Here is a 56,298-nt window from a genome sequence, read left to right on the forward strand (position 1 = left end):
AAAGATCGACTCGTCGTGTCTCGCCGCTTGCTCGCAATACTTCCACATCAGGTCCGGGCCGTTGATTCGCTGCTGTTCGGCGAAACCCAGTTTGCGCAGCATCCAGGCCACGGGCGCGCCGTCCGGCGTCGCCATATCGGCGTCGGCGACCACATGGCCGAACGCTGCGTCCTGCCCGGCAGTCACCACCGAATGGACATTGCAGATGCACACGTAGCGGCTTTCATACCCTTGCCCCCACTGCCGAATTCGCTCAAGCGCCTGCGCCCATCGGATAGCGTCAATCGGTACGCCGAGAACCCGGCCGGTAAGGCGCTCGTCAGCCACGCTGGCCTCTCACCTCGTCGATCGCTTCCTGATAGATGGTCATCAGGCGCCGGTAATTCACCTCGGCAGAAAACTCGGCTTCGTACTGCGCCCGGGCCTTGCGCCCCATATCCGCCATCTCCTCTGGATGCGCCAGCGCCCATGCCATCTTGTCGGCCAGATCGCGCGGATTGCCCGGCTCGAAAAGGAGTCCGGTTTCACCCTCACGCACGATCTCAGCCAGCGCACCGATTCGGCTGGCGATTACGGGCGTGCAGCAGGCGAAAGCCTCTATAACAACTAAGCCGAATGTCTCATACCAGATACTCGGTACTATCACCACAACCGCTCGGCTCATCTCCTCACGTACGCTTTCAGCAGGGACGTTCCCCAGCCGCCTAATGCCAGGAATCCTATCCAACAAAGCAGATTCGGGGCCATCGCCTGCCACCCTCAGCCGAGCGGCAGGCAGACGTGTCATGGCTGCAGCCAGGGTTGCAATGCCTTTCTCCGCCGATAAACGGCCAACGAACAGCAAACCCGTGCGCTGAGACGACTCTGGTGGAGGAAAGTCCACGAAATTCGGTTTCACAACCACCCGCTCGGGTGGCAACCCGCCTTCGATGAACTTACTACGACAGAACTCGTTCAGTGCAATGTACCGGGCAACCTTGTTGCGATAGGTGCCCAGCGCCCTGTGCAGCGTCAGCATGCCTGCAAGTGCCGCTGATGCCGCGTAGCCCCCCCGGTAACACGCCCGCACCACCCCGCGCCAAGGCAACTGCCCCATGCAGTCCTCGCATACCTTATCCTCGCGCAGGAAAAGCGCATTTAGACACATCAGGCGGAAGTTGTGTAACGTCTGTACGACTGGCACACCGGCTTGCTCAGCAGCCGAATACAAGGATGGGGAAATTAGTGGGAAGATGTTGTGGGCGTGGATCACGTCTGGTCTAAAGCGCCGGATCAGTTCGGTCATTTCGCGAGTTGTCCGACCACACCATAAAGTTTGTCGGGCCAGTTTCACTGGTGACATGCCGCTCACGTCGTCGTTGCTGCGAAAATAAGTTTGCAACTCATGGCCGCGCGCGCGCAGCAGGTCAATTTCCGCGCCAACGACCGTGTCCTCGCCGCCCGAATATTGATACCGGTTATGGACGATAAGCACATTGACGGGCATCAGCGCGGCCCGGCTTTGCCACTAAAGCTAACACCTTCAGGCAAAGCAACACCCGAACTACCGATTGAGGTCCGAAACTTTCCTCTTATCCTATCAAACGCACGCCAATCAACCGCAGACGAGCCCGCGAGAAGAGATTGACGCAACGCGCGCGGAAGCTTTGAAGAAACGGAAACGGAACCGCGATCCTGTTGGAAGTCCATACGCCACGAGTTCCAAGGAAGCTTGACGTATGACGGTGCTTTTGGCCAACCCATAGAAAACCCCGGTTCTCCCCTCTCTTGCAAAAAAAGATTGCCGTCCGAAAGATTCCTATGTTCCTCTCCGGGAAGTATCAAAGCCCAATCACCATTCCAGCCAATCAGATTCCCAACTATGAAGTTGCGTTGAGGCCGGAGGTCAAGCAAACCACTGGGGTCAATTCGTTTCTCATCGACAATGGCAATACCTTCAAGTCGATTAAAGACGACTAAGTTGTGTGCAACAACCGACTCGCGGCTATGAATAAGGTATATTCCCCGTTGGCCATTGCCATAAACTTCGTTGTCCTGAATAACTGCTCGGGAACTCGCTTCGTAATGAATTCCGAAACCTTCGTTGTATGCCAAAATATTGCGTTCGACAAGGTTGTTGTCGTTGCCCCAGTCAAACCATATGCCGTCCCCGTAGTTGTGGTGAACACGGTTGCCACTCACTTGAGAGCCGTGCAAGCCTCCCTGGTACACAAATTTCATTCCCCCAGCTTCCCACCATTTGTTGAAGCGACGGGTGTTGTTGTAGCTTATCTCGTTGTTCTTAATCACTACATTACGACCGCGGGCCTTTATGCCAAGATAACCAGAACGGGTCACGCGGCAATTGCGAATAGTGTTTTCGTCGCCGGATAGTTCAATTCCGACGCCATCCATGTCTTCAACCAGCAAACCATCCAGGGTATTCCCGCGACCCACTATCGTCACGGCACCCTGGCGGCTGCGAGTAGTCGTATTCGAGTAACGAAAGCGAATGTTCTGGATCGTTACGCCTGCAATGTCTTGCCCCTGAACCAAATATGGTCGGGTTGAAACTTCCGCACGTAGGTTCTCTGCGGATACGCCAAGCGAAGCACGAATGACCAACTCTTTCTTCCGGTCATCATAATAGAACGCGCCCGGAGGCATCTCAGCAACAGAACCGTTATCTCGTGTTGGCCAAATCCCGCCTTGTGAAGCGTGCAGAGATTTCATCGTATGCCCTGGTTTGGTGGGATAACCTTCGAAGATGGTGCCTCCAATCTGTTTCAAGGCAAAGCCGTTCAATGACACCTGCTGCGGCTCCGTCATCCACTGGCGCTTTACATAGAACCCGTTTCCCCTCGCCACCCAACCAGTCACCAAGTCACTGCCCATAATTGTCACGTCGGCATTTTCCTCGCCAACTATGGTGGTCGGACGATCGTTCGACCACGCACGCGAGGGAAATGTCAGCGAATCACGGTATTTCCCGGCTGCGAGCTTGAGCGTATCTCCTGGTAGTAACTGCTTCATCGCGAATGAAAGCGTTTGGTAAGGGCGATCGACGCGCCCGTCACCATCGTCAGCAGCGTTGGGGTGATTGGGCATCACGTAGCGCACTACAGCCCACGAAGAATTAAAGAACCCCAAAACGAGGGCCGATACAATCACCAAAAACTTCACTACTGTAAGCATGTGCGTCCCCTCTATTTTCCTAGCACCTCTTTGTAGCACCGCAGCATGCGCGCCACACGACCTTTCCAAGAGAATACTTCATGCGCGCGACGCCGTCCTGCGTTGCCCAACCTGACGCCCAACGATTCGTCCGCCACCAATTGCTGAAGGGCCTTATGAAGTCCCGCGACCGTAGCAGCTGGGTCAGCAGCCGTGACTTTAAAACCGCAGGTTTCGTCGACGAGCACCCCGGGCCCTCCAAGATCCAGGCAAACTACTGGAAGACCGGCGGCCATTGCCTCCAACACAACCATCCCGCCCGAATCGTGAAGACTAGGAAACAGCAGTGCGTCGTAGAAAGGCAACCGACGCAGAAACTCGTCGCGTGGCATGGACTTGATCCAACGTACATTTGCATCAAGACCCAGGGATTGACTTTTCTTAAGCCAACGGGTGAACGAGGGGCCTTCGCCGAGCATGGTCAAGCGAATATGTGGGTGTTCGTCGAGCAACCGAGCTACCGCTTCAAGACCATACTCCATCCCTTTCAAATACACGAAGTGTCCTGCATAAAGGATTTCGAAAGTGCCAGACCGCGCGTGCCGAAACGTCCCCCCTCCGTCATCGCTATCCCAAGCAATTCCGAGCATGACTTGCGCCTTTCTTTGCGCATGCTTTGGCAATTGATGCAAAGTTTGATTGGAGGTCGCAAATATCCGTCGTGCTGAAAAAAATGTCAAGTTGAGAAGTGGGGAAAGTCGCCACAATGACATTGATACATAACGCAGGCTCTCCTTAATTACACCGGAAACTTCCATGCCTTGCCAGAGCGCGCGCGGAGCGTACTCTCCGCCTGCCAAAGGTCCATAAACAAATGGCAGACCAAGCAGCCCCATTAAGCTGGGAAATCTGGCGGTAACGTAGGTCACTTGGTGCACAAGATCAAAGTGTCTCTTGCGCACCAACCGCCTAGCAACGAAATACGCACCAACTTGCCATAGCAGGTAGTAGAGATGAACACCTCTATTCCCGCGCTTCCAAAAGCGCATCCACGGCGGCAGATCGAAGTAGGTGAATTGAAGGTTACGGCAGGTGTGTACGAGGTTTGAGAGTTCAATACGTGCTCTGTTTGAACTACGGGTAAGGACATGGACGTGGTGAGCACTTTGTGCCAGATTTACCGCCCAACCCCAGCCAACTGCCGCCTCAGAACCCAAACCTGGTTCACAAGCATAGGCAGACAAGAGAATCGAGTATTTGCATTCTTCTGGCGATGATAAACAATCTATTTGCAAAACCATCGTTCCCTTAATCGAATTAGCGAGTAATAAGTCGATAATATTGGGTGCTTTTCATCGAACAAACGCCCAGAGTTGGTATAGAACAGCACCACATCAAGAAGATAGGTCAATAGAAAAGCGTACACCACATCGTTATCCCACCGCGCTTTGAAATATGTTTGCCGCCCATAGTCGCGCGCAGCACGTGTCAAGCGAGAAAGGTCGCCACGGTTGATCTGCTCCCACCTCGAAAGCGCTGGTCGAACCAAGTGGAAGTGATAAAAGTCATGCAGCGGATTCGCTTGTCGGGTGGCATACTCCCAATCGAACACAAAAACGCCCTGCGGAGACCAACGAACATTCCACGGCGCAAAATCCCGATGCGCCACGACAAAGGGGCCTTCCCAGCCGGCAAGAACGCTCAATGCGTCCTCCCACCCAGCCAGCAAATCAGCATGGATAGCCGGTGCCAAGACCTCTTGCAAGTCGCTTAGCAAGTTGGCGATACGCGAGGCCTCATCGGTTTCTCCGTAAGGACACCATTCACCCGTAGCACGGCCAAGTTCAGCAAGAAACCATTCATGCTGTTTTGTCAAATTTGGAGTGCTGTTCAGTGTCGGCGACACGCTAGTCATCATATAAGCGCGCCCCCCGCGCATATTCCCGGAGCGCAAAAGCTCTGGTATATTCCCGCGTAAAATCCTCAGCGCTGCTAAGCGAGATAACCATGAGACTTCCTTGCGGATAGTCTCGTCCGCGGACCCTCTGGCGGCACACTTGAGAAATGTTTGGTTAGCACCAGCTCTCGGTATTGCCAAAGCAGAAGTTTTTTGGTTGGGACCTGAGCTGCCAACTCTGAATGCGGCATCGAAGACACCTTCCCCGAACAACTTCCCAAACTCGAAAAAGGCATCCGAATGACAGGCTACTTCGACTTCCAGTTCGCTTGCAGCTAAGATATGGCTAAAACCAACAAGGTGACGGGTTCTAAGCGCCATTTGCGCAAGGATAAGTTGCCAACGTTGCCACAAGAAAAAGCGCAGGCAATATTCCTGAAGCTGGCTGCTCCCCTGCGGGAGAAACAGCCTCCGCCTTGCATCAACAGAGAGCCAGCCTGAAGGAGCCTCTACGGAACGTTCAAAAGCTACCCGCTGGTGGCGCGCCTTGTCACGCTGACGTGGAAATCTGCGTGTCTGCAACCTAGGAGCCCGGCGTGGCGTGGGCTTCCAACCATGGAAGAATGTCTTTGGGAACCCGAGCAGTATATCCGCCGGCTGCGGCTTTGGAAATAAACCGTTTCAGCCGCGCCATTACTCGGAGAGCTGGTTGCAGCCGATCGAGTCGTGCCAATCGGCTTGAGCGCCGGCGAATAAGAAGATCCTCTTCACGTCCACGCGCCTGCATGCTGCGTGTCTTCTGTTCCGGATAGTAACGCATGCAAGAAAGATAATAAGGCAAATGTGCAATTCGCGTGCAGGAGGCGAATCGATCCCACAGGTCCCCGTCCATTGCCAGATTAAAATCTATATCGAGACCACCGACCGCTTCGTACAAGGCGCGCCGCCAGAACATCGACGGTTGGGGTACGAAGTTGTGATCATGCAGAAAAACAAACCGGTCGAACATCATCTCTCGCTTCACACGAATCGGCTGTCCATTTGCATCAATCCAGATGCAGTTGCCATAGACGGCGGCCACGTCCGGGTGGTCCTGAAAATAACCCCCAATCAAGTCCAAAGCACCCGGCAGCAATAGGTCGTCTGAGCAAAGCCAGCCAAAAATATCGCCCGAGGCACGCCCGAAACCTCTCACCAATGCGTCCGTCTGCCCTTCATCGGGTTCTGATACCCAATACTCGAGCCGGTCAGAATGACGGGCTATAATCTCCCGGCTACCGTCCTTTGAGCCCCCATCCATGACAATATACTCAAGATTTGGGTAGGCCTGATTTAACACTGATCGCATGGCTGCATCTAAAAAGCGCGCCTGCTCGAAAGAGCAGGTGACCAAAGATATTTTTGGGGCAGGGCGATTCATGATTGCTCCTTTGTAGCATTTGCGTTTTCAAGTCTTACAAGCAAAGATATACCGGCAAGAAAACCCAAGTTTGCCCATAATACCATGGATTTCGCAGGTTGCGAGAAAATGGGGTTGAATACGTAGGTCACGATCGCGGCAAGAGACATGCAGGCGAGCATGTGGGCATAAGCAGCGAAAGGGTGTCTGCGGTTGTTCGGCTTCAGTATCGACGAATAGGCTAGCTTTCCGACGCGAACCAATGCCCATAGCCAAAGCATGATCCCCAGTAACCCTCCATTGGCAAGTACATCTAGTATGTCGCTATGGGTTGGCAGTACATTGTTGGCCACGCCCGTATCAAAACCGGTGAACTTTTCTGAACTTGCGGCAGTGAAACCAGTGCCCCAGAGAGGAGAGTCTAAGAATCTCTCCCAAGCGCGTTGATAGGTAAGCATGCGGAATTCTGGATTACCAGAAGGAAGAAAGGATTCCAGAAGTTGCAAAAGATAGGCAGCCAAGGCTGCGACCGCAAACATGCCAAGCAGCAGCGTGTAGGTTTTCGTTATTGTGCGGAGGGTGTCTTCTCTTTTCCAGGCAGGCCAAACAACAAAAAACATTAAGTATAGATAAATAAGAACCAGCGTGAGATAGCCGGTGTTCTTGTTGAATAGAATGGCTGACGCTAGGAAAAACGATATGCCGGCCCAGCGAATCCATCGCTGGCCGGAAGAAAATACAAAATAGACTGCGATGGGTGGAACAAGATACTCAAGCTCATGATACACTTGTTTAGCACCATAATTCACTACCAGCCCGGCAAAAACCACAAACCCAAAGACCAAAAGCAATCCGAGATAAGCACGCAGCATTCGCACGGGATCGCTCGAACGGGTTAGCATGTAGGCTGTCATCGGGGCGGCCAGCATGTAAAGTCCAGAAAATAAGAAAGTATTGGGAATGCTGAATTGGAAGCGGGCAATCAGACTGCCGGCCACGATAAACAAGGCGAGGATCAACAGAGGCCGAAAGCATGGCAAAACACCCGGCAAGGTCGCTGCCTGTTTAGGAGTGCGTGCTCCCACCATGGTCAGGAAGACGAAAGGCAGGGCGAGAAGAAATGGGAGATGCTTCGTCAAGGCAATTCGCTCAAGCCGCCACACAAAAGGATCTACCGCCAGGAAGACGGCGAACGCCAACGTGATGAGGTAGGCTATGTCAGTCATGACCAACCCGGCTGCGGCCTTAATCGGAGTGGGCCGCAGTAATTGTTTGGCTACCACGCTCAAAAATCGCCCACAGATGGTTGCTGATGCGAAAAGTTCCAACCCAATCGGCAGCGATTTCTGCGATCCAGGTAAGCCAGTGTTTCCCGCTCGAGATCGTTGACAATCTCAGTGACCGCGCGGTCAACACGAATGATTCGTACCGACGGGTCAGCGGCTCCGAGATTCCTAAGTGCTACAAGTTGTCGTTCGATTTCCAGCTTAGGCAGCTCTTGCTTGCGAGCATGAAGCACCTCGGCTGGTGCGTCGAGGATAAAAAGCAACTCCGGTCTCGGAATAAGTCGTCCGAGCATTCTTATTAATCCGGTTGGCAAACTGAGGCGGTAGCGACGGGGGTCAACGAGAAAGTCCTGATAATAACGGTCGAAGGTCACGAGACCGCCTTTCGCCAGCACTGGTCGGACTCGAACCCAGTGGCCAAGTACGTAGTCGACCCAGAAATAGAGCAAACGGAACACGGAACTCAGGCTCCCACGCGGTGGCCTTAGATGAGGTTCAGTCACCGTCGTAGTTTCTGCAGTGCGACCAAGCAAGCTTGCTGGAGCCGGCAGCCACCGTGGGCGCCAATGTAAGTGACGCTGGTTAACTGGGTAGAACATGGTTGAGAGACGTTCTCGATAAGTCTCGCTCAGCGTAGTCTTGCCGGAGCCGTCAGGGCCAAGCATCGCAATCGACAATCCTGGTGGCGTGAAGATGCGTCTGGTCATGTTCGAGGCGATAGCTGTTATATTCCGTAAGGCTACAAGTGGGTGTCGGCAAGCGCTGAATAGCAGGCGGCGCTTCGCGTTCTTCACCCAATTAGAAAACCAATCCCAGTCACTTTGAGCGATATGATCGGCCAACTCGGAGGCCACGCCTAGACTCCAAACAGGGCAAAGGCATTCGATAAAACCAGGCCGATCTCGTGCTAGCAGTTCTCGGAGTGTGTCACAGTAGTCGGGTTTGACATGCCCACGGTGAAATAGGTAGGACATCAAGGAAACAGCGGCTTCGTGACCTGGTCTTGGTATCGGTATTGCGCCCAGCGCAACTCGTTGCGACAATATTATTTCGCTGGAAGCCAACAGGTGGCCACGCCATGTTATTTGATCAAACAAATCAACGTGCAAGGTTGGGCTATTTGGTGTTGCCAGATAGATTCCAGTCAGGCTGGAATCACTCTTGATGAATACCCTGCCAACAACTATTGAAGAGTCGGCGAGTAAAATTCCGACGTGATCGAGGGCATCTCGTAGTGGGTGGCTAACGAGAATATCAAGATCACTGGTTGCTGATCTAGGCTTAGGGAAGGTGTCGTAATTACGCAGGACACACCATTGAATATTTTCGCGGTCCAGACATTCAGCTAACCGCTCGACCAATCGGATAAGTTTGATGTCATGCACTTGCAGTGCCTCTTTCTGTTATGCGACGATAGCGAATCGCAACTAACGCGCCTTGGATGAGCATAGCGGTCGCCAGGCTGAATGTGGTAGCGATGGCTGCTCCCGTCACGCCTTGGGTCTGTATCAGGAAAAAGCCGCCTGTAAAAGTAAAGGCACTTGCCGCTAGGTTGGCCAAAAATCCTGAACGTGAATCGCCCATGGCCAAGGAGTAGCTCCCCAACGCTGAAGCAAACAACGTACTGACTGCGCCCCAAGCTAGGATTTTCAACAGCGGCGCTGCGCTGTCATATGTGCCGCCGAATACGAGATGCAAAAGCTCCTCGGCGTACATTTGAGTAACGAAGAGAAATGCAAGTGCTAACGCTGTAACGGCAATAAAAGTTTTACAGATGTGTTGGCCAAGCGCTGCTTTTCCGCCGTGCTGAAGCAAAACTGCTGCGTGAGTTGGGAGATAGTTCCCGATGCTTTGAATGACGATACCCAAGGCATTGAGTAGGTTACGACATGCGGAAAAAGAGGCAACCACCAGTGGCCCGAGCGGCGCGATCAAAAATGGATATACTTGGCCAGCGCCCCATACGGCGAGGACTGTTAGGATGAGCCATTTAGCCAATGTCCATTGTTGAACAAGCACTTGCCAAGAATGGTATCTTTCAACGGATGGCGGCAATCTTAGCTGCGCTAAGCCCGCCAAGAAGGCAAACAAAGATGTGAAGGCCATAATCGAGAACGCCAAGGTGCTATCGAGCGGCAAGAAGCTACCAACGAGCAAGATTATAACGACCTGACCTGCGTAGCTGATCAAGTCGTTTCGCAGAGCCTTATCCGTCTCACGCAGGGTGTACCAATAGCGGCGAAGCATTTCCTGAAGAAAATAGCACGCGACGTAAATGGCTACCGCGACTAATAGGCTGGTCTCTGGGAAGAATATTTGAGAAATCACTGCCAAGATCGCAGTAGCAATCGGAATGGCAAATCGGTGAACTTTCAACAGCGCGAGAAAACGGCCGGCGAATACGGATGGTGCGTCGCCCGCGCCAAGTATATTCATGGGTTGAGTGAAGATCGCTCTGTGTAGATTCCCGAGGAATAGCATGCTCATCATCGCCAAGCTGAACATGCCAAAATCCTCAGCGCGCAATTGCCGGGCAATGAGGATCATTGTCAAAAAGTTACTTCCTGACACCACGGCCTGATCGTAGAGGGCCAGCATCCTTTGCCCTGAAACTATTCTTCGGAATCGCTCGATCATGGACGAGCGGTATCCTGAGATGCAGACATGGACGGTCTCGAGCCGAGCTGGCTAGCTAGCTTTTGTAGTAGATTTATCTCTTGGGCTCGCTGTGTGCCGCTCGCACAGAAATCCTTCGCCAAGGCGGTCAAGGTTTCGTCGGACAAATCCCACCATTGCCAAGCAAGCAGTTCGGATATCACTTCATCGGAGAATCGGGTTCGGATGAGCGTTGCTGGTACTCCTCCCACGATTGTGTAGGGGGGAACGTCTTTGCTCACGACCGCACCGGCTGCCACAATCGATCCGTCACCGACACTGCAGCCGTCCAAAATGATAACGCTGGCCCCGATCCATACGTCGTTTCCCAAAATGGTCAGCGGAAGTTCGTCAATCACGTCTTCCAGTGCATAGGTGCGACCAGCTTGGCCGTGGGTTGAGTAAAACGCAGGGTGCGTGCTTAGGAAGTGTGTCGGGTGCTTGCCGAGGCCACCAATCTGCGAGTTCGGCCCAATACTCGAAAAGGAGCCAACCTTGCAATGCCCAAGCCGCGCACCTTCCGCAACATAAGTCATTCGCCCGAGTGCTGTATTTAGTAGTCGTGCTTCGCGGTAGATCTTCACGCCAGGCGCGAAGGTACATGCGCGGTCAGCATAACTCCATATGCTCGCCCAAAACCGGGGCCACCTTCTTGCGGCCTGTCGGCGGCCGGATAACATCCACTGAAGGCGCTGACTAAAGTCACTCATGGCCGTGATGTCCAATGCCGCCCGTCGTCAAAGCATCTTTGTAGGCGTTGCGGAGCCCTTGGTCAAAGGCTGTTGGTGCCCGCCAGCCTAATGCTGTCAATCGCTTTACATCCATTAATTTGCGCGGCGTGCCGTCTGGCTTTGTGCTGTCGAATTCGATCTCGCCTGAATAGCCGACCACGCTTTTGACCGTTGCCGCCAGTTCCCTGATGGTCAGGTCTTCACCGACGCCGATATTTACGACCGGTGGCATGAAGATTCCCGTCGCGGCTTCCTCACTGCCGAGCAGCGTGTTGAAGGTGTCGTCGGGGAGGTTCATGAGGAAAATGCAGGCGTCGGCCATGTCTTCGCTATACATGAATTCCCGGCGCGGGGTACCGGTGCCCCAGACGCTCACCGTGAGTGCCTTGGCTTGCTTGGCTTCATGAAACTTGCGAATCAGTGCCGGGATGACATGGGAGTCATCTGGGTGGTAGTTGTCGCCGGGGCCGTAGAGATTGGTGGGCATCGCCGCGAGAAAGCGGGTGCCATATTGCCGATTGTAGCTCCAGCACATTTCGATACCGGCGATCTTGGCCAGCGCATAGGGCCGGTTGGTGGCTTCGAGCGGGCCGGTGAGCAGTGATTCCTCCTTGAGCGGCTGCGCGGCGAGCCTGGGGTAGATGCAGCTGGATCCGAGAAACAGCAAGCGCTTGACGCTGTTGCAGTAGGCGGCGTTGATGACGTTGCTCTGGATGGCCAGGTTGGACGCGATGAAGTCGGCCGGATAGCCATTGTTGGCATGGATGCCGCCCACTTTTGCGGCGGCGAGGAAAACGTAATCGGGCTTTTCCTTGGCGAACAGGGTTTCAGTGGCTTCCTGCCGGGTGAGGTCCAGCTCGGCATGGGTGCGGGTGATGAGCTGCTTGTAGCCATGAGCCTGGAGGTTGCGCAGGATGGCGGAACCAACCAGGCCGCGGTGGCCGGCGATGTAGATTTTTGCGTTCTTGTCCATAACCGGCCTGCCTTATTCGTGGTGATCGAAGGCGGCGTAGCCGTGTTTCTTGACCAGCTCGTCGCGTTCGGCACTCTTCAGGTCTTCACGAACCATTTCGGCAACCAGTTCGGCAAAGGTGGTTTTCGGTGTCCAGCCAAGCTTTTCCCGGGCCTTGGTCGGGTCGCCAAGCAGGGTTTCGACTTCGGTGGGGCGGAAATAACGCGGATCGACCTTGACGATGATGTTGCCGTTCTGGTCGGTCCCTGTTTCTTCAACGCCCCGCCCTTGCCAGGTGATCTCGATGCCGAGTTCGCGCGCGGCGGTATCGACGAACTGGCGCACGCTGTATTGCACGCCGGTGGCAATGACGAAGTCGTCGGGCTGGTCCTGCTGCAGCATCAGCCATTGCATTTCGACGTAGTCCTTGGCATGGCCCCAGTCGCGCAGGGAGTCCATATTGCCGAGGTAGAGGCAGTCCTGCAGCTTGAGTTTGATTCGTGCCAGTGCACGGGTGATCTTGCGGGTGACAAAGGTTTCGCCGCGCAGCGGTGATTCGTGATTGAACAGAATGCCGTTACAGGCATAGAGGCCGTAGGCTTCGCGGTAGTTGACCGTGATCCAGTAGGCGTACATTTTGGCAACGGCGTAGGGGCTGCGCGGGTAGAAGGGGGTGGTTTCCTTCTGCGGGGTCTCCTGGACGAGGCCATAGAGTTCGGAGGTGCTGGCCTGGTAGAAGCGGGTCTTCTTTTCGAGACCGAGAATGCGGATGGCTTCGAGGATGCGCAGCGTACCGATGCCGTCGGCGTTGGCGGTGTATTCGGGGGTTTCGAAGCTGACGGCAACGTGGCTCATGGCGGCGAGGTTGTAGATTTCGTCAGGCTGGACGTCCTGGATGATGCGAATCAGGTTGGTCGAGTCGGTAAGATCACCGTGATGCAGGATGAAGTTGCGGTTGTTGACATGTGGGTCCTGGTACAGGTGGTCGATACGGTCGGTGTTGAAGAGCGAGGCGCGGCGCTTGATGCCGTGCACGATGTAGCCCTTGTTGAGCAGGAATTCGGCGAGGTAGGCGCCATCCTGGCCGGTGATGCCGGTGATCAGTGCTGTTATTGTCATGACTTTGCCTGTTCGGGAAGTTAAGGAAGCAAACGACCTGCGACGCGAACGCGATCTTGCGCATTGATGGCGGCAAGCATGTCGCGAACGAAGCGGTCTTGCAGCTGGTAGGCCTTGCCGACGTCCTGATCGATCGACGACACGCGCACCAGCATGCCGTCTGGCACTTTTCCGGTGAGTCCGTAGCGCAGCTGGATCAACTTGCGGCCCAGGCCGGGCAGCGTCACCTCGTCACCGATGGTGATCCAGTAGGTGATCGGTTCATTCCGGCTGCCTTGAACCGCTTCAAGGCGCCGCACCGGCAGGACGCCACTCTCGGTCGTGATCTGGCTTTCGCGGTTATTGCTCAACTGAAATCCCTGCGCCGTATAACAGAACTCCGGGCGATGGACCTGTGTCTTGTCGCCACTCTGGTCGCCGCCGTAGGCGATGGAGAGCATGATGCGTTGCCCGTCGTTGTTGACGTAGGTGCGAGAAAGCGTCTGGTCATAGATGGCGTCGAGCTTTTCCTTGACGTCGGGGCTGACCAGGGCCGGCACGATGCCGGCAGCGGCTCGCCAGTCGGCAAACTGCTCAGGAAACATTCGCGCGATATCTATACGCGCACCCTGGTCGGCAATTTTTTCAGTCGGCCGCAAGGCCATTGCCAGGCCAGATGCGGCGAGCATGAGTGCGAGCAGGAGGACGTTTCTCAGCCGGAGCTTCACGGTCTTGCCCCCCGCGCAGCGCGACGATGCCGCCGCCTGACGGCATATTGCAGCAGCGAATCGACGGCAATGATCAGCAGCAGCGCCGTCAGGAACAGGACCATGCCGGCAAAGCCATGCAGGAAGCCTTGCCCCGCCTCGTCCCCGAAGTGGTAGGTAATCAGCGTCAGCACCATCACGCGGATGACGTTGGCGGTGAAGGAGATCGGCACGATCAGGATGGCCAGCGTGACGTTGCGCAGCAGTGAGTCGCTGCGGATGATGTTGAGGTAGAGCAGACCCAGCGCTTCCAGGGTGAACAGGGTGTGCAGACCGGCGCAGGCATCGGCCACCAGCAGCTTGTACTGGCCGATCTGCAGGATGACGCCGCTACGGGCGATGGGGTAGCCCAGCCAGAAAAGAACGTGTTCGGCTACGTAGGAGACGGCTGTCTTCATCGGCATGGTCAGCGCATCGACAAGCGCACCGGGTAAGGGGATCATGAAGAGCATGAAGAACAGTGCAAACCACTGCGCCTTCACTGCCGCCGTTCCGCGTGTGAGCAACAGGATGGCGACCAGCAGCCAGATGATGGAACCGACTTCGAAGAGGAGGATGTCCTGCGAGCGCCCGATGATGTAGAGCAGCAGTCCGGCGATGAAGATCGGCCAGCCCCAGGTACTGGGCTCCTGGCCCTCACTGGCCTGCCACATGTTTGGCCAATTTCGCCAGGCCAGCCAGCAGGCGACCGACAGAACGATCGGGCCGTGCTTTTGCTCGTCGGTTGCCCAAATGGTTCGAAACAGGTCAAGAAAGCTTGGCAGGTAAAGGACCATCAGTCCTGCGATAATCGGCAGCCATGCCAACCACTGCGCAAGCGTCTGCCGCGACGCGCGCGGAATTGCTGGAGCGACCATTCCCATGCCGTGTCTACTCCCTGCCCGATTGCAGCAGCTGCGTATTGCTTCGCTGGTGTTGTTGCTGGTTCTGGTGCCAGGCCTGTTTGTGCTTGGCGCGCAGCCGATTGCTGTCGGCCTGGTTCCAGTGCCGTGGGACAAGCTCGCACACCTTGCGTTGTGCATGCTCCTGGCAATTCTGATCGGACTGTCTGGCGGACTGCTGCGCCTGCATGGCGGCGCTCTGCTGCTGCTGGCCTTTGTCCTCACGGTCTTGGTGGGCATGCTGGACGAAGCGCATCAAGCCTTCCTGCCCGGTCGTTCTTCCGGCTGGGACGATTTGCTTGCTGACGCGTTCGGTGCGCTGCTTGGCGTTTTCGCGCTCGCCCGGCTGGGTCTTGCCGGGCGTGCCGGCAGTTGAACGGCGGGAAGTCAGCCGGCGGTCGATTACCTGCTCGCTGCCGGAACGAACGTTCCGTGGTGCCGACGCGTTGGCGTCTGAGCCAAGGGAGAATCTGCACATCGGCATCGGTTCTACCCCTGGTTGAGCACGGAACCAACGACAGTGGCTCCGCTCTGGTGCAAGGACTGCAAGAGCGCCTGCAGACGTGGCGCGAAGCTGACGTTTCGGCGTGCGACAACGAGGCTCCCACGGGCGCGAACGGCGATTGTCTGATGGTCGGCAGTCTCGGCCGCGGCCGGCGTATCGACGATGATCACGTCGTATCGACCCGGCAGGGTCTCCATCAGATTTGCAAAAGCTTCTCGGCTGAGCAGTTCCTGTGGATTGGGGGGCACGGCACCGGCGGGTAGAACGCACAGGCCATTGAGGCGAGGGATGCAGCCGATGGCTTCGGTAAGCACTGCCCGGCCGGCGAGAATGCTGGACAGGCCCAGCTTGTTGGGCAGCCTGAAGAGCTGGTGCTGGCGGGGTTTGCGCAGATCGGCATCGATCAGCAGGGTGCGCTGACCCAACTGGGAAAAGACCACGGCCAGGTTCGCAGCGATGAAGCTGCGGCCTTCGCCGGAATCCGGACTGAGCACGGCCAGAGCCTTGCCGCCACCCGTATCGGCATCGAACCAGCGCAGCAGCAGCTGGCTGCGCAGGGCGCGCAGTTGTTCGACAAACGGACTGAAGGGCTTGAATGCGGCGACGACTTCCTCGCTGACGCACTCGTCGCCCGCCATGAGGTACGGGTAGTCGTACTGCTGCGACAGGGCCTGTTGAACGTCCTCGTCGCTGAGCAGCCCGAGCTGGACGGCGGCGTCGCCGAAACGCATTCCCTGAGCACTCTGCAGCCTGAGGATGCTTTCGGCGTCCGCGGGTGCCAGGCGACCGCTGTCGATCAGCATGGCGCCAATGGACGGACCTGAGCCGAGATGGAGTTTTTCAGTCATTACGTTCATTACGGTCAGGCCTCCGAGATCTTTAGCTGTGTTCCTGGATTCCTGCGACCGACGCGGGACGTGAGCGAGAAACGCCTACCTTTCCCCAGCCCCGGTGTGTGCGCCGAGCCAAGCGCGGCGAGTACCGGCAAGTCCAGCATCTGCGCGAGATCATCGGCCGAGCGCACGCGTCGTTGCGCGAGTTCGAGCAACAGCGCCGCACCGATCCCGAGCAGTGTGCCGAGGAAGACCGAGACGAGCAGGTTGAGAAGGAGCTTCGGCTTCGAGGGCTCAAGTGGCTGCGAGGCTGGCGTGAGAATCGCGATGTTGGTCTGCAGCGATTGCGACTCGAACTTGCTCTGTGTCATGCGCTGCCCGATTGCGTCGAAGCCCCGTTGTGCAGTTTCCACTTCACGCGCCAGCACATCGATCTCGTCGCGCTGGATCTTGAGATCAAGCACTTTTTTTCGTTGCGCTTCGATCGCAGCCTGGATCTCGATTTCCTTGGCCTCGCTGACCAGTCCGGCCGTGCCAATGGCTCTGGTCACCTTGGCCGTCTCGCTGCGCACGCGTGTCCTGAGTTCGTTGATTTCCGCCAGCATGCGCTGGTACTGCGGGTGGTTTTCGCCGAGGTTGCCCGAGAGTTCCTTGAGTCTGGATTCCAGGCGTGCGAGATCGGCTTTGAGCTGGTTGATCAGCGGGTTCTGCATGACTTCCTGCAAGGTGTCCGAGCGGTCGATCTTCTGCTTGCTGGTGGAATCAGCGCCTTGCGACTCGGCCTGGGTGAGCAGCGCTGACAGCTCGTTGTATTTCTGCATCTCGTAGTCAAGGCTCTTGTCAGCGGCGATGATGCCGGTCTGCTGCTGGAAATCCGACAATGCCTTTTGCGCCACCTCGAGGCGCTCGCGCTGGGCCTTGACCTGCTGATCAAACCAGTTGGCGTACTGGCGAGCGGGCTCGACGCGCAGCTCGATGTTGGTTGCGATGTAGGCCTCGGCGAAGGCATTGGCGATCGCTGCTGCGAAGACCGGGTCTTGTCCTGTGAAGCCGATGTGGATGACGTTGCTTTCGCGCGCGGGCTGGACGTCAAGCTTCTTTTGCAGCAACTGCGCCAGCCAGGCAGTGAGCTGGCCCTTGCCGTCGGTCGCTTCCTGCCATTGTTCCTTGATCTGCGGGTTTTCGTCCATGCGCAACAACTTGACGACGAGCTGCGCCGTGCGGTCGCTGTTGATGATGTCGATCTGGGTGGCCATGTAGCCGGGTGCCATCATGCCAGGCAACACCATGCCGACGATCGGGTCGGGTGATTTGACGTCGACGACAACCGAGGTTGCTGCCGTATATTGCTTCGGCAGGAGCAGACTGACCGTCAGCGTGGTCAGAACGGTCAGCCCGAGCACGGCCAGCGCCACCGTTCGGCGTGCCCAGAGGATCAGGAGAAACTGGTTGAGAGTCATGGCGATCTTTCGGTTGGCGCGGCGATCAGAAGAAGCTTTCCTCGACGTGAAGTACGTCGTCGGGCTGGATAACATCGAACTTCTCGGGGGCAATCACGGCCAGGTTGCCATCTGCTGTGCGCCGATGAATGCGCAGGCTGCGCTCGGTGCCGCGCATCGTGAGGCCGCCGCCCCGGACCAGCGCCTGCAGCACGGTCATCCCCCGTTCGATCCGGTAGGGGCCGGGGCGCTGGACTTCACCATAGACATAGAAGACGGGCGCCCGGTGCACGTAGATGACGTCACCACCCGCGACGACGATGTCCTCATCGCTGTTTCCCGACACGAACAAGGCAGGCACGTCGACTTCCTTGCGGAAAGGCTTCCCGTCCCGGATGCCGGTGACGATGACGACGTCCGAACCATCGGGAATCGCTCCACCAGCCGTCGCCAGCATGTCGGTCAGCCGAGTGTTGCCGGTTTCGATCGGGAAGCGGCCAGGGCGATTGACCAGCCCGAGCACGGATACCTGGTTTCCCCTGACCTGCGTCAGTAGGATGTTGACCTGCGGCTTCTGAACAAAACCGCCTTCCCGAAGCTTGTCGGCGATGGCTTTTTCGGCATCGCGGAGGGTGAGATCTCCCAACTGTACGGCGCCGATCAAGGGATAGGTGATGATCCCGCTGTCAGCGACACGTGATTCCACGGTCAGGTCGGGGTTCTGGAAGACGCTTATCCTGATCGCATCGCCAGCCCCGAGGCGGTAATCTGCCGATTTGTCCTCAGCCTGCGCAAGGGACGCGAAGCTCAGTGGGAGCAGGATGAAGAGAAGGAGTGTCTTGAAATAGCTCATGGTTAGCGCTCGCTTTGCTTACTTGAGTCCGGCAACGCCTTTGTTGATCGCTGCGTCGCCGGGGGTCGTCGCGATTTTTTCGGCGGGTGCTGCGGGCGCACTGCCCGAGAAGTCGCCGAGGTACTCGATCTTGGCCTTGCCACGCAGTTGCTTGACCGCGTCGCTCACGCGCTCGGCCTTTTGCTTGTTGGTCAGGTAGCTTTCGATGAGCGGTAATGCTTTCGCCTCGTCGAGTGGCTCGGGCTTGGTGCTCAGAACGGTGACGATGGCCGCGCGGCCGGCGTCTTCATAGATCTGTGGCTGCCCTTCCTTGGCCCGGGCAATCCTGGGTAGCAGATCGAGCGAAATCTGTTCGGCGGATTTGATCGCGGGACCGCCACTCACGGCGACGCCGCTGGCCTTGAGGCTGTCGGCGATCGCTGCTACCGGCTGGCCTTTGGCGAGCTTCTCCTTGACCGTGGCGAGCGTCTCCGGGGTGCTCGCAAAGGCAAGTTCCTCGAGACGATAAATCTTGCGATTGGCGAAGTTGTCGGGATGGTCGGCGTAGTACGTTCTCAGTTCCGTGGCTGTCGGTTTGGCAACACCGCTGCCCGCCTGCTCCAGGTAGGCTCGCGCAAGCACTTCGCGACGTGTGGCTTCGAGCACCTGCATGACATTCGGCGTTCGATCCAGCTTCGCCTCCAGCGCCTGCTGTACGGCCAGTTCCTGGTCAATCAGCCCTTCCAGAACCTGTCGTCTGGCGGCGTCGGCTTGCTCCGCCGGAATGGAGGGGGCGCGCTGAAGAACGAAATTGATCTGATGTACGGAGATCTCGCCATCATTGACCTTCGCCGCCGCTTGTGTCGCGACTTTCTTTTCCGAGGCAGATTCGCCGCAGGCACTGACTGCGAGTGCTGCAACGAGTGCGGCGATAATTGTCGTCGAGGTTTGCATGTGTTTCCTTCCTGAGCTGAGCATGGCAGTTTGCAGTGGCTTTCAATATTTTGCGGTGGCGGAGATGAACACGATGCGGTCGCGGTAATCGAACGCATCGTAGTTGGAGTTACGGTCGGTCAGTGTGACGCCGGCATTTAGTTGCAGCCAGCGCGCTGGCGTGTAGGCAAGATCGAGGCCGAGGCTGGAAGTGTCGTCCTGGCGCTGTTCAAGATCTGCCGGGAGCGGAATGATGGCCCCTCGATATGCTTGGCGGCCATAAGCGACCCGCCCATTTACCGTGATCTGGCTGGTCGCTGCCCATTGCGCGGCCAGCGTGATTTGGTCGAGGACGTAGTAGCTGGTGGTGAGTTGCTGGTACGCTTCCAGCCCGCGGTTATAGCCAAAGCTGAAAACACTCTTGCCGCTGTAGGCATAAAGGTACTGCAGGTTGCCGACCCAGCCGGCGTAGTCGCGCTGCGAAAAATGCTGATGCTGACGGTCCAGATAGCCGAACCGGCCTCGCAACTGACCGTGCCCGGTGAGGCGCCAATCAAGCTCGACGCCGTAGTTGTCCTGTGTGAATCCGTTGTCGTTCTGGGATACGCTGTTCAACAGGCGATTCGAGTAGTTTCCATCGAGGTGAACCGCGCGGGCCGTCACGGTATTTCCGGACGCGGGGCGAAAACGCAAACCAAGCTCGTAGCCGTCTGCGTCATAGTCGCCATCCGTGCGCGTGGGAACTTGATTGGTGAGGCTGGTGGACACGAGGCCGGCTACGGCAGCCCAGTTGGAATGAAACCAGTAGTTGGCCTCGAAGCGCTCGACTTCCGTCGTCTGCACATTGCGTCGACCGGCGCTGCGGTTGTCGGCGTAGTCGTTGGGCAATTCGCTACGCAGAAAGGAAAGCGTTCCGGTCAGGCGCTTGCCCGCAGACCACAACCATTTGGCATCGTAGTTGACGGCGACAAAGTCGAGGTAATCGTTGGTTTGATAGCGGTAGTCGACCATAGTCACGTTGGCAATCAGACGCTGAACACCAATGGTCTTGTCAAGATTGGCGCCGATGGTGGTTGTCGTGATCGTCTCCGCTTGCGGATCGGCGTCAGGCGGCCGGCGGAAAAAGTTGTCATCCCACTGCGCAGACACCGTCGCGGTCAAGTTGAACACGTCGGCCTCGTCCGCCGACAGCGGTGACGAGGAGAGAAGGGCGCAACAGGAAATCATGGTCAGAGGCTTCGCACAGAAATTCATGAGTGGAAAACACCACCTGGTCTTGGCGCGCTCTTCGCGCACACCTTCGCGATCCAAAGCAAGAGAGTACGTGCCCCGACGCAAGGCGTCGGAAGCCAGCCTTGCCAAGGCATTGTCAAAACGATGCTGCCGGTGAAACAACTGAGGTTCATTTTGCATTACTGCTCTCCGTTAGGCGCGTGTGGTTTCTCACACATCGATGCAGATTGCTCCGGCACACCCGGCCAGCATCTCTGTCCTGAGTTTCCGCTAGATCGTTGACTGCTGCTGCAAAGCGATGGCTTGTCGTACGCGGCAGCCAGCTCTCTTGCACTAGGCCACCAGAACAGCTTCGCGTGAGCCAATGACAGGCAGCTGATTCTGGCGGCGGACGACCGGGAGTGCTTTGCAAGAGCATCCCGAGCCAGCTGCTGAAGATTGGCGCTTGCGCTCTGTTGCTGTCGACGCTGCATTGCTCGCTATTGTGGCGCGCCGTGCTGGTCGTTGGCGGATCGCTTGTCAGGGGGAGGCCGATCAAGTGATACAGCTCGCTGTGCTGGTTGACGCAAACGAACGCCCCGGTGCGAAGATCAGGGGGGCGCGTTGGCCGCTTGCAGCGAGTGACTCTGGTATTTCGTCCAGGGATCGGCCGGCGGGAGCATCACGTGATCCGCGGCCAGCAGCCCTTGCAGGCCGCACAGCGATGCGCGCGAAATATTCCGCCCGGTCTTGCGATGGGAAAAGGGAAAAAGCAAGGGAAAGGGCTACCGGTTGACCGAAGGGAGAGCCAATGCACGCGCCACCGCACGGCGACAGGCAGCAGACAGGACAGTGTTCACGACCGACCTCGCTGGGCAACGCTTGATCAGTCAGCGGTGAGCGGCTATTTCTTGTCCATGTCGCGGGCAGCACGGATCAGGTCGGCATCGAGGACGGAGGTGTCCGTTCCGTAGCAGCGGACCATCTCGATCTCCTCGAACACCGGGTGCTCGTCGTCAGTCTGTTCAGGTTTTCCCGTGCTGGCTTCGTAGTGCCGCCCTCGCCAGCGTGCGATCAGCATTTCTTGGTCGGTCAGCCCCGTCGCCATGCCCGTCGGAACTTTGGCGCCCATTTCGATCAGCGCCTTGATGACCTCGGTCCGGCGGCCGCGAACGGCCATCGACAAAGGCGAGGTGATCTGTGCGTTGTCGGCAGTATTGACTTTGGCGCCACGACCGACCAGTTCGCGGACGATATCGACATGGCCCATGAAACAGGCAACACCAAGCGGCAAGCCCGGATCTCCCCGACCGTCTTCTATTTCTACCGGGGTTCCAGCGTCCAGGAGGGTCTTGACCTCTTGAAGGCGGCCTGTCCGGATTGCTTTGAGCAGGTCAATGGCAGCGCTCACAACTCATCTCCGATTTCTTGGCAACTCTACGGTAGCTAACCGGCGCAGTATCTTCTCTGCCGGTACTCTGGTCAACGCTTGCCGGGTTGAGTTTGAGGAGCATCCTGTGAAAGCCATCGCACGCGATCTCACGATGCAAAGCAGCCACCGCCGGGCGCGAAAAAACGCCAGCGGCGACATCCTCCGCAAGTGACGACCAGAGGAGCTCCTCTTGGGTCGCTGGCGTCGGCGTCTGTCAAGCCAGCGGCTCGTCGCTGACGACCAGCCCGTCGCCATCGACATAGATCCATTCACCGGGTCGAAAAGTGACTCCACCGAAGCTTACCCGCAGATCGCGTTCGCCGATACCTTTCTTGATACTCTTCAGCGGGTGCGTGTCGAGCGCGCGAACGCCAAGTTCAATTTCCCCAATGTCATCCGCGTCGCGAATACAGCCGTAAACGACGATTCCCTGCCAGCGGTTCCGCTGCGCCAGGATGGCCAGCTGATCGCCCACCAGTGCGCAGCGCATCGAGCCGCCGCCATCGATGACCAGCACCCTGCCTTCGCCGTCTTCACTGAGTGCGTCACGAACCAGGGAGTTGTCCTCGAACACCTTCAGCGTGGCAATCTGGCCAGTGAACGCGGGTCGTCCTCCGTAGCGCTTGAACATGGGCGCGACGACGCGGACGCTACCGTCGTGCACCTTGCTTTCATTGTCGTCGAGAAGGTCGGCGGTTTTGAAACTCATGTGGTGTACCTCGTATGCTCGGTTCGCGTACGGCCAAGCAGCGGTCGTATTTGCCGGTGACCGGTGCGCCTTGCCATCGTCAGGCGATGACCGCTGACGTTTCTTCGAAGACCAGTTTGACTTTCTTCTCTTCATCCAGATCGACGGTGACGTGGCCGCCGTGTGCCAGCCGACCGAACAGCAACTCGTCAGCCAGCGAGGCGCGGATGGTGTCCTGAATCAGCCGCGCCATCGGCCGCGCGCCCATCATCGGGTCAAAGCCGTGTGTCGCCAGATGATCCTTGATGGCGGTGGTGAAAACGGCTTCAACTTTCTTCTCGTGCAGTTGCGCTTCGAGCTGCATCAGGAACTTGTCCACCACCCGCAGGATGACTTCGTGATCGAGAGACTTGAACGAGATCGTGGCGTCGAGCCGGTTACGAAACTCGGGTGTAAAGATGCGCTTGATCTCGAGCATTTCATCGCCCGCCTGGCGTGTTGGGGTAAAGCCCATTGTTGCCTTCTGGATCGCTTCTTGCCCGGCGTTGGTGGTCATGATGATGATCACGTTGCGAAAGTCGGCCTTGCGGCCATTGTTGTCAGTCAACGTCCCGTGGTCCATCACCTGCAGCAGGATGTTGTAGATGTCGGGATGGGCTTTTTCGATCTCGTCGAGCAGCAGAACGCTATACGGCTTCTTGGTAACGGCTTCGGTCAGCAGGCCGCCCTGATCGAAGCCGACGTAGCCGGGTGGTGCGCCGATCAGCCGCGACACCGCGTGCCGCTCCATGTACTCGGACATGTCGAAGCGTAACAGATCGTTACCGAGGCAGTACGCCAGTTGCTTGGCGACTTCCGTTTTGCCGACGCCGGTGGGGCCCGAAAAGAGGAAGCTGCCGATGGGCTTGGCAGGGTTGCCAAGGCCCGAGCGAGCCATCTTGATTGCCCGGGCGAGTGCGTCGATAGCCGCATTCTGGCCAAAAACGATTGCTTTCAGATCGCGGTCGAGGTTGCGCAGGTTGTTGCGGTCGTCTGACGAGACGTGCGTCGAAGGAATGCGCGCGATCTTGGCAACAATTTCCTCGATGTCGATTTTGCCAATCACTTTTTTCTGCCGGGACTTGGGCAGGATCCGCTGTGCAGCTCCAGCTTCGTCGATGACGTCGATCGCCTTGTCCGGCAGGTGGCGGTCGGTAATGAAGCGCACCGACAGTTCGACCGCCGAACTCAGTGCGGCGGCGGAGTACTTGATGCCGTGGTGGGCTTCGAAGCGCGATTTCAAGCCTTTGAGAATGTCTACCGCTTCGGCACTCGAGGGCTCGTTGACGTCAATCTTCTGGAAGCGCCGCGACAGCGCATGGTCTTTCTCGAAAATGCCACGGTATTCGTTGTAGGTGGTCGCGCCGATGCACTTCAGCTGCCCTGAAGAGAGCGCGGGCTTGAGAAGGTTGGACGCATCGAGCGTGCCGCCCGAGGCCGAGCCGGCACCAATCAAGGTATGGATCTCGTCAATGAACAGGATCGCCTCCGGGTTCTCGCTGAGCTGCTTGAGAACCGCCTTCAGGCGTTGTTCGAAGTCACCACGATACTTGGTGCCGGCGAGCAGTGATCCCATATCGAGGCAGTAGACGTTCGCCTTGCCGAGAATTTCGGGGATGTCGCACTCGACGATTCGCCGCGCCAGCCCCTCGGCAATCGCCGTCTTGCCGACGCCGGCCTCGCCGACCAGTAAGGGGTTGTTCTTGCGCCGTCGGCACAGGGTCTGGATGACTCGTTCGAGTTCCCGGTCGCGACCGATCAGCGGGTCGATCTTGCCCTGGAGAGCCAGGGCATTGAGGTTGATGGTGTAGCTTTCGAGTGGCCCGGCGGCACTCTGCTGTTCGCCTTCGGGTTCGACTTCCGGCTCGCCGCGCGGTGTGCTCTGCGGAATTCTGCTGATACCGTGCGAGATGAAATTGACCACATCGAGACGCGTCACACCCTGCTTTTGCAGGTAATAGACCGCGTGTGAGTCTTTTTCGCCAAAGATCGCCACAAGAACATTGGCACCGTTGACTTCCTTGCGGCCCGATGACTGGACGTGCAGGATCGCGCGTTGAATGACCCGCTGGAAGCCGAGCGTCGGCTGAGTATCGATTTCGTCTTCGCCGGCGACGGTTGGCGTGTGTTCGCTGATGAACCGCGTCAGATCCTTGCGCAGCTGCTCGATGCTGGCGCCGCAGGCGCGCATGGCTTCGGCCGCCGACGGATTGTCGAGCAGTGCGAGCAAAAGGTGCTCGACAGTGATGAATTCATGACGTTTCTGTCGTGCCTCGACGAAGGCCATGTGCAAACTTACTTCGAGTTCCTGCGCAATCATTCAGTTTTCCTCCATTACGCACGCGAGGGGGTGCTGGTTGCTTCGTGCGAAGGCTGTGACCTGTTCAACTTTCGTGGCCGCGACATCGCGCGGATAGATCCCACATACGCCCCGTCCATCGGTGTGAACTTTGAGCATGATTCGCGTCGCGTGTTCTCGATCCATCTGAAAAAACCGTTGCAGAACGACAATCACGAAATCCATCGGTGTGAAATCGTCGTTCAGCAACAGGACCTTGTAAAGAGGTGGCGGCTTGAGCTGTGTGCGCTGCGCTTGGAGTAGGGAGTTGTCCTGATGCTGTGTCGCCATGGGTGAATTCTAACCAGTCTTTCCGGATGCGCAATACCGCCCTTCGCCAATTCTCGGTAGCGCTGGACGGCTTTGCAAGCGCCCGACGATAAAAACGCTTGACGCACCCGCCTGACTTCGCGTAAAAAGGTGCCATGTTTTTGTTCAAGACCCTGTTTGAGCGGTCTCTGTGTCTGAATATCCGTCAGAACGGTGCTTGAATCAGAAGCATGCAAGTCGGGCTCCGCCCGGATTTAGTCTTTTTTCAAGGAAGTGGCAATATGGCAACTGGTACAGTTAAGTGGTTCAATGACGCCAAAGGTTTCGGCTTCATTACTCCGGATGATGGTAGTGAAGATCTCTTCGCCCATTTCTCCGCGATCACCATGGGTGGTTTCAAGACCCTCAAAGAGGGCGAAAAAGTTTCCTTCGACGTGACGCAGGGCCCGAAGGGCAAGCAAGCATCGAATATCGCGCGCGCCTGATTTTTTTGGGTGTGCAATAAGGGACCCGCCTCCGGCGGGTTTTTTTTGCGGCTTTTTCCTCGGCGTGCTCTGATGAGCGGCGTCAGTCGCCTGTCCAGTGCCCTGATTTGCCGCCGATTTTTTCAAGAAGCCTGATGTTCTCGATGCGCATGCCACGATCGACTGCTTTGCACATGTCGTAGATGGTCAGCAAGCCGACGCTGGCGGCGCAAAGGGCTTCCATTTCGACGCCGGTGCGACCCACACACTCCGCCCGCGTCAGGCAATGCACCGCGTTGGCCTCGCCGTCGATCTCGAAGTCGACGGAAACCTTGCTCAAGGCGAGCGGATGACACAGAGGAATCAGCTCGGAAGTGCGCTTGGCGCCTTGAATGGCAGCAATTCGCGCGACACCGAGCACATCGCCCTTCTGCGCCGATCCGGCAACGATCAGCGCCAGCGTTTCGGGGCGCATCAGGATACTGCCGGCGGCTCTTGCCTGCCGGGCCGTCTCGGCCTTGTCGCCGACGTCGACCATCTGCGCCTGGCCTTCGGAATTGAAATGGGTGAGTGGACTGACTGACATAGGGGTATGGGAGACCTGGGGGTCGCTGCTGCTCGTGATGCCTGCCAAGGGAATCACATGGCAAGCAGCAGAGGGCGGGTGGTAACGCTTGGTAACAATCTACCAGAGCACTATTGGGTATGATAGCAAATCTTGCTCGGCGGACGCCGAGGCCGGCCGGGAGCTCTCGTGATCAGAATGATTTGTGCCGCAGTGTCCTTGACCGTTGCGGTTTTTTTGGGCAGTTCTTCGCCGCTCCGGGCGGAGGGGCTTCCAGAGCTTGGCGACGCGTCGCGAGTCGACTTTTCGCCGCAACTTGAACGCAAGATCGGTGAGCAGATCTTCAATCAGATACGTGCGCATGAGCCGAGTTATGTTGATGACCCCGAAGTCAGTGACTACCTGAATTCCCTTGGCGGCCGGCTGGTTGCGGCGAGTTCCAACGCGGCAGGCAATTACTATTTCTTTGCGATTCGCGACAACACCGTGAACGCTTTCGCGATGTTTGGCGGGTTCATCGGGGTCAACACCGGCACGCTCCTTACCGCACAATCGGAGTCCGAGCTGGCCGGCGTGATCGCTCACGAGATCTCGCACGTCAGCCAGGGTCACCTTGCCCGGCAGATCGCCAGGGAGAAGCAGAGCTCTATCGCCACCATGGTCGCCATGGCCGTTGGTGTTCTCGCTGCGCGCTCTAACTCGCAGGTGGCGACGGCGGCGATCGCTTCGGCGCAGGCGGCGTCGATACAGTCGCAATTGGCCTACAGTCGCGACTTCGAGCGTGAGGCCGATCGGCTGGGCTATCAGACGCTGGCCAAGGCCGGCTACGACGTGCGCGGCATGGGCGACTTCTTTGGCCGCATGCAGTTGGCCGGGCGGGTGTACGAGAACAACGCGCCGGTTTATCTGCGCTCGCATCCGCTGACTGTAGAACGTATCTCCGACATGCAGAACCGGTCGCAGAATGCCTCCTATCGACAGGTTGCCGACGGCCCTGATTTCTACCTGGTGCGCGCCAAGCTGCGGGCGCAAGCGGTGCCGCCTGGCGAGGCTGTCAGCGAATTCAGCAAGCAGTTGCGCGAAAAGAAATATGCTTCGGAGGTGGCCACCCGCTACGGTCTCACGTATTCGCTGCTGCAGGCCAAGAACGTCGCCGCTGCGCAGAAAGAGCTTGGCGCGCTGCTGGCGCTCAAAGTGTCGTCGCCGCTGATCGCCGGGCTGGCGGCGCGAACGGAAATTGCCGCTGGAAATCAGGCCGGCGCCGCGAAGATCTATCGCGACGCCCTGCAACGCTATCCACAGTCAAAGGCTTTGGTTTACGGGTACGCTGAAGCTCTGCTGGCGGGGCGGCAATACGAGCAGAGCTTGCAGTTCCTGGAATCGCAGCTGCAGCTCTACAGCTCGGACTACAAACTCTACGGCTTGCAGGCGAAAACTTACGCGGCGTTAGGGAAGCGCCTGCAGCAACACCGTGCACAGGCAGAGTTCTACCTGCTGCAGGGGCAGTTGGGTGCGGCGGTCGAACAGTTGCAGTTCGCGCAACAGGCGGGCGACGGCGACTTTTACGAGAAGTCCGCGGTCGACGCGCGCCTGCGCGACCTGCGCGTGCTGTTGGCCGAAGAGGCAAAAGAGAAGCGCTTGAATGGCGGTTAGGATGCTTGGAGCGCTTAGAATACGCCCTCAATTCTGTTCTGGACCTGACCATGCATTGCGATCGAGAGCTCGACGTCAAGGGGTTGAAGTGCCCACTGCCGATTCTGCGTACGAAGAAGGCGCTATCCGAGATGGCGCCGGGTGAAGTCCTGCACGTGCTGGCGACTGACCCGGGTTCGGTCAAGGACTTCCAGGCTTTCGCCAAACAGACCGCCAATGAGTTGCTGTCGAACGGCGAAAGCAATCAGATCTTCGAGTTCTATCTCAAGCGCAAATAGAGCCAGGTGTCTGCGTAGTAGCGCTTCAGCCGGCCCAGCTGCGCGCGCGTTGCAGGTACGGTCGATGCGCTGACTGATGCTTCCCGGCCCTCTGTTCGCACTGTTTGACGGCGACGCCGGCAGCGCCGTTCTGCTGACGGGTTTGCAGCACGCTTTCGCGGTTGATGCTGGCGCCGATCCTTGGGCCGCGTTCGGGGCGATTGAAGAGGCGCTCGCGCGTGGTCAGTGGGTCGCTCTGGCGGCTGACTATGCGCTGGGCGCATGTTTCGAGGCGACGGTTCCGCCAGCGCCCTGCGGTCGGCCGGTGTTGCGGGTCTGGCTGTTCGCCGACGCTCGCGTGCTCGATGCGCCGGGGATCGACGCTTTCCTTGCCGAGCAGTTGGCCGCCTTGCCCGAGTACCAACAGACGGTCGGGGTGGCCGACCTGTCTGTGGCTGTCGATGCGGCGAAGTACGCTGCGCAGGTCAGTCGGATTCGTCGCTGGATTGGCGACGGCGATTGCTACCAGATCAACCTCACTTTTCCGCTGACTTTCGCGCTTTACGGACACCCGCTGGCGCTCTATGCGCGCCTGCGCGAACGTCAGCCGGTTCGCTATGGTGGCTTTCTCGGCTGCGGCGAGGAAACCATCCTTTCCTTTTCGCCGGAGTTGTTTTTCGAGCGTGTCGGCGAGCGGGTCGTGACCCGGCCGATGAAAGGAACGGCACCGCGCGGCCGAACAGCGCTCGAAGATCAGGCGAATCGGGCGGCTCTGCTGGCGTCGGCCAAGGAGAGGGCAGAAAACATCATGATCGTCGATCTGCTGCGTAACGACCTGGGACGCCTGGCGCAGCCCGGCAAGGTGCAAGTCGAAGCCTTGTGTGAAGCGGAGGACTACCCGACCCTGTGGCAGATGGTTTCTACGGTCGCCGCGGACCTGCCAGGCGTCGGTATTGCCGATCTTTTTGCGGCCCTGTTTCCCTGCGGTTCAATCACCGGCGCACCGAAAATCAGGGCCATGCAGCGCATCGCGGAGCTTGAAGCGTCAGCGCGCGGGCTGTACACGGGTAGCCTGGGCTGGCTGGCGCCGAATGGTGACGCTCGCTTCAATGTCGCCATTCGTACCCTCGAAGTCGCTGCCGATGGCCAGGCCCGACTCGGTGTCGGCAGTGGCATCGTGATCGATGCCGATGCAGCGCGCGAGTACGCGGAATGCCTGTTGAAGGCGAGCTTCCTGACGGCTTTCGATCCGGGCTTCGAGCTCGTCGAAACCCTGCGCCTGGAAGAGGGCGCGTATCCACTGCTGGCCCTGCATCTCGAGCGTCTGCAGGCGTCTGCCCGCAGCCTCGGTTTTGCCTGCCGGCTGGCGGAGGTTTCCACGGCGCTGGCCGCCGCGGCGGCCGCGCGACCGCAAGCTTTGTTTCGCGTTCGTCTGAGCCTGGCACACGATGGCCGCTGCCATCTCGTGGTCGCCGCCTTGGATGAAGATACCACGAAGCGGTGGCGCGTCTGTCTGGCTTCCGAAGCGCTGCCTGTCGATGACTACCTGCTACGCCACAAGACCACGGCGCGCGCCCGCTACGACCGTGCGCTGGCGGCGTTGGCGGAACGGCCCGGGCTGTTCGACGCCATTTTTCTGAATACGCGCGGCGAGGTTTGCGAAGGCGCGCGCAGCAATGTCTTCGTCGAGCGCGACGGCCTGCTGCTGACGCCGCCGCTGGCCTGCGGACTACTGCCCGGCGTCATGCGGCGCACGCTGCTCGAGTCCGGACGCGCGGTAGAGCAGGTGTTGCGGCGCGAAGACTTGTTGCAGGCGCCGGCCTTGTACGTCGGCAACGCCTTGCGTGGCCTGTTGCCGGTGGTGCTTGACGCTGAACCGGGTTAATGTGAAAGTCGAGCAAGCGGCTCACGAATCTCCCTTCTCCCCTCGCGGGAGAAGGGTCAGGGGAAGAGGGGGACGGTCATGGCTTTCATCATCAGGGGTGTCTCGACATGTCATGACCGTTAGCGGCGCAAGCGTTCGCGTTGTGGCGTGAGTTTTTCCAGCGTCGCCAGGTAGTCGTCGAGGCGCTTCTTTTCCTGTTCAACCACGGCTGCCGGTGCACGCGCGACGAAGCTTTCGTTGGCGAGTTTGGCTCTGGCCTTGCTGATCTCGCCGCCGAGGCGGGCGAGTTCCTTGTCGAGCCGCTCGCCTTCGACGGCGGCGTCGATTTCGACCTGCAGCATGAGCCTGGTCTGGCCGACGATGGCCGTCGGTGCGCTGGCATCGGCGGGCAGGTCGTCGACGATCTGCATTTCTGAAAGCTTGCAGAGCGGCTTCAGGTAGGGCGCAAAAGCGGCCAGTGCGGCACTGTCGCCACTGGCGAGCAGCGGTACCTTTTGCGCCGGCGAAAGGTTCATCTCGCCGCGCAGGTTGCGGCAGGCGTAGGCCAGATCCTTCAACTGCTGGACGCTCGCTTCGCTGGCCAGGTCGATTTTCTCCGGCTGTGCCTGTGGATAGGCGGCGAGCATCACCGAAGCGTGCGTCTTGCGGCCAGCAATCGGCGCCAGAGCTTGCCAGAGTTCTTCGGTAATGAAGGGCAGCAGCGGGTGTGCCAGGCGCAGGACGGTTTCCAGCACCCGCGCCAGGGTCCGCCGCGTGGCGCGGATTTCCTGTTCGCTGCCCTGCTGCAACTGGACTTTGGAGAGCTCGACGTACCAGTCGCAGAACTCGTCCCAGACGAACTCGTACACCGATCGCGACAGCAGGTCGAAGCGATAGTCGGCGAAGTGCTGCGCGACCTCGGCTTCGGTACGCTGCAGCTCGCTGACGATCCAGCGGTCGGCGAAGGAGAAGCTCAGCGCCGGCGAGCAGCTCTCCGGGGTGCAGGCAGCCAGACCCAGGTCATGCTCGGCGGTGTGCATCAGCACGTAACGTGTCGCGTTCCACAGCTTGTTGCAGAAATTGCGGTAGCCTTCGCAGCGGCTGAGGTCGAACTTGATGTCGCGGCCGGGGCTGGCCAGCGACAGGAAGGTGAAACGCAGGGCGTCGGTGCCGAAAGCCTGAATGCCTTCGGGGAATTCCTTGCGCGTGCGCTTTTCTATCTGCGCCGCCTGCTTGGGGTTCATCAGGCCGCTGGTGCGCTTGTCGATCAGGGCGTCGAGATCGATACCGTCGATGAGGTCGATGGGGTCGAGGACATTGCCTTTCGACTTGCTCATCTTCTGGCCTTCGGCATCGCGGATCAGGCCGTGCACGTAGACGTGCTTGAAGGGGATCTTGCCGGTGATATGCCGGGTCATCATCACCATCCGCGCGACCCAGAAGAAGATGATATCGAAACCGGTGACCAGCACCGTAGACGGCAAATACAGGTCGAGCGCGGTGTTCGTCGCGGCGGGCCACTGCGGCGTCCAGTCGAGCGTCGAGAAGGGCCACAGCGCCGACGAGTACCAGGTGTCGAGGACGTCGGGGTCGCGCTCCAGCGGGCCGCGGTAGCCCTGTTCATCGGCCTGGGCCCTGGCTTCCGCTTCGTCATGGGCGACGAAGATGCGCCCATCGTCACCGTACCAGGCGGGGATCTGGTGGCCCCACCACAACTGCCGCGAGATGCACCAGTCCTGAATGTTGTTCAGCCACTGGTTGTAGGTGTTGACCCAGTTCTCGGGGAAGAACTTGATTTCACCCGCAGCCACGCATGCAAGCGCCTTGCCGGCGATGCTGCTGCCGTCGGCTCCGGCCTTGCTCATGGCCACGAACCATTGGTCGGTGAGCATCGGTTCGATGACCACGCCACTGCGGTCGCCGCGCGGCACTTTCAGGGTATGCGGCTCGATCTTGTCGAGGAAGCCCTGCTTTTCGAGGTCGGCAACGATCTGCTGGCGCGCGGCAAAGCGATCCATGCCCTGGTAGCAAGCCGGCGCATTCTCGTTGATGCGCGCGTCGAGCGTCAGGATCGGGATCATCGGCAGCTGGTGACGCTGGCCGACCGCGTAGTCGTTGAAGTCGTGGGCCGGAGTGACCTTGACGCAGCCGGTGCCAAAGGCGAGGTCCACGTAGGCGTCGGCAATGATCGGAATCTCGCGCTCGCAGAGTGGCAGTTTGACCATCTTGCCGAGCAGGTGCCGGTAACGCTCGTCTTCCGGATGGACCATCAGGGCAGTATCGCCGAGCATCGTTTCCGGTCGCGTCGTGGCCACGGTCAAGGTCGCGCTGCCGTCGCTCAGCGGATAACGGATGTGCCAGAGGTAGCCCTGTTCTTCTTCCTGCGCGACTTCGAGGTCGGAGACCGCGGTCTGCAGCACGGGATCCCAGTTGACCAGGCGCTTGCCGCGGTAGATCAGGCCTTCCTGGTACAGGCGGACGAAAGTCTCGGTGACCGTCGTCGACAGGCCGGCATCCATCGTGAAGCGTTCGCGGCTCCAGTCGGGAGACGTACCCAGGCGACGCATCTGCCGGGTGATGGTGTTGCCTGAAAACTCCTTCCACTGCCAGACTTTCTCGAGGAAGTTCTCGCGGCCGAGGTCGTGCCGGGAGACTCCCTGTGCGTCGAGCTGGCGCTCGACGACGATCTGCGTGGCGATGCCGGCGTGATCCGTTCCGGGTTGCCACAGGGTGTTGTCACCACGCATGCGATGGTAGCGGGTGAGCGCGTCCATGATCGCCTGGTTGAAGCCATGCCCCATGTGCAGGGTGCCGGTGACGTTCGGTGGTGGCAGCAGGATGCAGAAAGCGTCTTCGGGTTTCTTGTCGGTATCGAGGCCGGCTCCGAAGTAGCCTCTGGCTTCCCATTCGGGGTACCAGCGACGCTCGATATCAGCCGGTTCAAAGCTCTTGGCGAGTTCCATGGAGGAGGGTGCGGGTGGATTTCAGGAGCGCGCATTATAGCGGATCGCGCTGAGGCTCCGGGCCGTGATGCGGAGGACCCTGTCCGAGCTACCCCGGATCGGCTGCGCCATCTTCGCTGCCCGCTCGCTCGTCCAGCGGCAGTTGCAGTTGCCCGCGCTGGGCGACGAAGTCACGTGCGGCCATGGCGATGCTCGCTTCGATACCCTGGCGCAAGTGCTCTGCCGCCTCGGCTGCGGCAGCCTCCACCAGTGCCGGCAAGGCCGCAGCCAGATGGCGGTCGATGAGTTGTGCAAGCTCGGTGGCAAGTATCGGGCGCAGGTCCGCAGCGAGATCATCGACGCTCGGCTCGGGCTCGGGTTCCGCGGTCACGACGACGTCGGTCAATAGCGGCAGATCATCGTCTGCGCTGCTCCCGAAGGGAAAGCGCTGGCCGCCGTCTGAATGGTCGCTATCCGGCGAGGCCAGGAAGCTGCGCCGGCGGCGCGGCGGGCGCGGGCTGCTCGGGCGCCCGCCGCGCCCCGCGCCGTTGTCCGCGTTGATCAGCGAGTTGGCCCGGCTGAGCAGGTCTTCGTCATTGGCCATCAGTTTTTTCCTGAGCAGTCGACATATCTGACCGCGTAGCCACGATCCTTGTAGAAGCGGGCACGTTGGCGGCCGTCGGCGCGTTCTTCCTCGCCCTGGCCAACTATTTCGATCAGACTCGCGAAGCGCGAAAAGCCTGGCGGTACGTCGTTGGAGAGGTTGAAAAGCCGTTCGTCGTGCGGCAGGGATTCCAGGCTGCGGGCGATCAGCACTGGCGTTTCGGCGGCCAGCGGCGAGTCGGCAGCAACGTGCGGGACGAAGCTCGTCGGCGCTTGTGCCCACAACTGCCGGTCGAGCGCGGCAGCGATGTCGGCGTCCGGCGCATAGACCAGCAAGGGTTTTTTCTGTGCGCAGGCCTTGCCGATCAGGGCGGCGGTCGCGCCGATGCGGTTCGCTGCGTTGTGGTAGAAGAACACTTGCGTCACGTGAGTTTTCCGGCACGCTTCAGCAAATAGTGCACCAGTAGCGGTACCGGTCGTCCGGTGGCTCCTTTGTCGGCGCCTGAGGTCCACGCGGTGCCAGCGATGTCGAGGTGCGCCCAGACATATTTTTTGGTGAAACGGGCCAGAAAACAGGCGGCGGTGATGCTGCCGCCCCAACGGCCGCCGATGTTGGCCATGTCGGCGAAGGGACTCTTGAGCAGTTCCTGGTAGTCGTTCCAGAGCGGCATTTGCCAGGCGCGGTCATGGGCTTCATCACCGGCATGTTCCAGTTCCCGGGCCAGCGTATCGTTGTTGGCGAACAGGCCGGTGGCGACATGGCCAAGCGCGATGACGCAGGCGCCGGTGAGAGTGGCAACATCGATCACCGTGTCCGGTTCGAAGCGCGCGGCGTAGGTCAGCGCATCACAGAGAAGCAGGCGCCCTTCAGCGTCGGTGTTGAGAATTTCGATGGTTTGTCCGGACATCGAAGTGACGATGTCTCCCGGTCGGCTGGCGCCGCCGCCAGGCATGTTTTCCGTACTCGGCACGATCACCGTCAGGTTGAGCGGTAGTTTCATCAGCGCCGCGGCTTTGATCGTGCCGAGTACGCTGGCAGCGCCGCACATGTCGTATTTCATCTCGTCCATGTCGGCCGCGGGCTTGAGGGAGATGCCGCCGCTGTCGAAAGTGACGCCCTTGCCAACCAGTACCACCGGCTTCTCGTCGCTCTTGCCTCCCTTGTACTGCAGGACGATGAGTTTAGGGGCCTGGTGTGAGCTCTTCGCGACCGAGAGCAGCGCGTGCATGCCCAGCGCAGCCATCTCCTCACGTTCGAGAATCTGGCACTCGATTTTGTGCTCGGCAGCCAGCTGTTGTGCGATTTCCGCGAGATAGCTAGGGGTGCACACGTTACCGGGCAGGTTGGCCAGATCCTTGGTCAGCGACATGCCTTCGGCGATGGCTTGGCCCTCGCACAGCGCTTCTTCTGCGGTGGCCAGTTCGTTGCGGCGATCGACAATGAAAGTCAGCTTGCGCAGCGGGCGACGCACTTTGTCCTTCTTGCTCTTGAACTGGTCAAAGCGATAGACGGTCTGCTGGGCGACAAGCGCTGCCTGGCGTACGCGCCAGGCAGCGCTGCGTTTGCGGACGCTGGTTTCGGTCAGGAAGACGGTGCCGTCGAAGGAGCCGGTTTCGTTGAGGGTTCTCACCGCGCTGCGAATCGCGTCGCAGTATTCCCGATCGCCAAATTCCTTTTCCTTGCCGAGGCCGACCAGCAGCACGCGGTCGCAGAGCGTCCCGGGAACGTTGTGCAGCAGCAAGGTAGTGCCGGCCTTGCCCTCCATGTCACCGCGGCGAATGATGTCCGAAAGGTGGCTGCGCGCTGCATTGTCGATGAGCTCGGCGGCCAGCGTCAGCTTGCGAGGTTCGAAAACGCCGACGACCACGCAGGCGCTGCGCTGCTTCTCCGGGTTACCGCTTTTTATGCTAAATTCCACTCGCCCTCCCGAGGACCCGCGTGTTTCGTCGAAAACGCCGATTATCACTGCAGTTTTTCACCAAAGTCAAAAAATGATCTTTCAGCGCGCTGTCCGACGTGAGTTCGCCCACTCGACGGCCGGGGTCTTCATTGCGCTTTTTGCGATCATGGTGACCACGCAGCTGATTCGCTTGCTGAACGAGGCGGCACAGGGCGACGTCGACCCGGGTGCCGTGGTCGCCCTGCTTGGTTTCGCGTCGCTCAATTATCTCCCGCCACTGTTGTCGCTGTCCTTGTTCGTGGCCATTCTGCTTTCCATTTCCCGTAGCTATCGTGACTCAGAGATGGTGGTCTGGTTCTCTGCCGGGCTGTCGCTGACGGCTTGGGTGCGACCGGTACTTACCTTCGCCCTGCCCCTGGTGCTCACCATCGCTGCCCTGTCGCTGCTTCTCTCACCCTGGGCCTTGTCGCAAAGCGCCGAGTACCGGGGCAAGTTGAGCAACCGTAAGGATGCCGGGCAGATCTCGCCGGGCACGTTTCAGGAGTCGTCGGCGGGAGACCGTGTGGTTTTTGTCGAGGCCGTGGCCGAGGATACGAGCCACGTTCGCAACGTGTTTGTCAGTGAAACGGCGCCCGAGCGCCTGGGGGTGACGATGGCCAGAACCGGTCATCAGGAGACAGCAGCCAACGGCGATCGCTTCATCGTCCTGGAGAATGGGCGTCGTTACGAGCTTGAGCCCGGCGTGGTGGGTTTTCGAATTCTGGAATATGCGCGCTATGCCGTTCGTTTGGAGACCAGAGAAGCGGATGGCATAAAGCAGACGCCAAAGAGCATGCCTACGCTGGAGCTGTTGGCTCTCAACTTGCCTCGCTATCGGGCGGAGTTGCTATGGCGTGTCGGTATGCCGCTCTCGGCGGCAGTGCTGGCTCTGCTGGCAATTCCATTGTCCTTCGTCAATCCGCGTGCGGGGCGTTCGGCCAACATGCTCCTGGCCATTCTGGTTTATGTGATCTACAACAATCTGCTGAGCATCAGCCAGGGCTGGGTGGCCAATGACCAGGTGTCTTTTGCCGTCGGCGTGCTGGTGGTCCATCTGATGATGCTGTTTCTCTTGCCGTTCCTCTTCTATCACCGTATCGCGGTCTCATCTTTCATGCGTCTCGGGCGATGAAGATCTATCGTCGCTACCTGATGCGCGAGGTGTCTGGCGCCATTTTCCTGGTGTTACTGGCGTTCTTGGCATTGTTTGCCTTCTTTGACCTGCTTGGCGAGGTCCAGGATATTGGGCGGGGAGGCTACCAACTCCGCCATGCATTTGCTTTCGTTCTGCTGCGGCTGCCAGGGCGTGTCTACGAGTTGATGCCGATTGCCGTCCTGATCGGGACGCTCTACGCATTGTCGTCGCTGGCTCGTCATTCCGAGATCACCGTGCTGCGGGTTTCCGGCCTGTCTTCGGGAGCCTTGTTGCGGGCGCTGTTTCTGGTCGCGGGCCTGTTTGCCGTCGCCACTTTCCTGATCGGCGAGTACGTGGTGCCGACCGCCGAAAGAGAGGCCAATCAATTGCGCTTGAAAGCCAGGGGGCGAATGATCGGGCAGGACTTGCGTTCAGGATTGTGGGTCAAGGACGAGCGCAGTTTCATCAACGTGCGCGTGGTGTTGCCGGATACGCGCTTGCGGGGGATCCGTATTTACGAGTTTGACGAGGACGCAAAGTTACACTCGCTTATCGAGGCCAGTGAGGGCGAGTACGTCGCGCCTGATCGTTGGCGCTTGAGCGATGTGCTGCAGACGGTCCTGAACGCCGAGCGGGCCGATGTTCAGAAGCTACCCGAGTTGGTCTGGCCGTCGGCGCTGAACCCGGACATCCTGGCGGTGCTGATGGTTTCTCCGGATCGCATGTCGCTGCGACCATTTGGCCACGTATACCAAGCATTTGGCGGACAATCGCCAGACGACCAACCGTTATGACATTGCCTTCTGGAAAAAAGTGGTCTACCCACTGGCGGCATTTGTGATGGTCGCTCTGGCGCTGCCGTTCGGAGGTGCGCACTACCGCTCCGACGCCGTAGGCCTGAAGGTCTTCTCCGGGGTAATGATCGGCATCTTGTTCCACATGCTCAACGGCCTGTTTGCCAACCTTGGGGCGATCAACAGTTGGTCGCCGGTACTCAGCGCGGTCACGCCGTCGGCGCTTTTCCTGCTGGCAGCGATCACCATGATCTGGTCGGTCGAGCGACGCTGATTGGCGGCGTCATGCCTTGATCAGCATTGTGCGCAAGTCCGCTTGACCAGGCTGGGAAAACCATCGAGGCGGTGGTCAGCGGGCGGTCCGCTCCCGTTCCTGGAGCGTTTGCCTAGCCGCTTGTCGGTAGCCGCTTCGCCAATTCTCCGTACAGTACGAGTTGTGTGCCGGCGAGACGGTCATGCAGAAACAAGCGCTCGCGGTCCACTAGCGCCCAGAGGATGCCAATACCACCCAGGATGATGCTCGGCCAGCACAGGAGATAGCGCAGTAGCGCCTGCGCCGGCCGGACCGGTTGTCCGTCACGGGTGAGCAGGCGGATGCGCCAGGTCTTCATGGCCAGCGTTTGCCGCCCGTTGCTCCAGAACCAGAGGCAATAGACCAGCAGCACGATAAAGGCATGCGCCTGCACAATGATCGGCGTCACCAGGCGATGCGCCAGCGCACCGAGCAGGAAATGTGGCAAGACCAGCAGTGCAGCAAGGATGCCGAACAACAGCAAGGACTCGTACAGCATGCTGGCCAGGCGGCGCGTGATGCTCGGTCGCCCGACGGAATTCGCGGTCGGTGTCAATCCCTGTTATCCGCTGCAGTTGCCGGCGCGGCAGCTTTGCTGCTGGGCGCTGGCGCAGGATGATGGCTGCCGAGCGGCAAGAGTGCGGATCCGGGCGGTGAGATCAGGCTGGCCGCTGCGCCGCTACTGCCTGGCTGTCCGGGTGTGCTCAGTGCCGCCCGGTTGGCCGCTTGCTGTTTGAGCCTTTCTTTTTCTTCGTCCGGCAGACTGGAGTACTCCTGCCACTTGAGTCTGAGTTCCTGTTTCTTTTCTACCGGGAGCTTGTTGGCGGTGATGAAATTCTCGCGCGCGAGTCGTCGTTGCTGGGGCGTCAGCTTTCCCCAGTCCTGCATCTGAACCTGGACTCGGCGCTGCTCGTCAGCGGTCATCCTGTAGAAACGTCGCGTGATGCCCAACCATTTCTTCTGGCGCGCATAATCCATCCCGTCCCAGTCGTAACTGAGCGGCGCGAGGATGGTTTTCTGCTCCACCGTGAGCTCGCTCCACTGTGGCTGCGCTGGCGTGGCAATGGCAGACGGGCTGAGCACATCGGCCCAGCTCGTGACGGCTAGGAAGCTGCTGAGAATCAGTGCGACGCGGAGCTTTGCAGCCATGCATCAAAGCCCCGGTCGGTGAAGGCCGCGATCGGCAAGTCGTCGGCGAGCAGGGCACTATCAATGACCTCGAGTTCGGCGATGCTTCGGTCGGCCTGCCAGTAAGCGTAGGAAGTGACGCCAACAACCAGGGCCAGTGCCACGAGAATCTGCCGCAAGCGCAGGCCTTCGGCGTGCTCTTGAACGAAGTTCCCCGCCGTCGCCAGTATCGACTGGTGTGCGGCTACTTTTTGACGAGCCAGCGCGCGCTCGCGCGCAGCTTGCAGACGCGAGTGCGTTGACGGTGGCAGTTCATGCAGTTCCCTGTTCAGGTACTGCCTGACCTTGAAGACAAAATGCATTTCGTTCATAGGGTAATTCCTTTTGCTTTCAGTGCAGCCGCAAGAGCGTGATTGGCACGTGAGCAGTGTGTCTTGACGCTTCCTTCGGAGCAGCCCATGATCGATGCCGTTTCGGCAACGTCCATATCCTCCCAGTAACGCAGAAGAAACGCTTCCCGTTGACGCCCAGGCAGAGATTCTATCTCTTTCTCGATCATCCCCATCACTTGCGCCTGCTCGAACTGGCCGTGTGGCGTCTTCGGGCCATTGGCGTCAGATTCGTTGCTGAGGGTTTCGAGGGGGTCGTGGTCCTCGTCATCGTTCGGCGAAAACGCGGAGAGCAGGGTCGTCCATAGCGAGCGTACCTTGCTGCGCCGATAGTAGTCGCGAATCGTGTTTTGCAGAATGCGCTGGAAGAGCATCGGCAACTCGGTTGGTGGGCGGTCTCCGTATTTCTCGGCGAGCTTCATCATCGCATCCTGGACGATGTCGAGCGCGGACTCTTCGTTGCGCACTGCGAACATCGCTTGCTTGAAAGCGCGGCGTTCGACTGCCGTAAGAAAGTCTGACAGTTCGCGTTGGCTGGCCAGGGTGGAAATCCTTGCGGTTGTAGGGCGGGAAGCCTTCTTTCCCAGGCGCCAGTTTACCGTGAAAGTCGCGTCCGCGACTCACGAATCTCCCTTCTTTCCTCGGCGAGAGAAGGGTCGGGGAGTTAGACGAGGAATTCAGGGAGCATGCTCCCTGCCCGTCGAACGATTGCCGCCTGCCAGCCGGAATGCCCTCTCAAGTGAGGGCGCGGTCATGGCATTCATCACCAGGGGCCTCGACAGGCCATGATCGTTTGGTGAATGCCTTGACCAAACTCCGTCTAAGCTTTAACGTTGCAGACTTTTTTCGAGCAATTTGCTTGCTGGGGCGACGGTAATGACAATGATGACCGGTGCGGAAATTGTAATCAGGTGCCTGCAGGAAGAAAAGGTCGAGTACGTGTTCGGCTATCCTGGCGGGGCTGTCCTTCATTTGTACGACGCGCTGTTCAAGCAGGATCAGGTCAAGCACATTCTCGTTCGCCACGAGCAGGCGGCCGTGCATGCTGCCGATGGGCTGGCGCGTTCGACCCACAAAGTCGGCGTGGCATTGGTGACTTCCGGCCCTGGCGCGACCAATGCCGTGACCGGCATCGCGACGGCCTACATGGACTCGATTCCCCTGGTGATTATCTCCGGGCAGGTGCCGACCGAGTACATTGGTCAGGATGCCTTTCAGGAGTGCGATACCGTTGGCATTACTCGGCCCTGTGTGAAGCACAACTTCCTGGTCAAGGACGTTCACGATCTGGCAGTGACGCTAAAGAAGGCCTTCTTCATCGCCAACAGCGGTCGTCCGGGTCCGGTGGTGATCGACATCCCCAAGGACATCACCGCCGCCAAGTGCAAGTTCGAGTATCCGGAGACGATTCAGCTGCGCTCTTACAACCCCGTCGTCAAGGGGCATCTGGGACAGATCAAGAAGGCGCTACACCTCTTGCTCGAGGCCAAGCGGCCGATGGTTTATACCGGTGGCGGGGTCATTCTGTCCAACGGTGCCGAACAGTTGACCAAGCTGGTGCGCCGGCTGGGCTTTCCGATTACCAATACCTTGATGGGCCTCGGTGCGTATCCGGCAAGCGACCAGCAGTTTCTCGGCATGCCGGGTATGCACGGTACCGTCGAGGCCAACCTGGCGATGCAGAACTGTGACGTCCTGCTGGCTGTCGGCGCGCGTTTCGACGATCGGGTAATTGGCAATCCAGACAACTTTTCGTCCATTCCGCGCAAGATCATCCACATCGACATTGATCCATCGTCAATTTCCAAGCGCGTCAAGGTTGATGTGCCGATCGTCGGCAACGTCCCGGACGTCCTCGACGAAATGCTCAAGCTGCTCGACGCCGGTAATGCCGGCCCGGATGCGGAGGTGCTGGCCGACTGGTGGAAGCAGATCAATGAGTGGCGCGCCAAGCAGTGCATGAAATACCGCAAGAAGAAGAGCATCATCATGCCGCAATACGTCATCGAAAAACTCTATGAAGTGACGGAGGGCAAGGCGATCGTGACTTCTGACGTTGGTCAGCATCAAATGTGGGCCGCGCAGTATTACAAGTTTGATCAACCGCGCCGCTGGCTCAACTCCGGCGGTCTCGGGACGATGGGTGTCGGCCTGCCTTACGCCATGGGTGCAGCACTGGCAAATCCGGGAACGCCGATCGCCTGCGTCACCGGCGAAGGCTCGATCCAGATGTGTATCCAGGAACTATCAACCGCCAAGCAGTTCCGTCTGCCGATCAAGATCATCAACCTCAACAATCGCTACCTGGGCATGGTCCGCCAGTGGCAGGAAATGTTCTATGGCAGTCGTTATTCGGAGTCGTACATGGACTCGCTGCCCGACTTCGTCAAGCTCGCCGAGGCTTATGGCCACGTCGGCATTCGCGTCGAACGGCCCGAAGATGTCGAAGGCGCGCTGAAGAAGGCCTTCGTCGACCACAAGGACGATCTGGTATTCATCGATTTCATCACCGATCAGAAGGCAAACGTCTTTCCGATGGTGGCGGCCGGCAAAGGTCTGGCGGACATGCTACTGACCGAAGATCTGTAAGGGAAAGACAAGATGCGACACATTATTTCAATCCTGCTGGAGAACGAGGCGGGAGCTCTGTCGCGGGTGGCCGGTCTGTTCTCGGCGCGCGGCTACAACATCGAGACCCTCACCGTGGCTCCGACGGAGGACGTCTCGCTGTCTCGCCTGACCATCGTCACTTCGGGTACCGACGCCGTGATCGAGCAGATCACCAAACAGTTGAATAAACTGATCGACGTCATCAAGGTCGTCGATCTCTCCGAGGCAGCGCATGTCGAGCGCGAACTGATGCTGCTCAAGGTTCGCGCCACCGGCAAGGACCGCGAGGAACTCAAGCGTTTGGCCGACATCTTTCGTGGCCACATCATCGACGTCACCGAATCGACCTACGTCATCGAGCTGACCGCCAGTGGCGCAAAACTCGACTCCTTCATCCAGGCGATCGACGCCGGACTGATTCTCGAAACCGTTCGTACCGGCGTGTGCGGCATCGGCCGCGGCGAGCGCATCCTAAAAATCTAATCAGACCGACCAGTAAAAAAGGAAATTGAATGAAAGTTTTCTACGACAAGGACGCTGATCTTTCCTTGATCAAGGGCAAAAAAGTGACCATCGTCGGTTACGGCTCCCAGGGCCACGCGCACGCGCAAAACCTCAGTGATTCCGGCGTCAAGGTGACGGTTGGTTTGCGCAAGGATGGCGTTTCGTGGAGCAAGGCCGAGCAGGCCGGCCTGAAAGTCGCCGAAGTCGCTACCGCCGTCAAGGGCGCTGACGTGGTGATGATGCTGCTGCCCGACGAGACCATCCCGCAGGTCTACAACACCGATGTCGCGCCGAACATGAAAAAGGGCGCGGCGCTGGCTTTTGCGCACGGCTTCAATGTTCATTACAACCAGGTTGTCGCGCGTGACGATGTCGACGTGATCATGGTTGCGCCGAAGGGTCCGGGGCACACGGTACGCTCCGAGTATCTCAAGGGTGGCGGCGTCCCGTCGCTGATCGCGGTCCATCAGGATCGTTCCGGAAAAGCTCGAGACATTGCTCTTTCCTATGCCGCCGCGAATGGTGGCACCAAGGGCGGGGTGATCGAAACCAACTTCCGTGAAGAGACCGAGACCGATCTTTTCGGCGAGCAGGCGGTTCTCTGCGGTGGCGCTGTCGAACTGGTGAAGATGGGTTTCGAGACCCTGGTCGAGGGCGGCTACGCGCCGGAGATGGCCTACTTCGAGTGTCTCCACGAACTCAAGCTGATCGTCGACCTGATGTACGAAGGGGGCATCGCCAACATGAATTACTCGATCTCGAACAACGCCGAGTATGGCGAATACGTGACCGGGCCAGAGGTCATCAACGAACAGTCCCGGGTCGCCATGCGTGCGGCGCTGAAGCGAATCCAGAACGGCGACTACGCGAAGATGTTCATTCTCGAGGGGCGTACCAACTACCCCGAGATGACCGCACGTCGTCGCCTGATGGCTGAACACGAGGTCGAGATTGTCGGCGCCAAGCTGCGCGACATGATGCCCTGGATCAAGAAAAACAGGCTGGTGGATCAGAGCAAAAACTGATCGGCGTAGTCACCAGCCACCAGTCACTTGCCTGGCGATGGGGCGATCATGGTCGCTCGATCGACGGGCAAGAAGACCGAGACCTTGATTCACTCATGACTTGTCCCTCTCTGTATCGGATTTCAGTCGGGGTAGCTGCTTTCCCGGCTTTCCTTCGCTCTGAACCGGCCTGCGTCCGTGACCAAACGACAACAGCGCAATGCCAGAAATAAAACCTCGCAAGACCCTCTTCAACCCGGAGTTGCGGCGCCGAGGGATCTACCTGTTGCCAAACCTGTTTACCACCGCGGCATTGTTTTGCGGCTTCTTTGCCATCGTCCAGGCGATGAAGGGCGGTTTCGAGGCGGCTGCCGTGGCGATCTTCGTGGCCATGGTGCTCGACGGCCTCGATGGGCGAGTGGCGCGAATGACGCGTACCCAGAGTGCTTTCGGTGCCGAGTACGATTCGCTGTCGGATATGGTTTCCTTCGGCGTCGCGCCGGCGCTGGTCAGCTACGCCTGGGCACTCAAAGACCTTGGGCGACTCGGCTGGATTGCAGCCTTCATCTATTGTGCCGGTGCGGCCCTGCGCCTGGCACGCTTCAATACCACGCTGGAAGTCATCGACAAGCGCTACTTCCATGGCCTGCCGAGTCCGGCGGCTGCGGCACTGGTGACGGCTTTCCTGTGGGTGATGATCGACAAGGATGTCGCCGCAGCTGACGTGCGCTGGGGCGCCTGCTTGCTGGTCATTTTTGCCGGTATCTCGATGGTCACCAACGTCCAGTTCTACAGCTTCAAAGACGTCAATCTGCGGCGCAGCGTGCCCTTTATTTTCGTCGTCGCCATTGCCCTTGGCTTCGCCTTTGTGTCCTACGACACGCCGCTCGCCCTGTTTGGCCTTTTCGTGGCCTATGCCCTCTCCGGTTATGTCCTCGCGTTAAGCCGCCGATTTCGGCACAAGGCATCATCACCGCCGCCGCCACCACCAGTCGCTTAACGTGAACATCACCTACGCGACTTTCACGGTAGCGCAGGGCACCAACAGCGTGCATTGACATCCTCACCTTCGGAGTCGGGACATGAAAGATCATCTGGTAATTTTTGATACCACCTTGCGTGATGGCGAACAGAGCCCGGGTGCGTCGATGACCAAGGACGAGAAGCTGCGCGTGGCACGCCAGCTCGAGCGCATGCAAGTCGATGTGATCGAGGCTGGATTTGCCGCTGCTTCGCCGGGCGACTTCGACGCCATCAAATCGATCGCCACGATCATCAGGGAGTCCACCGTGTGCTCCCTGGCACGTTCCAACGAGAACGACATTCGTCGCGCGGGCGAAGCCATCAAGCCGGCGGTGAGCGGCCGTATTCATACCTTCATCGCGACCAGCCCGATCCATATGGAGAAGAAGCTGCGCATGACGCCCGACCAAGTGGTCGAGTCGGCCGTACGCGCGGTGCATTGGGCGCGTGAATATACCGACGATGTCGAGTTTTCGGCGGAAGACGCGGTGCGCTCCGATGTTGACTTCCTGTGCCGGGTTTTCGAGGAAGTGATCAAAGCCGGCGCGCGGACGATCAACGTTCCCGATACGGTTGGCTACAGTGTTCCGTCGGTGTGGGGCGAACTGATGCGTACGCTGATCGAACGGGTGCCAGGTGCCGAGCAGGTGGTGTGGTCCACGCACTGCCACAACGACCTGGGAATGGCGGTCGCCAATTCGCTGTCGGCAGTACTCGCCGGCGCCCGCCAGGTCGAATGCACGATCAACGGCCTTGGCGAACGTGCCGGCAATGCCTCGCTCGAAGAGGTGGTGATGGCGGTCAGAACGCGCAGCGACCTTTTCCCGGTGCAGACGCGTATCGACACCACCCAGATCGTCCCGGCGTCCAAGCTGGTGTCGCAGATCACCGGCTATCCGGTGCAGCCCAACAAGGCCGTCGTTGGCGCCAACGCCTTTGCGCACGAGTCCGGGATTCATCAGGACGGCGTCCTCAAACACCGTGAAACCTACGAGATCATGCGCGCCGAGGATGTCGGCTGGGCGCAGAACAAGCTGGTCCTCGGCAAGCACTCGGGACGCAACGCGTTCAAGTCGCGGCTGTCGGCTCTGGCTATCGTGCTCGATAGCGAAGAGGCGCTGAATGCCGCGTTTGCCCGTTTCAAGGAACTGGCTGACAAGAAGCACGAGATTTTTGACGAAGACCTGCAGGCACTGGTGTCCGACGAGGAGTTCACGCAGGAGGGCGAGTACTACAAGCTCGTCTATTCGCGCGTCTGCTCGGAAACCGGTGAGACGCCGGCCGCGGATGTGACGCTGAGCGTCGATGGCGCGGAAAAAAAAGCGGCGGGGATCGGCAGCGGGCCTGTCGACGCGACTTTCAAGGCGATCGAGTCGGTTGCCAGCAGCGGCGCACAGTTGTTGCTTTACTCGGTCAACGCCATCACCACCGGCACTGACGCGCAGGGCGAAGTGACCGTGCGCCTCGGGAAAGGCAGTCGTATCGTGAACGGCAATGGTGCGGACACCGATATCGTCATCGCGTCAGCGAAAGCGTATCTCAACGCCTTGAACAAGCTGCAGATTCCCGATCGCGTCGACCCGCAGGCGGACGTTTGACCTCGGTCGCGACTTGACGGAGAAAGCAGCGGCTACGGACGCGCCGACGCGTCTGCTTGGTGTGCTGATGGGCGAGTGAGTCTGGCGTAGGCGACGCTGGCGCAGAAAAAGGTCAGCGCGAGGACGGTTTCGGCAATGGCCAGCGCCTGCCCTATCCCCGTTTCGGTGGTGGCGCGCACGATCCCTTCGGTAAAGTAGAGCAGAATCAGCATGCTCGCCCACTGGTACGAGTAGCGGCGGCCGTTGAGGATGCCGAACAAGGGTGCCAGCAGCGGCAGGCACTTCAGCGCCAGCCACGAGCCGCCAGGCAGGACCGGTGCCAGACGCAACTCCCAGGCGAGGCACAGGAAAATCAGCGCAATCAGGCTGCTGCACGCCGTCAGGTAGAGGGCGCGGATCATCAGCAGCTGAGCTTCGTGGCAATGGCGGCGAGTCTGTGCCCTTGCGCGAAAGCGAGTTGGCGCTCTTCTTCGCTAAGCGTCGGTGTGCCGGCGGTACCTGCGAGATGGCTGGCACCGTATGGTGTGCCACCGCTGCGAGTGCTGGACAAGGCGGCTTCGCTATAGGGCAAGCCGATCAGCAGCATGCCGTGATGCAGCAGCGGCAGCATCATCGACAACAGTGTGCTCTCCTGTCCGCCATGAGCGCTGGCCGTCGATGTGAAGACGCAGGCAGGCTTACCGACCAGGGTTGCCGACGACCATTGCGCGGCGGTGCTATCCCAGAAGTATTTCATCGGCGCCGCCATATTGCCGAAACGAGTCGGGCTGCCGAGCGCCAGGCCGATGCATTCGTCAAGGTCGGCAGCTTCGACGTAAGGGGCGCCGTCGGCTGGAATTTCCGGGGCGCTTGCCACGCAAACGGGCGATACCTTGGGAACCGTCCGCAGACGTGCTGTGACGCCGTCCCTTGACTCGATACCGCGCGCGATTTGCTGGGCGAGGGCCCGTACCGACCCGCGGTGACTATAGTAGAGAACGAGTATTTCCGACATCGCGCCATTATCCGGGAAACTGCGTCCGATGGCTCTTTTCCGCCGGCAAAGACAAGCGCCAGCCGAGTGGCCGTGCGTTTTCGGAGCTTACGGCAGTAGCACCGCTCGCGGACCGTCGGTCGTGGGCTGCCTAGAAGTGCGTCGGGTCAGCTTGTATCGTCAGGATGTCAACGCTGCCGGTTTGCTCGTCAATGCCGATGCTCTGTACTTCACGAACCGCCAGATTCTCGCCTTCGATAACCAGCAGCAGTTTCTCGTTGTTGTGGGCGAGCGCGCCCGACGCCACGACCAACAGTTGGCTGCTGCGCAGCGAGGGAATTTCTGGGAGTACCAGAACCCGCAGATGCTCCGTTCCTTCACCGTCCGCAGGCCGGGCGAGCGTCGCCGGGACAGCTTTTGGTGAGAGGATTTGCAGGCCAAGCTCCAGATGCTCAGGGTTCTCCGAGACCGCCCACCGCACCAGGCAGATCTGCCAGTTTTTCTCGTCCCCCGTGCGCACTGCCGCGACATTGCCGACCGAAAGGGTGCCGATCTTGCCGGAGACATGCATGACGGCATAGCCGTCCGGGCTTTCGTTGGTGATCATCCAGCGGGACAGCTCGACCGCGGCGGTGTCGTTCTGCTTGCAAAGGTGCCAGAGTCCATCGAGTCCGCTACCCAGGACCGTTCGATAGTTCTGCCTGCGGCGATGAAAGCGGCGTTTGCCGAAGTCATTCCAGCGTCCCGCCAGGCGGCGCAGGACGCCGACGCCGGCGGGCGTGCTGGCCAGCTCTGGCAAGCCGATCTCTTCGGCTGGCGTGCCGGCGTTGAGCTGGGCGATCTGCGTCTTCAGCAGAAGGCCCAGGCCGGCGCAGGAAAAGTACTCGAGTGGCGCAGTCGACGGTGCCAGCTTGCGCGAAAAGGGCAGGGCAGGTGCGTCGCGTGTTGGATCGACCCAGAAGCTTGCCGGGGCCGCGGTTGCAGCGCTTTCTGCTGAAATGGTCTCGATGTGGCCGGCAAAGCGCTCGAAGTAAGCGGCCAGGAAGACCACCTCGCGTGCAGTCAATGACGCTGGCTGGGCGCAACCGAGCAAAATCGCTGCGTGGTAGATGTGCTGCAGTTTTCGTGACTGCCCGCGTGGGACTGTCGCTTCAAGATGCCGGGATCGTGCCATGGCATAGGTCTGGTGCAGTTGCTGCCAGGCGCCGGTCGGTGCCGGAGAGGCGATCAGATGAGCGATCATGAGTTGCTGCGCGAGGGCATGCAGGCTACGCCACAGCGCGAGATCGGGCGCTTGATGACGGTCGCTCGTGTCGTGCGAAGCGACCCCTTCGACCATCTCCAGCGTGTTATCAGCAAGCATTTGCAGCAGATCGAGGACGCTGCGCACCAGGCGCCGTGATTTGCGTGGGATCGGCAACATCAGCTCGGTCAGTTCCGGAAGCAGTGCCGCTACAACGCTGGAGCTGCGCTCGTACAAGCCGTTCAGAGCCAGGGCGCGCTCCTTTGCCGAACCGCCAACCTCGTGCCAGGCTTTGACCTGCGCACGCAGTGAGGGAAGCTCCTCAGCCGGGTGGGGTGCCATCGGCGACGTAAGCCATTGCAGAATGGTGCGTATGCCGGAGTGTGCAGTCACGGCTCTCGCCGCATCCTGCTCATCGAAAGCGGTGTTGGTCATCTGGCCACCTGCCAAACAAGTTTGCGTCGTCACGCCGTTCGTTGGACTGGTAGCTTGTCTCTTTCGGCGCATGGGCAACTACGGCTCGGTCGACCAAAAATTACAGAATCAACATCTTGGCTGTCGACCTTCGCCCTCTGGATTATAACCTGCAAGTTTCAACTGCTGGTTAATGTGAAAGTCGCGCAAGCGACCCACGAAGCGCCCTTCTCCCCTCGCGGGAGAAAGGTCTGGGGAAGAGGGAAACGGTCATGACTTCCATGATTCGGGGTATCTCGACAGGTCATGACCGTTAGCGGCAAGCGTGCGCGTTCCTGATCTCCCCCGCTCGCCAGCGGACGTCGAGCCAGGGTGCAGCAAGATCATGTTGAAAGGGCGCTTTTTTGCTATAATCCGCCTCTTTTTCTGATTTCGGAAGAGCTGATCATGGTTGTCATTCGTCTCGCTCGTGGGGGCTCCAAGAAGCGCCCCTTCTACAATATGGTGGTTGCTGATTCACGCCAGCGTCGCGATGGTCGCTTTATCGAGCGCGTCGGCTTCTACAATCCGCTGGCCTCGGAGAAGGAAGAGAGCCTGCGCATCGCCACAGACCGCATCAGCTACTGGCAGGGGCAGGGTGCACAACTGTCGATGACCTGTGCCCGCCTGGTCAAGCAGTCGGCCGCCAAGCTAGCAGCCTGAGCTTTGCCTGCCGGTTCGCTGTCTGCAGGGACTGGCGCTGGCGCGGGACTCGACGTTCGCCCGGTTGATGGCGAAAGCTGCGAAGGCAGCCAGGTCAGCGGCGAAATCGTTGTCCTCGGCAAGATCGCTGGTCCGCACGGCTTGCAGGGCGCGGTGCGCGTTTATCCGTTTGCCGATGATCCGCTGGCTTGGTCGCGACTGCCGCAATGGTGGCTGGGCCGCGAGGGCGAAGCGCTCGAGTTGTGGCGTCAGACGCGGCTGATCAAGTGCGATCTGCGTAACGAGATGCTGCTGGCGCAGCTCGAATGTATTGCCGACCGGTCTGCTGCCGAGGCCGCTGCCGGGCTGCTGGTTGGTGTTCCGCACCAGGCCTTGCCGCCGACCGCGGCTGACGAATACTACTGGGCCGATCTGATCGGCCTTGAGGTCGTCAATACCCATGCCCAGTCGCTGGGCAGGATTCTTGGTCTGATCGAGACGCCGGCCAACGCGGTTTTGCGCGTCGGCGATGGCCAGGGCGCCGAACGACTGCTGCCCTTTGTTGGCGCAGTGGTGCTTGAAGTTGAGCTGGCGCAGGCGCGTGTTCGCGTGGCCTGGGAAATCGACTGGTGAGTTGGTGACTTGGTGACTTCGCCAGAAGGCGTGCCCGCGCGCGAGAATGCGTTTGTCGTTGATGTGCTGAGCTTGTTTCCCGAAATGTTTGCCGCGGTGAGCCATTCGGGAGTGACCCGTCGGGCGCTGGAAACCGGGCGCTGGACTCTGCAGCTGTGGAATCCGCGTGATTTCACCGCCGACCGGCATCGCAGCGTCGATGACCGCCCCTACGGCGGCGGCCCGGGAATGGTGATGATGGCGGCGCCGCTGGCGGCGGCGATCGCGGCGGCCAAGACACGACAGCAGGCCGCTGGTGCGGCGGCCAGCCGCGTCATCTGTCTGTCGCCGCAGGGCTCGTTGCTGACGCACCAGCGGGTGATCGAGTTGGCACAGGGCAAGGAAGCGTTGGTGCTGGTGTGCGGGCGTTACGAAGGGATCGACGAGCGGCTGATCGACGCCGGCGTCGACGAAGAGATTTCTATTGGGGATTTCGTGCTTTCGGGTGGCGAAATTCCGGCGATGGCGCTGATCGATGCCGTCGTCAGGCAGTTGCCGGGCGTGCTGAACGACGCCGAATCGGCACAACAGGATTCGTTTGTCGCGGGCTTGCTGGATTGCCCGCACTATACGCGGCCCGAGGACTACGACGGGCGGCGGGTGCCGGATGTTCTCTTGTCCGGTCATCACGAGGAAATACGACGCTGGCGTTTGCAGCAAGCGCTGGGTCGAACGTGGCAGCGGCGTCCCGAGTTGTTGGCGGGGCGTTCATTGTCGAAAACGGAAACGCAACTCCTGGTGCAGTTTCAGGAGCAATGCGGTCAGGACAAGAATGCGTAGTTCGCATACATGGAGTCAAGAATATGAATCTGATCGAGCAACTTGAACAAGAAGAAATTGCCCGTCTGGGCAAGGTCATTCCCGTCTTCGCCCCGGGCGACACCGTCGTCGTCCAGGTCAAGGTGCGGGAAGGAACGCGCGAGCGTTTGCAGGCCTATGAAGGCGTCGTGATTGCCAAGCGCAATCGCGGTCTCAACTCCAGCTTCATCGTGCGCAAGGTCTCGTCGGGCGAGGGCGTCGAGCGTACCTTCCAGACCTATTCGCCGCTGGTCGCGGCGATCGAGGTCAAGCGTCGTGGTGACGTCCGTCGTGCCAAGCTGTACTACCTGCGCCAGCGTTCGGGCAAATCGGCGCGGATCAAGGAAAAGCTGGTCCGCAAGCAACGCTGAACAGCGGCCCTAGCGCGGTAAACGAAAAAGTGGCGCAGTCGAGAGACTGCGCCACTTTTGTTTTCGGCCTTACCTGGGTCGCAGGCGCGCAGGTCAGGAAGCGGCAGCCTGTTTGTCGTTCTCGATCAATGCGTAAGCCGAATGATTGTGGATCGACTCGAAGTTCTCGGACTCGACCACATAGGCGTCGATGCGGCGCTCGGCGTTGAGGCGTGCGGCGACATCGCGCACCATGTCTTCGACGAACTTCGGATTGTCGTAAGCACGTTCGGTGACGTATTTCTCGTCGGGGCGCTTGAGCAGGCCGTAGAGTTCGCAGGATGCCTGCCCTTCGACGAATTGCACCAGTTCTTCGATCCACAGGTGATCGTTGATTCTGACGGTGACGGTCACGTGCGAGCGCTGATTGTGCGCGCCACGCTCGGAAATTTCCTTTGAGCACGGACACAGGCTGGTGACCGGAACGGCCACCCTTATCGTCGATTCGATACCCTCACGGCCAATCTCGCCAACCAGGGTGACGTCGTAATCCATCAGGCTCTGCACGCCCGATACCGGTGCGGTCTTGTTGATGAAATACGGAAAGCTCATTTCGATGTGCCCGGTCTCGGCTTCCAGCCGCTGCACCATGTCGCGCAACATGGCCGGGAAGTTTTCGACGGAAATCTCGCGTTCGTGGCTGTTGAGGATTTCCACGAAGCGCGACATGTGCGTGCCTTTGAAGTTGTGCGGCAGGCTGACATACATGTTGAACACGGCGATCGTGTGCTGTACGCCGCCGGATTTGTCGAGCACCTTGACCGGGTGGCGTATCGCCTTGATGCCGACCTTGTTGATGGCGATGCAGCGGGTATCGGCTGAGCCCTGGACGTCCACCATCGTGGTCGGTTGCGGGTTTTCTGGTGCGTTCATTACTGCTCCTGATGGGTGTTCATATGCTGCCGGCAACGATTTCCTCGGGCTCGCCCGCGCTGCAGCCTTGCCGAGCGCGCACTGCGGCGACGATTCCGTCGCGGTCGAGGCCGATCTCGGCCAGCAGTAGCGCCTGGTCGCCATGATCGATGAAGCGGTCGGGAATTCCCAGGCGCAGGAGTCGCGTGGTGCCGGCAACTTCCTCGAGAACTCGCGCGACCTCGGAACCGGCACCACCGATCAAGGCATTCTCTTCGACACTGACCAGCAGGGAATGTTCTGCTGCCAGGGCGAGGATCAGCTCGCGGTCGATCGGTTTGACGAAGCGCATATTGGCCACCGTGGCGTTGAGCTCTGCCGCCGCTTCGAGCGCCGGCGTCAGCATGCTGCCGAAAGCGAGCAGCGCTACCTCGGCCCCGTGGCGGCGAATTTCACCTTTGCCGAGCGGCAAGCCGAGCAGTGTCTTGTCGATCGGTGCGCCGGTGCCGCTGCCCCGCGGGTAGCGCACGGCGCTCGGTCCGTCCAGCTGATAGGCGGTGGTCAGCATCTTGCGGCACTCGTCTTCGTCGGTCGGCGTCATCAGCACCATGTTCGGGATGCAGGTCAGGAAGGAAATATCGAAAGCACCGTGGTGTGTCGGGCCGTCAGCGCCAACCAGGCCGCCACGGTCGAGCGCGAAGACTACCGGCAGGTTTTGCAAAGCCACGTCGTGTATCAGCTGATCGTAGCCACGCTGCAGGAAGGTCGAGTAGATGGCCAGCACCGGCCGCATGCCTTCGCAGGCCAGGCCGGCGGCAAAGGTGACGGCGTGCTGCTCGGCGATGCCGACATCGTAATAGCGATCGGGGTAACACTCGCTGAAGCGTAGCAGGCCGGAGCCTTCGCGCATCGCCGGCGTGATCCCGACCAGTCTCGGATCCGCGGCCGCCATGTCGCACAGCCAGTCGCCAAAAACCTGCGTGTAGGTCGGTTTTGCGCCCGGTTTGCCGCCGGCGATACCGACTTCCGGCTGGAATTTCGAGACCCCGTGGTAGAGGATCGGATCGACCTCGGCCAGTTTGTAACCCTGGCCCTTTTTGGTTATCACGTGCAGAAACTGCGGACCCTTTAGGTTCTTCAGGTTGAGCAGCGTCGGCACCAGCGATGCGAGATCGTGGCCGTCGATCGGGCCGATGTAGTTGAGGCCGAGTTCTTCGAACAGCGTCCCCGGGGTCAGCATTCCCTTGACGTGCTCCTCGGCGCGCTTGGCGAATTCGAGCAAGGACGGCGAAAAGTCGAGAATCTTCTCGCCGGCCTTGCGCGCGGCGTTGAAGGTGTTGCCGGAGAAGAGTCGTGCCAGGTAGCGGTTGAGCGCTCCCACCGGCGGTGAGATCGACATGTCGTTATCGTTGAGAACGACGAGCATGTCGGCGTCGGCGACGCCGGCATTGTTGAGGGCTTCAAAGGCCTGCCCGGCCGACATCGCGCCATCGCCGATGATGGCCACCACTTTGCGGGTTTCGTGCTTGATCTTGGCAGCCAGCGCCATGCCCAGGGCCGCCGAGATCGACGTCGACGAGTGACCGACGCCGAACGTGTCGTACGGGCTTTCGCCGCGTTTCGGAAAGCCCGAGATGCCGCCGTGCATGCGCAGCTTGGCCATCCCTTCGCGGCGGCCGCTGAGCGTCTTGTGCGCATAGGTCTGGTGGCCGACGTCCCACACCAGGCGGTCGTGCGGCGTATCGAAGACATAGTGCAGGGCGACCGTCAGCTCGACCGTGCCGAGGTTCGATGAGAGGTGACCACCGGTCCGGGAAACCGACTCGACCAGAAAGGCACGCAACTCGTCAGCCAGTTGTGGTAACTGGCGGCGGTCGAGCTTGCGCACTTGCGCAGGATCGCTGATGGTGTCGAGCAGAGGGTAAAGGGTCATGGTCTCGTTTGGGTCCTGCAGAAGCGCTCGCTGGTGGCGGCGGGCGGTGAGCGGAAGCGGCGCCTAGAATTTGCGCTGGGTAATGAAGTCGGTGAGTTCGAGCAGGCGCTGGCGGCGTTCGCCGAAAGCTGTGAGCGCTTCGAGCGCCTGTTTTCTTAGATCGTCGGCAAACTCGCGGGCGCGTTCGAGGCCCATCAGGCTGACGTAGGTCGGCTTTTCGGCGGCCGCATCCTTGCCGGCTGTCTTGCCGAGGGTCGCGGTACTGGCCGTGCAATCGAGGATGTCGTCGACGACCTGGAAAAGCAGGCCGGCACGTTTGGCAAAGCGGTCGAGCGACGTGCTTTCGTCGGTGCTCAAAGCCGCGCCGCAAAGGGCGCCGAGCAGCACTGCCGCACGGATCAAGGCGCCGGTCTTGAGTGCGTGCATCAGCTCGAGTTCGGGTTGGTTGAGGTTCTTGCCAATCGCTTCGAGGTCAATCGACTGGCCGCCCGCCATGCCACACGAGCCGCTGGCGCGGGCCAGCAGGCGCAGCATTTCCAGTTGCCGGCCCGGCTCGCCGAAATCCTTGCGCGCCAGCAGTTCGAAGGCCAGCGCTTGCAGGCTGTCACCAACCAGCAAGGCCGTCGCTTCATCGTACTCGACGTGGCAGGTCGGCCGGCCGCGTCGCAGCACGTCGTTATCCATTGACGGCAGGTCGTCATGGACCAGCGAATAGCTGTGGATCAGCTCGACTGCGCAGCCCACCACTTCCAGCTGTTGCGCAGGGGCCGCGGTCAGTTCGCCGGCCGCGAAAACGAGCAACGGTCGTATCCGTTTGCCACCATTCAGGCTGGCATAGCGCATCGCCCGGTGCAGGCGAGCCGGAATCGCTTCAGCAGGCGGCAAGTTGCCGGCGATAGCCGCTTCGACCTGTACCTGGACGCGACGCATCCAGTCCGGGAAGGCGAGCGTCCCTGGCGCTGGCGCAGGGGCAAGTGGTGCTGTCGGCACCTTCATTTGGCCTCGCCGCCAGTGGGCTCGAAAGCGCGCAGCGCGCCGTTCTCGAGCACCTGGATTTGCGCCTCGGCCTCGCTGAGCTGTTGCTGGCAGTGCGTCAATAGTGCGCTGCCACGACGATACGCCGCCAGTGACTCCTCGAGTGGCAGGCGGCCTCCCTCCATGTCCTGGACCAGCTGTTCAAGTTCGGCAAGAGCCGCCTCGAATTTCAGTTTGCCAATGGTCGCCGCGTCCGAAGCGCGTGCGGCGGCGTCGACGGCTTTCTCGGAGTTCGGTCGTGGCATCGGAGAGGCTCGAATCAAACCGCCGAAAATAGCGTATTAGTGGCCCCGCGGTCAACAAATGGAAAGCATTCTCGCGCCCCCCGCTTCTGGCCAGAGCGTGGCACAATCGCTGGCGATGGGACTGGTGCTACACTTGCGCAACCAAAAAAGGGAGGATGCCATGATAGTCATCGAAAACCGGCCCAGGCGGGTCGAGGTCACGGTTTATGCGGAATTCACGCTCGCCGATTATCAGGAGTTCGAAAACGCCGTCAACTACGTCATTCAGTTCGAGGGGCAGGTTGACCTGTTTTTCGACTTGCGCGAGATGGCCGATTTCACTCTCGACGTCGCCTGGGAAGATATCGTCTTTTCGCGTGCCCATGCCAAGGATTTCAGCCGCATTGCGGTGCTCACCGAAAGTCAGTGGGTGGCGTGGAGCGCCTGGTTGTCACAGATTTTCGTCGAAGCCGAGATGCGCGTTTTCGACGAAGAAGTCGAAGCCCGCGCGTGGTTGGCCGAAGGGGACGGGGAGGGGCTGGCGTGAGCTACTCGACGGTCGTCAGTACCGCTCTCCTGGCTCATCATCTCGATGATCCGGGCTGGCGCGTTTTTGATTGTCGCCATCAATTGACGGATCCCGAGGCCGGTGTTCGGGCCTACGCCGCCGGGCATCTTCCGGGGGCGAGTTTCCTGCATCTGGATCGCGACCTGTCGGGGCCGATGAATGGCAGCAATGGCCGCCACCCCCTGCCGGACCCACAGCTTCTCGCCGCCACGCTGGGCGCTGCCGGCGTTTCAGGAGAAACGCAGGTGGTTGCTTACGACGACGCAGGCGGGATGACGGCCAGTCGACTATGGTGGTTGCTGCGTTGGCTGGGCCACGATCGTGTCGCTGTTCTCGACGGCGGCATCGAGCGCTGGGTCGCCGAGGGCAGGCCGCTGTCGACGGCGTCAC

General features: G+C 59.6%; 56 protein-coding genes and 1 pseudogene (2 of these 57 running past the window's edge). 18 read left to right on the top strand and 39 right to left on the bottom strand.

The genetic code is table 11. The features are described 5' to 3' along the window. The 14 genes from V5B40_RS17060 to xrtB all read right to left on the bottom strand — a co-directional run. Nucleotides 1-327, bottom strand: partial view of a WecB/TagA/CpsF family glycosyltransferase gene (locus V5B40_RS17060; RefSeq protein ID WP_332355603.1) — the beginning only. The gene continues 444 nt to the left of window position 1, outside the view; only the first 327 of its 771 coding nucleotides appear in the window; it begins with the start codon at nt 325-327; the stop codon falls past the left edge of the window. Beyond that, complete coding sequence (locus V5B40_RS17065) at nt 320-1,486, bottom strand: glycosyltransferase family 4 protein (RefSeq protein ID WP_332355604.1); 1,167 nt, start codon at nt 1,484-1,486, stop codon at nt 320-322. The genes V5B40_RS17060 and V5B40_RS17065 overlap by 8 nt, the downstream gene beginning before the upstream one ends. Further along, nucleotides 1,486-3,174 (bottom strand): right-handed parallel beta-helix repeat-containing protein, encoded by a 1,689-nt coding sequence (locus V5B40_RS17070; RefSeq protein WP_332355606.1) that lies wholly within the window; start codon nt 3,172-3,174, stop codon nt 1,486-1,488. Before V5B40_RS17070 ends, V5B40_RS17065 begins: the two co-directional genes overlap by 1 nt. 11 nt (nt 3,175-3,185) lie before the next feature. Then, nucleotides 3,186-4,454 (bottom strand): glycosyltransferase family 4 protein, encoded by a 1,269-nt coding sequence (locus tag V5B40_RS17075; RefSeq protein ID WP_332355607.1) that lies wholly within the window; start codon nt 4,452-4,454, stop codon nt 3,186-3,188. Beyond that, the gene (locus tag V5B40_RS17080) at nt 4,439-5,632 is read right to left on the bottom strand and encodes an aminoglycoside phosphotransferase family protein (protein WP_332355608.1); all 1,194 of its coding nucleotides are present in this window, start codon (nt 5,630-5,632) and stop codon (nt 4,439-4,441) included. The genes V5B40_RS17075 and V5B40_RS17080 overlap by 16 nt, the downstream gene beginning before the upstream one ends. Before the next feature lies 1 nt (nt 5,633). Continuing rightward, nucleotides 5,634-6,470 (bottom strand): glycosyltransferase family 2 protein, encoded by an 837-nt coding sequence (locus tag V5B40_RS17085; RefSeq protein ID WP_332355609.1) that lies wholly within the window; start codon nt 6,468-6,470, stop codon nt 5,634-5,636. Continuing rightward, the gene (locus V5B40_RS17090) at nt 6,467-7,675 is read right to left on the bottom strand and encodes an O-antigen ligase family protein (RefSeq protein ID WP_332355610.1); all 1,209 of its coding nucleotides are present in this window, start codon (nt 7,673-7,675) and stop codon (nt 6,467-6,469) included. The genes V5B40_RS17085 and V5B40_RS17090 overlap by 4 nt, the downstream gene beginning before the upstream one ends. A gap of 59 nt (nt 7,676-7,734) precedes the next feature. Beyond that, nucleotides 7,735-9,120 (bottom strand): hypothetical protein, encoded by a 1,386-nt coding sequence (locus V5B40_RS17095; RefSeq protein WP_332355611.1) that lies wholly within the window; start codon nt 9,118-9,120, stop codon nt 7,735-7,737. Further along, nucleotides 9,113-10,372 (bottom strand): MATE family efflux transporter, encoded by a 1,260-nt coding sequence (locus V5B40_RS17100; protein WP_332355612.1) that lies wholly within the window; start codon nt 10,370-10,372, stop codon nt 9,113-9,115. The genes V5B40_RS17095 and V5B40_RS17100 overlap by 8 nt, the downstream gene beginning before the upstream one ends. Continuing rightward, nucleotides 10,369-10,974 (bottom strand): CatB-related O-acetyltransferase, encoded by a 606-nt coding sequence (locus V5B40_RS17105; protein ID WP_332355613.1) that lies wholly within the window; start codon nt 10,972-10,974, stop codon nt 10,369-10,371. Before V5B40_RS17105 ends, V5B40_RS17100 begins: the two co-directional genes overlap by 4 nt. 118 nt (nt 10,975-11,092) lie before the next feature. Further along, the gene (locus V5B40_RS17110; protein ID WP_332355615.1) at nt 11,093-12,094 is read right to left on the bottom strand and encodes a GDP-L-fucose synthase family protein; all 1,002 of its coding nucleotides are present in this window, start codon (nt 12,092-12,094) and stop codon (nt 11,093-11,095) included. 12 nt (nt 12,095-12,106) lie between these two features. Beyond that, nucleotides 12,107-13,192: a GDP-mannose 4,6-dehydratase gene (gene gmd, locus V5B40_RS17115; protein WP_332355616.1), complete on the bottom strand. Its 1,086-nt coding sequence runs from the start codon at nt 13,190-13,192 to the stop codon at nt 12,107-12,109. A gap of 20 nt (nt 13,193-13,212) precedes the next feature. After that, nucleotides 13,213-13,899 carry an exosortase-associated protein EpsI, B-type gene (gene epsI / locus V5B40_RS17120; protein ID WP_332355617.1) on the bottom strand — a complete coding sequence of 229 codons (687 nt, stop codon included), beginning with the start codon at nt 13,897-13,899 and terminating at the stop codon, nt 13,213-13,215. After that, nucleotides 13,896-14,795 carry an exosortase B gene (gene xrtB / locus V5B40_RS17125; protein ID WP_332355618.1) on the bottom strand — a complete coding sequence of 300 codons (900 nt, stop codon included), beginning with the start codon at nt 14,793-14,795 and terminating at the stop codon, nt 13,896-13,898. The genes epsI and xrtB overlap by 4 nt, the downstream gene beginning before the upstream one ends. Nucleotides 14,796-14,799: 4 nt before the next feature. Between xrtB and V5B40_RS17130 the strand changes: the two genes are divergently transcribed. Next, nucleotides 14,800-15,195 carry a VanZ family protein gene (locus tag V5B40_RS17130; RefSeq protein WP_332355619.1) on the top strand — a complete coding sequence of 132 codons (396 nt, stop codon included), beginning with the start codon at nt 14,800-14,802 and terminating at the stop codon, nt 15,193-15,195. 113 nt (nt 15,196-15,308) lie between these two features. Here the strand turns inward: V5B40_RS17130 and epsG are convergent, their stop codons facing one another. The 9 genes from epsG to clpS form a co-directional block, all read right to left on the bottom strand. Continuing rightward, a complete protein-coding gene (gene epsG / locus V5B40_RS17135) occupies nt 15,309-16,181 on the bottom strand; it encodes a chain length determinant protein tyrosine kinase EpsG (protein ID WP_332355620.1) in 873 nt (290 codons plus the stop codon). 5 nt (nt 16,182-16,186) lie between these two features. Continuing rightward, complete coding sequence (gene epsF / locus V5B40_RS17140; RefSeq protein ID WP_332355621.1) at nt 16,187-17,617, bottom strand: chain length determinant protein EpsF; 1,431 nt, start codon at nt 17,615-17,617, stop codon at nt 16,187-16,189. Between the two features lie 25 nt (nt 17,618-17,642). Next, nucleotides 17,643-18,449, bottom strand: a complete 807-nt coding sequence (gene epsE, locus V5B40_RS17145) for a polysaccharide export protein EpsE (RefSeq protein ID WP_332355622.1) — start codon at nt 18,447-18,449, stop codon at nt 17,643-17,645. An 18-nt stretch (nt 18,450-18,467) separates the two neighbouring features. Continuing rightward, on the bottom strand, nt 18,468-19,406 hold the full coding sequence (locus V5B40_RS17150; RefSeq protein WP_332355623.1) for an EpsD family peptidyl-prolyl cis-trans isomerase: 939 nt from the start codon (nt 19,404-19,406) through the stop codon (nt 18,468-18,470). Nucleotides 19,407-19,424: 18 nt separating this feature from the next. Further along, the gene (epsL, locus tag V5B40_RS17155) at nt 19,425-20,588 is read right to left on the bottom strand and encodes an XrtB/PEP-CTERM-associated polysaccharide biosynthesis outer membrane protein EpsL (RefSeq protein ID WP_332355624.1); all 1,164 of its coding nucleotides are present in this window, start codon (nt 20,586-20,588) and stop codon (nt 19,425-19,427) included. A gap of 889 nt (nt 20,589-21,477) precedes the next feature. Further along, a complete protein-coding gene (locus V5B40_RS17160; RefSeq protein WP_332355625.1) occupies nt 21,478-21,984 on the bottom strand; it encodes an ankyrin repeat domain-containing protein in 507 nt (168 codons plus the stop codon). Nucleotides 21,985-22,219: 235 nt separating this feature from the next. Continuing rightward, on the bottom strand, nt 22,220-22,714 hold the full coding sequence (gene rraA / locus V5B40_RS17165; RefSeq protein WP_332355626.1) for a ribonuclease E activity regulator RraA: 495 nt from the start codon (nt 22,712-22,714) through the stop codon (nt 22,220-22,222). 79 nt (nt 22,715-22,793) lie between these two features. Beyond that, the gene (clpA, locus tag V5B40_RS17170; RefSeq protein ID WP_332355627.1) at nt 22,794-25,052 is read right to left on the bottom strand and encodes an ATP-dependent Clp protease ATP-binding subunit ClpA; all 2,259 of its coding nucleotides are present in this window, start codon (nt 25,050-25,052) and stop codon (nt 22,794-22,796) included. Beyond that, complete coding sequence (gene clpS / locus V5B40_RS17175; RefSeq protein ID WP_332355628.1) at nt 25,053-25,361, bottom strand: ATP-dependent Clp protease adapter ClpS; 309 nt, start codon at nt 25,359-25,361, stop codon at nt 25,053-25,055. Nucleotides 25,362-25,621: 260 nt separating this feature from the next. Here clpS and V5B40_RS17180 point away from each other — a divergent pair, with 260 nt between their 5' ends. Next, the gene (locus tag V5B40_RS17180; protein ID WP_042335273.1) at nt 25,622-25,825 is read left to right on the top strand and encodes a cold-shock protein; all 204 of its coding nucleotides are present in this window, start codon (nt 25,622-25,624) and stop codon (nt 25,823-25,825) included. Nucleotides 25,826-25,907: 82 nt separating this feature from the next. On the opposite strand, the gene moaC is transcribed toward V5B40_RS17180, so the two are convergent. After that, a complete protein-coding gene (moaC, locus tag V5B40_RS17185) occupies nt 25,908-26,390 on the bottom strand; it encodes a cyclic pyranopterin monophosphate synthase MoaC (protein ID WP_332355629.1) in 483 nt (160 codons plus the stop codon). Between the two features lie 177 nt (nt 26,391-26,567). On the opposite strand from moaC, the gene V5B40_RS17190 reads away from it, so the two are divergent. The 3 genes from V5B40_RS17190 to pabB all read left to right on the top strand — a co-directional run bounded on the left by V5B40_RS17190 (nt 26,568) and on the right by pabB (nt 30,164). Further along, complete coding sequence (locus V5B40_RS17190; RefSeq protein ID WP_332355786.1) at nt 26,568-28,022, top strand: beta-barrel assembly-enhancing protease; 1,455 nt, start codon at nt 26,568-26,570, stop codon at nt 28,020-28,022. A 50-nt stretch (nt 28,023-28,072) separates the two neighbouring features. Continuing rightward, entirely contained in the window at nt 28,073-28,300 is a 228-nt protein-coding gene (locus tag V5B40_RS17195; RefSeq protein WP_332355630.1) for a sulfurtransferase TusA family protein, read from the top strand. Between the two features lie 76 nt (nt 28,301-28,376). Further along, the gene (pabB, locus tag V5B40_RS17200) at nt 28,377-30,164 is read left to right on the top strand and encodes an aminodeoxychorismate synthase component I (RefSeq protein ID WP_332355631.1); all 1,788 of its coding nucleotides are present in this window, start codon (nt 28,377-28,379) and stop codon (nt 30,162-30,164) included. Between the two features lie 119 nt (nt 30,165-30,283). Here the strand turns inward: pabB and V5B40_RS17205 are convergent, their stop codons facing one another. The 4 genes from V5B40_RS17205 to V5B40_RS17220 all read right to left on the bottom strand — a co-directional run bounded on the left by V5B40_RS17205 (nt 30,284) and on the right by V5B40_RS17220 (nt 35,607). Continuing rightward, nucleotides 30,284-33,106 (bottom strand): valine--tRNA ligase, encoded by a 2,823-nt coding sequence (locus V5B40_RS17205; RefSeq protein ID WP_332355632.1) that lies wholly within the window; start codon nt 33,104-33,106, stop codon nt 30,284-30,286. A gap of 88 nt (nt 33,107-33,194) precedes the next feature. Continuing rightward, nucleotides 33,195-33,689: a hypothetical protein gene (locus tag V5B40_RS17210; protein WP_332355633.1), complete on the bottom strand. Its 495-nt coding sequence runs from the start codon at nt 33,687-33,689 to the stop codon at nt 33,195-33,197. Further along, on the bottom strand, nt 33,689-34,114 hold the full coding sequence (locus V5B40_RS17215) for a DNA polymerase III subunit chi (protein WP_332355634.1): 426 nt from the start codon (nt 34,112-34,114) through the stop codon (nt 33,689-33,691). The genes V5B40_RS17210 and V5B40_RS17215 overlap by 1 nt, the downstream gene beginning before the upstream one ends. Beyond that, nucleotides 34,111-35,607, bottom strand: a complete 1,497-nt coding sequence (locus tag V5B40_RS17220; RefSeq protein WP_332355635.1) for a leucyl aminopeptidase — start codon at nt 35,605-35,607, stop codon at nt 34,111-34,113. The genes V5B40_RS17215 and V5B40_RS17220 overlap by 4 nt, the downstream gene beginning before the upstream one ends. Nucleotides 35,608-35,680: 73 nt before the next feature. On the opposite strand from V5B40_RS17220, the gene lptF reads away from it, so the two are divergent. Both lptF and lptG read left to right on the top strand, forming a co-directional pair. Next, on the top strand, nt 35,681-36,760 hold the full coding sequence (lptF, locus tag V5B40_RS17225) for an LPS export ABC transporter permease LptF (protein WP_332355636.1): 1,080 nt from the start codon (nt 35,681-35,683) through the stop codon (nt 36,758-36,760). After that, nucleotides 36,757-37,831: pseudogene (gene lptG, locus V5B40_RS17230) on the top strand (LPS export ABC transporter permease LptG). Before lptF ends, lptG begins: the two are co-directional and overlap by 4 nt. Before the next feature lie 112 nt (nt 37,832-37,943). On the opposite strand, the gene V5B40_RS17235 reads toward lptG, so the two are convergent. From V5B40_RS17235 to V5B40_RS17250, 4 genes are read right to left on the bottom strand one after another with little or no spacing between them, the layout of a single operon-like run. Then, on the bottom strand, nt 37,944-38,405 hold the full coding sequence (locus tag V5B40_RS17235; RefSeq protein ID WP_332355637.1) for an RDD family protein: 462 nt from the start codon (nt 38,403-38,405) through the stop codon (nt 37,944-37,946). Beyond that, nucleotides 38,402-38,998, bottom strand: a complete 597-nt coding sequence (locus V5B40_RS17240; protein WP_332355638.1) for a DUF3106 domain-containing protein — start codon at nt 38,996-38,998, stop codon at nt 38,402-38,404. The genes V5B40_RS17235 and V5B40_RS17240 overlap by 4 nt, the downstream gene beginning before the upstream one ends. After that, nucleotides 38,971-39,348 carry a DUF3619 family protein gene (locus V5B40_RS17245; protein WP_332355639.1) on the bottom strand — a complete coding sequence of 126 codons (378 nt, stop codon included), beginning with the start codon at nt 39,346-39,348 and terminating at the stop codon, nt 38,971-38,973. Before V5B40_RS17245 ends, V5B40_RS17240 begins: the two co-directional genes overlap by 28 nt. Then, entirely contained in the window at nt 39,345-39,908 is a 564-nt protein-coding gene (locus V5B40_RS17250) for an RNA polymerase sigma factor (protein WP_332355787.1), read from the bottom strand. Before V5B40_RS17250 ends, V5B40_RS17245 begins: the two co-directional genes overlap by 4 nt. 334 nt (nt 39,909-40,242) lie before the next feature. Between V5B40_RS17250 and V5B40_RS17255 the strand changes: the two genes are divergently transcribed. The 5 genes from V5B40_RS17255 to V5B40_RS17275 all read left to right on the top strand — a co-directional run bounded on the left by V5B40_RS17255 (nt 40,243) and on the right by V5B40_RS17275 (nt 46,105). Further along, nucleotides 40,243-41,955, top strand: coding sequence for an acetolactate synthase 3 catalytic subunit (locus V5B40_RS17255; protein ID WP_332355640.1), 1,713 nt, complete (start codon nt 40,243-40,245; stop codon nt 41,953-41,955). Between the two features lie 12 nt (nt 41,956-41,967). Then, on the top strand, nt 41,968-42,459 hold the full coding sequence (gene ilvN / locus V5B40_RS17260; RefSeq protein WP_332355641.1) for an acetolactate synthase small subunit: 492 nt from the start codon (nt 41,968-41,970) through the stop codon (nt 42,457-42,459). Between the two features lie 29 nt (nt 42,460-42,488). After that, nucleotides 42,489-43,505, top strand: a complete 1,017-nt coding sequence (gene ilvC, locus V5B40_RS17265) for a ketol-acid reductoisomerase (protein WP_332355642.1) — start codon at nt 42,489-42,491, stop codon at nt 43,503-43,505. Between the two features lie 199 nt (nt 43,506-43,704). Then, complete coding sequence (gene pssA, locus V5B40_RS17270) at nt 43,705-44,484, top strand: CDP-diacylglycerol--serine O-phosphatidyltransferase (protein ID WP_332355643.1); 780 nt, start codon at nt 43,705-43,707, stop codon at nt 44,482-44,484. 82 nt (nt 44,485-44,566) lie between these two features. Further along, a complete protein-coding gene (locus V5B40_RS17275) occupies nt 44,567-46,105 on the top strand; it encodes a 2-isopropylmalate synthase (protein ID WP_332355644.1) in 1,539 nt (512 codons plus the stop codon). A 32-nt stretch (nt 46,106-46,137) separates the two neighbouring features. Here the strand turns inward: V5B40_RS17275 and V5B40_RS17280 are convergent, their stop codons facing one another. From V5B40_RS17280 to V5B40_RS17290, 3 genes are all read right to left on the bottom strand, one after another. After that, entirely contained in the window at nt 46,138-46,506 is a 369-nt protein-coding gene (locus V5B40_RS17280; protein WP_332355645.1) for a DUF2069 domain-containing protein, read from the bottom strand. After that, nucleotides 46,506-47,099, bottom strand: coding sequence for an NAD(P)H:quinone oxidoreductase (gene wrbA, locus V5B40_RS17285; protein ID WP_332355646.1), 594 nt, complete (start codon nt 47,097-47,099; stop codon nt 46,506-46,508). The genes V5B40_RS17280 and wrbA overlap by 1 nt, the downstream gene beginning before the upstream one ends. Nucleotides 47,100-47,229: 130 nt before the next feature. Then, a complete protein-coding gene (locus V5B40_RS17290) occupies nt 47,230-48,756 on the bottom strand; it encodes a hypothetical protein (RefSeq protein ID WP_332355647.1) in 1,527 nt (508 codons plus the stop codon). Nucleotides 48,757-49,182: 426 nt separating this feature from the next. On the opposite strand from V5B40_RS17290, the gene rpsP reads away from it, so the two are divergent. From rpsP to rplS, 4 genes are read left to right on the top strand one after another with little or no spacing between them, the layout of a single operon-like run. Further along, a complete protein-coding gene (gene rpsP / locus V5B40_RS17295) occupies nt 49,183-49,437 on the top strand; it encodes a 30S ribosomal protein S16 (protein WP_169065800.1) in 255 nt (84 codons plus the stop codon). Between the two features lie 3 nt (nt 49,438-49,440). Then, nucleotides 49,441-50,049, top strand: coding sequence for a ribosome maturation factor RimM (rimM, locus tag V5B40_RS17300; protein WP_332355648.1), 609 nt, complete (start codon nt 49,441-49,443; stop codon nt 50,047-50,049). Nucleotides 50,050-50,061: 12 nt separating this feature from the next. Beyond that, entirely contained in the window at nt 50,062-50,868 is an 807-nt protein-coding gene (trmD, locus tag V5B40_RS17305) for a tRNA (guanosine(37)-N1)-methyltransferase TrmD (RefSeq protein WP_332355649.1), read from the top strand. Between the two features lie 23 nt (nt 50,869-50,891). After that, complete coding sequence (gene rplS / locus V5B40_RS17310) at nt 50,892-51,257, top strand: 50S ribosomal protein L19 (protein WP_043563996.1); 366 nt, start codon at nt 50,892-50,894, stop codon at nt 51,255-51,257. Nucleotides 51,258-51,350: 93 nt separating this feature from the next. On the opposite strand, the gene folE2 is transcribed toward rplS, so the two are convergent. The 4 genes from folE2 to V5B40_RS17330 all read right to left on the bottom strand — a co-directional run bounded on the left by folE2 (nt 51,351) and on the right by V5B40_RS17330 (nt 55,361). After that, nucleotides 51,351-52,169, bottom strand: a complete 819-nt coding sequence (folE2, locus tag V5B40_RS17315; RefSeq protein ID WP_332355650.1) for a GTP cyclohydrolase FolE2 — start codon at nt 52,167-52,169, stop codon at nt 51,351-51,353. 19 nt (nt 52,170-52,188) lie between these two features. After that, nucleotides 52,189-54,081 (bottom strand): 1-deoxy-D-xylulose-5-phosphate synthase, encoded by a 1,893-nt coding sequence (gene dxs, locus V5B40_RS17320; protein ID WP_332355651.1) that lies wholly within the window; start codon nt 54,079-54,081, stop codon nt 52,189-52,191. A gap of 63 nt (nt 54,082-54,144) precedes the next feature. Then, nucleotides 54,145-55,077 (bottom strand): polyprenyl synthetase family protein, encoded by a 933-nt coding sequence (locus tag V5B40_RS17325; RefSeq protein ID WP_332355652.1) that lies wholly within the window; start codon nt 55,075-55,077, stop codon nt 54,145-54,147. Beyond that, on the bottom strand, nt 55,074-55,361 hold the full coding sequence (locus tag V5B40_RS17330) for an exodeoxyribonuclease VII small subunit (RefSeq protein WP_332355653.1): 288 nt from the start codon (nt 55,359-55,361) through the stop codon (nt 55,074-55,076). The genes V5B40_RS17325 and V5B40_RS17330 overlap by 4 nt, the downstream gene beginning before the upstream one ends. A gap of 160 nt (nt 55,362-55,521) precedes the next feature. Between V5B40_RS17330 and V5B40_RS17335 the strand changes: the two genes are divergently transcribed. Further along, the gene (locus V5B40_RS17335) at nt 55,522-55,887 is read left to right on the top strand and encodes an STAS/SEC14 domain-containing protein (RefSeq protein ID WP_169065797.1); all 366 of its coding nucleotides are present in this window, start codon (nt 55,522-55,524) and stop codon (nt 55,885-55,887) included. Then, nucleotides 55,884-56,298, top strand: the 5' portion of a protein-coding gene (locus tag V5B40_RS17340) for a sulfurtransferase (protein ID WP_332355654.1). The gene runs 434 nt beyond the window's last position; the window shows 415 of its 849 coding nt (coding positions 1-415); the start codon lies at nt 55,884-55,886; its stop codon lies beyond the right edge, outside the window. Before V5B40_RS17335 ends, V5B40_RS17340 begins: the two co-directional genes overlap by 4 nt.

The sequence above is a fragment of the Candidatus Accumulibacter meliphilus genome (assembly GCF_036625345.1).
In the GTDB taxonomy this organism is placed as follows: Bacteria; Pseudomonadota; Gammaproteobacteria; order Burkholderiales; family Rhodocyclaceae; genus Accumulibacter; species Accumulibacter meliphilus.

Coding starts and splice junctions, on each gene's coding strand:
- V5B40_RS17180 (WP_042335273.1), top strand. CDS start 25,622: ATGGCAACTGGTACAGTTAAGTGGTTCAATGACGCCAAAGGTTTCGGC.
- V5B40_RS17255 (WP_332355640.1), top strand. CDS start 40,243: ATGACAATGATGACCGGTGCGGAAATTGTAATCAGGTGCCTGCAGGAA.
- gmd (WP_332355616.1), bottom strand. CDS start 13,192: ATGACAATAACAGCACTGATCACCGGCATCACCGGCCAGGATGGCGCC.
- V5B40_RS17280 (WP_332355645.1), bottom strand. CDS start 46,506: ATGATCCGCGCCCTCTACCTGACGGCGTGCAGCAGCCTGATTGCGCTG.
- V5B40_RS17245 (WP_332355639.1), bottom strand. CDS start 39,348: ATGAACGAAATGCATTTTGTCTTCAAGGTCAGGCAGTACCTGAACAGG.
- V5B40_RS17330 (WP_332355653.1), bottom strand. CDS start 55,361: ATGCCACGACCGAACTCCGAGAAAGCCGTCGACGCCGCCGCACGCGCT.
- wrbA (WP_332355646.1), bottom strand. CDS start 47,099: ATGTCGGAAATACTCGTTCTCTACTATAGTCACCGCGGGTCGGTACGG.
- V5B40_RS17325 (WP_332355652.1), bottom strand. CDS start 55,077: ATGAAGGTGCCGACAGCACCACTTGCCCCTGCGCCAGCGCCAGGGACG.
- V5B40_RS17275 (WP_332355644.1), top strand. CDS start 44,567: ATGAAAGATCATCTGGTAATTTTTGATACCACCTTGCGTGATGGCGAA.
- clpA (WP_332355627.1), bottom strand. CDS start 25,052: ATGATTGCGCAGGAACTCGAAGTAAGTTTGCACATGGCCTTCGTCGAG.
- rpsP (WP_169065800.1), top strand. CDS start 49,183: ATGGTTGTCATTCGTCTCGCTCGTGGGGGCTCCAAGAAGCGCCCCTTC.
- epsL (WP_332355624.1), bottom strand. CDS start 20,588: ATGATTTCCTGTTGCGCCCTTCTCTCCTCGTCACCGCTGTCGGCGGAC.
- V5B40_RS17085 (WP_332355609.1), bottom strand. CDS start 6,470: ATGAATCGCCCTGCCCCAAAAATATCTTTGGTCACCTGCTCTTTCGAG.
- lptF (WP_332355636.1), top strand. CDS start 35,681: ATGATCTTTCAGCGCGCTGTCCGACGTGAGTTCGCCCACTCGACGGCC.
- V5B40_RS17195 (WP_332355630.1), top strand. CDS start 28,073: ATGCATTGCGATCGAGAGCTCGACGTCAAGGGGTTGAAGTGCCCACTG.
- V5B40_RS17335 (WP_169065797.1), top strand. CDS start 55,522: ATGATAGTCATCGAAAACCGGCCCAGGCGGGTCGAGGTCACGGTTTAT.
- V5B40_RS17240 (WP_332355638.1), bottom strand. CDS start 38,998: ATGGCTGCAAAGCTCCGCGTCGCACTGATTCTCAGCAGCTTCCTAGCC.
- epsF (WP_332355621.1), bottom strand. CDS start 17,617: ATGACTCTCAACCAGTTTCTCCTGATCCTCTGGGCACGCCGAACGGTG.
- ilvC (WP_332355642.1), top strand. CDS start 42,489: ATGAAAGTTTTCTACGACAAGGACGCTGATCTTTCCTTGATCAAGGGC.
- V5B40_RS17065 (WP_332355604.1), bottom strand. CDS start 1,486: ATGCCCGTCAATGTGCTTATCGTCCATAACCGGTATCAATATTCGGGC.
- V5B40_RS17290 (WP_332355647.1), bottom strand. CDS start 48,756: ATGACCAACACCGCTTTCGATGAGCAGGATGCGGCGAGAGCCGTGACT.
- clpS (WP_332355628.1), bottom strand. CDS start 25,361: ATGGCGACACAGCATCAGGACAACTCCCTACTCCAAGCGCAGCGCACA.
- pssA (WP_332355643.1), top strand. CDS start 43,705: ATGCCAGAAATAAAACCTCGCAAGACCCTCTTCAACCCGGAGTTGCGG.
- rplS (WP_043563996.1), top strand. CDS start 50,892: ATGAATCTGATCGAGCAACTTGAACAAGAAGAAATTGCCCGTCTGGGC.
- V5B40_RS17070 (WP_332355606.1), bottom strand. CDS start 3,174: ATGCTTACAGTAGTGAAGTTTTTGGTGATTGTATCGGCCCTCGTTTTG.
- xrtB (WP_332355618.1), bottom strand. CDS start 14,795: ATGGTCGCTCCAGCAATTCCGCGCGCGTCGCGGCAGACGCTTGCGCAG.
- V5B40_RS17150 (WP_332355623.1), bottom strand. CDS start 19,406: ATGCTCAGCTCAGGAAGGAAACACATGCAAACCTCGACGACAATTATC.
- epsE (WP_332355622.1), bottom strand. CDS start 18,449: ATGAGCTATTTCAAGACACTCCTTCTCTTCATCCTGCTCCCACTGAGC.
- pabB (WP_332355631.1), top strand. CDS start 28,377: ATGCTTCCCGGCCCTCTGTTCGCACTGTTTGACGGCGACGCCGGCAGC.
- V5B40_RS17090 (WP_332355610.1), bottom strand. CDS start 7,675: ATGACTGACATAGCCTACCTCATCACGTTGGCGTTCGCCGTCTTCCTG.
- V5B40_RS17190 (WP_332355786.1), top strand. CDS start 26,568: ATGATTTGTGCCGCAGTGTCCTTGACCGTTGCGGTTTTTTTGGGCAGT.
- dxs (WP_332355651.1), bottom strand. CDS start 54,081: ATGACCCTTTACCCTCTGCTCGACACCATCAGCGATCCTGCGCAAGTG.
- V5B40_RS17130 (WP_332355619.1), top strand. CDS start 14,800: ATGCCGTGTCTACTCCCTGCCCGATTGCAGCAGCTGCGTATTGCTTCG.
- V5B40_RS17205 (WP_332355632.1), bottom strand. CDS start 33,106: ATGGAACTCGCCAAGAGCTTTGAACCGGCTGATATCGAGCGTCGCTGG.
- rraA (WP_332355626.1), bottom strand. CDS start 22,714: ATGAGTTTCAAAACCGCCGACCTTCTCGACGACAATGAAAGCAAGGTG.
- V5B40_RS17110 (WP_332355615.1), bottom strand. CDS start 12,094: ATGGACAAGAACGCAAAAATCTACATCGCCGGCCACCGCGGCCTGGTT.
- V5B40_RS17075 (WP_332355607.1), bottom strand. CDS start 4,454: ATGGTTTTGCAAATAGATTGTTTATCATCGCCAGAAGAATGCAAATAC.
- moaC (WP_332355629.1), bottom strand. CDS start 26,390: ATGTCAGTCAGTCCACTCACCCATTTCAATTCCGAAGGCCAGGCGCAG.
- ilvN (WP_332355641.1), top strand. CDS start 41,968: ATGCGACACATTATTTCAATCCTGCTGGAGAACGAGGCGGGAGCTCTG.
- V5B40_RS17210 (WP_332355633.1), bottom strand. CDS start 33,689: ATGGCCAATGACGAAGACCTGCTCAGCCGGGCCAACTCGCTGATCAAC.
- folE2 (WP_332355650.1), bottom strand. CDS start 52,169: ATGAACGCACCAGAAAACCCGCAACCGACCACGATGGTGGACGTCCAG.
- V5B40_RS17100 (WP_332355612.1), bottom strand. CDS start 10,372: ATGATCGAGCGATTCCGAAGAATAGTTTCAGGGCAAAGGATGCTGGCC.
- epsG (WP_332355620.1), bottom strand. CDS start 16,181: ATGAACGTAATGACTGAAAAACTCCATCTCGGCTCAGGTCCGTCCATT.